A 57,671-nucleotide genomic window follows, 5' to 3' on the forward strand; every position below is an offset into this window, starting at 1 on the left:
TTTGGCCTTCCAGTGTGTTCCTGTTGAAGTTCGTGTAGAGGGTGACTCTATTGATGTGGAGATGCGTATTAAAGAAGGTGCGCAGTTTACCATTAACAAAGTAAAAGTTATTGGTAACGACAGAACGAATGACCACGTGGTTTACCGTGAACTGAGAACCATTCCTGGAGATAAATTCTCGCGTGAGATGATCATCCGTACACAGCGTGAACTTTCGCAGCTGGGTTATTTCGATGCCGAGACCATCTCCCCTACTCCTAAGCCAAATTTTGCGGATGAAACCGTAGATATCGACTGGGGAGTAACAGAACGTCCTTCGGATCAGATTTCCCTTTCTGGTGGTTGGGGTGGTGCCTTTGGTTTCGTCGGTACTGTCGGCTTAACCTTCAATAACTTCTCTGTAAAGAACATCTTTGATAAGTCAACTTACCGTCCGTTGCCATCAGGTGATGGTCAGAAATTATCCCTGAACATTCAGGCCAATGGTGTGCAGTATCAGTCTTATTCGATTGGTTTCACCGAGCCTTGGTTGGGAGGTAGAAAGCCGAACTCATTGAACGTTTCTTTCAATCACTCTATTCAGCGTATCTTCCCATTCAACGACTTCTCTTTCAAAAATCAGATTGGTTATTTGAAAATGTGGGGTGGATCGATTGGCTTGGGACGTCGCTTAACGTGGCCTGATGATTACTTCACCTGGTCGAATGCCTTGAGTGTTCAAACCTATGAGATGGACAACTATGACTACTCTCGCTTAGGTTTCAATACAGGTACTTCTACCAACCTGTCGTTTATCTCTACCCTGTCGCGTAGCTCGGTCGATAATCCAATGTATCCTCGTACGGGTTCATTACTGACCGCCCGCCTTGCAATGACACCACCGTACTCTTTATTCAATAACAAGGATTACGATGGATTGAGTGATACAGAAGAAGGCCGTGCTGAAAAGTATAAGTTTGTAGAGTTCTACAAAATTAACATTGACCTGAAAAACTATGTGACTGTTTGGGGTGACCTTGTATTGGAAACCAAAGCACACTTCGGACATATGGGGTCTTATTCAGACCGTGTAGGTGTAGGTCCATTTGAGCGTTTTGAAATGGGTGGATCGGGTCTTTCTGGAGGTAACTTCATGCTGGGTACAGATATCGTATCTTTGAGAGGTTATCAGGACAGATCATTGATTCCATTTAACTCAGACGAACAAATTCAGGGGGGTACCACTTTCGTGAAATATGCCGCTGAGCTTAGATATCCATTATCGCTGAATCCATCGGCAACCATTTATGTACACACTTTTGCTGAAGCAGGTAACAACTTTAACGAACTGGATAACTTTGATCCATTCAACGTGAAACGTTCTGCTGGTGTAGGTGCACGTATTTTCATGCCTGCCTTTGGTTTGATCGGTATTGACTGGGGTTATGGATTTGATACCACGCCTACCAACCCGAACGGAGGCCCTTCAGGTTCTCAGTTCCACTTTACTATTGGTCAGCAAATCCGATAAAACGGATATCGCTTATAAAATATTAAATCATGTACGATGCGACGAAAAGCATTGTACATGATTTTTTTTTGAGTGATGGCGCCATATCTCGTGACAGGGATAAAAAATATTCCTGCTTTTTAAATGATAATTCGATTAGGACAAGTAAATTAGTCGGTCAAGTGTAAATCCATTTTTTTTAGGATATGAAAATTAAACTCTTCCTCTTTTCCTGTTTTTTTATTCTGATGCTGACCCCTTCGGTCATGGCTCAAAAGTTTGGCTATGTTGATACGGAGTTCATTTTGAAAAAAATGCCCGAGTATCAGGAGGCGCAAAAGGAAATCAATAAACTCTCTGAAACCTGGCAATCTGAAATTGAAGAAAGCTATAAGGAAATTCAGGGGATGTATGATGAACTGCAGGCCGAAGATGTACTGCTCACCAAGGCCATGCGCGAAGAGCGGATGAAGGAGATTCAGCATAAAGAAGAAGAAGTGAAAGCATACCATAAAAAGGTATTTGGCTTTGAGGGGATGTTTTTCCTGAAAAAGAAAGAACTCATCAAGCCTGTGCAGGATAAAGTGTTCGAGGCGGTTTCAAAAGTAGCCAAAGAAAAACGCCTTCAGGTGATTTTCGATAAGTCGGGTTCTTTAGTGATGATTTACACGGATCCTATCCACGATTACACTGATTATGTGTTGGAAGAGTTGGGGTTAGGTGATCCAAATGACACTGTTAAATAGTGTTAAATAGCGGTGATTTAACAGTAATGCTGTTTTAATAACCCGTAATCTTTATTAGTTTGCATTAAATTTAATTTTTGGGATAATTATGAAAAAGAGAAGCTTTATTACTGCGCTGGCCTTAGTGTTGGTGTTTTTCGGACTGAATTCAGCAAGCGCACAGAGCGCTCCGATTAAAATTGGATATACTAACGTTGACTATATCTTGAGTCAGTTGCCAGAAGCTAAGCAAATCGAAAAGCAACTTAAAGAGTATGAAACTCAGTTGGGCAATCAGCTAAAAGCGAAAATGTCTGAGTTTGAAACTAAATACAAAGATTTCAACGCTAAAGCAGAAACGATGCTTCCTGAAGTACGCAACGACAAGCAACAGGAACTTCAGCAAATGCAACAGCAAATCCAGCAGTTCCAACAAACAGCACAAGGATCTTTGCAAAAGAAACAACAAGAGTTGTTAGCGCCTACTTACAAGAAAATCCAAAACGCGATTGACAAAGTAGCAAAAGCAAACGGTTACACTCACGTGTTTACTTCTGATGCTGCAGGTTTCCCTGTATTGTTGTATGCTCGTGATGAGGACAACATCTCTAACTTGGTATTGAAAGATATGGGTGTTACAGCAACAACGCCTGCTCCTTCTAAAAACTAAGCAGAAAATATCAAAAAATATTTTGAAGATCCCAGCCATTTCGGTTGGGATTTTTTTTATTTGTACCCTTATGATTAACGCGTTTATTGCTCCTCCAAAACTTCAAATAGGCGATCAGGTCGCCATTGTTGCCATCTCAGGTCCTGTATTGCCTGAGCCCATCCTGCGCGCCCAGGCGATCCTCGAACAGTGGGGCTTGCGGGTTCTTATTGGCAGGCACTGCTTCGATCAGGAGGGTGTTTTTGCAGGGTCGGATACCAATCGGCTGTCGGATTTTCAATCGGTATTGAATAGCGCTGAGATCAAGGCAGTTTTTTTTGCCCGAGGAGGTTATGGCGCGACCCGTATTCTGGATCAGGTAGATTTTTCCAGCCTCATGGAAAGCCCAAAGTGGCTGATCGGTTTTTCTGACCTCACGGCGATACATTTACAGATGTGTTGTTTGGGCGTACAGTCGCTTCATGCCGTTATGCCCAATAGCTTCGAGCGCGAAGGCGGGGAACGTGCGCTGAAGAGCCTTAAAACAGCACTCTTCGATCAGCTCATGTGTTTAGAGGCGCCTGCTCACCAAGCGAACGTCAATGGGGTCGTAAACGGACGTTTGATCGGAGGTAACTTGTCCCTGATTGTTCATTCTATCGGGACTGCTTCGTTCCCAGATTTTACGGGAGCCATTTTATTTATAGAGGATTTGGATGAGCAACTTTACCATCTCGACCGAATGATGGTGCAACTGAAACGTGCAGGGGTGCTCTCAAAAATCAGTGGTTTGATTATCGGGCAATTCAGCGATATGAAACAGGGGCGTTTCACATTTGGTCAGTGTGCAGAGGAAATTATTAAAGCGCATGTCAGTGAATATGCGATTCCGATATCAGTAGGCTTACCCATCGGGCATGAAGCTGACAACTGGGCGGTTGCTTGCGGAGCGGAAGCTATTTTGGAGGTTTCAGAGCAGGGGACTAAGCTTTCTTTTGTTTCGGAAGATCTACCCTAAGAAAATACCGAATATCAATGCCAATACCACGATGATGGGGGCGGGAACCTTATTGGTCATCAGTAATGCAAAACCAATAAGTACCGTCGCTATAAAAGGCAGGCTCCATTCGATAGGTGTGCCCAGCTGTATTGCAGCCGCAGCCACAAATCCTGTACTTGCTGCTACAATACCTTTGAGCGAGGCACGAACGACTGCAAAGTGTTTGAGTCTTTCCCAGAACCGAATTACAAAAAAGATCAAGAAAGTCCCAGGCAAGAAAATACCGATAGCTGCTGTAAGCCCACCAACTACCGCAAAAATGATCCCCCCTTCTTTCAGTGAGAGGGTGCCGATATAAGCACAGAAAGAGAATACAGGGCCTGGAATTGCCTGAACCATGGTGTAGCCTGTCAGGAACTCCTGACTGCTTAAATAATGCTTAAACTCAACAAACTCGGTGTACAAGAGGGGGATCAAGACTTGTCCTCCCCCGAAAATCAGGCTACCATTTCTATAAAAATTTTCAAATAGCCGAATGACGGTACTTTGGGTAAAGTAACCCAGTAATGCCGCGACAATCAACACACCAATCCATAATACGAAATTCCCCCAATGTATTTGCATAGGAGCGCGTTCGTACTCCCCCTGTTCTCGGTGGTGCCTCCAGCTCGTAAAAGCCCCTGCAGCAAGCAGAATTAGCGGAAACAGATATGGACTTGCCGCTAAAAGGGACAGGCCAGCAGAAAGGAGCATCAGTAAAACACCCTCTGTATCTTTGATAACCTTATGACCAATTTTCAGCCCTGCCGCAGCCACAAAAGCAACGGCTAATGGAGCGATGTACTTGGTGAACTCAAGAGAAATATGGTATTGCTCAGCGTAAATCATCAGCAGCCCCAGAATAATCATTAGGCAAACTGCAGGGATGCACCAAATCAGGAGGGTCCAGTAGGCGAGTGAGGCCCCGCCAAGCCTGAAGCCTATCGCCGTGATCGTTTGAGTGGAAGTTGGCCCAGGAAGAATCTGGCACAAGGCATTCAGCTCAAGAAGCTCTTCTTCAGTAAGGTATTTCCGTTTTTCAATCAGCACCTCAAGGAACAGTGCAATGTGTGCGTGAGGGCCGCCAAAAGCTGTGAGCGCAAGCTGTAAAACGTCCCGTAAAAAAATTAGCCGTCTTCCTTTATTCATAGGTTTATTAAATCAGCAGCAAATACATCTGCACCTCTAATATCGAATATCTGCTGAATATATTTTGAAGAAAAGAATTTAATTTTCAAATTGAATTAATCCAACAATCAGACTATGAACAAAAAGCAAAACCTACCAAAGACGAATAGCCGACGGGCATTTGTTAAAAACGCGACCAAAGCGGCAATTTTGTCCGCTGCGGGCTTATCAGTTATTGGGACAATGAGTGCTTGTGAAGAAAAATCGAAAGAGGAATCTTCGGCTACCAGCGAAAATAAGCAAGTGAAACCTACTGTTTTTACGCAGGCCGCTTTGCCTTATGAGTTTGCAGCTCTTGAGCCTCATATTGATGCACAAACGATGGAGATTCACTACGGAAAGCATCACGCAGGTTATGTTCGTAAGCTGAATGCCGCGGTTGAAAAAGAAGGGGTTAGCGATGACCTGAACACAATTTTTCAGCATATTTCAAAATACAATACCGCTATTCGTAATAATGGCGGTGGCCATTATAACCACACCCTTTTTTGGGAAGGAATGACCCCTGCAGGTGAGGGGAAGCCAACAGGTGCATTGGCAAAAGCAATCAATAAAGATTTTGGGAGTTTTGAAGATTTTAAAACGAAATTTTCAGCGGCAGCAAGTGGCCGATTTGGCTCAGGATGGGCCTGGCTTGTCATTACAGCAGATAAAAAATTAGCCATTGGATCTACGCCCAATCAGGATAACCCGCTAATGGCAGATGCTGAAATCAAAGGGACGCCACTGCTTAATCTCGATGTCTGGGAGCATGCCTATTACCTGAAATATCAGAATATGCGTGCAGACTATATTTCATCGTGGTGGAATTTGGTTAACTGGGAAGAAGTTGCCCGCCGATTTGAATCCTAAAAACAGATAAAAACAAAAAAGCCGACTGTAATAGTCGGCTTTTTCATTTACGCTTACTGTGATTGTGTATCAATCAACTTCTTCTTCAAACTCTTCTGGCTCAATAACATTCGCCTGAGCAATTACTGCTGCACGCTTTGACTGTTTGTCCGTAAGTTTTTCTTTATATTTTTTGATTTGTCTTCTTAAACTCTCAGTGGCCTCATCAGTAGCAGCCTCAAAAGAAGTGCCTGAGGATTTCGCAAACAACTGTGCTTTTGGTAAATTTAATTTGATCTCTACAATTTTATTTTCGTTTTCATCGCTGTTAGCCAGTCGTAAAAATACTTCGCCATCGATTATCTTGTCGAAAAACGTTTCTAATTTTTCAACCTTTTTTTGGATGAAGTCTGTCAATTTAATATCAGCAGTGAAATGGATTGAATGCATTTGTAACTTCATATGCGAATTGTATTTAAGTGATCTATAAATATTATTCTTTATTCAGCCTTCGGATGAGCCTGATTAAAGACGTCTTTCAATTTTCCTATACTGTTGTGAGTATAGACTTGAGTAGCGGAGAGACTGCTATGCCCCAATAAATCTTTGATGGCATTGAGATCTGCGCCGCGATTAAGTAGGTGAGTTGCAAAGGTATGACGCAACACGTGTGGACTCTTTTTACTTAAAGTTTGAAAAATGGATAAATGTTTCTTAACGGTGTTATAAATAAAAGTCGGATACGCCTGCTGTCCTTTGTTAGTAACGATCAAAAAATCATTTAAGTTGTCAGGAAACTGAATTTGTTTTTGCTCCAAATATTGCGGTATAAGCGTTCTAAGCGTATTATTGAGTGGTATGACTCTGATTTTGTTACCTTTACCGCTTACACGGATGGTGTAATTTTTTTTGTCAAAATGAATCACTTTTAACGAAATAATTTCTGCCCGCCGCATCCCTGTTCCATAAAGCAATTCAATAATCAGGCGGTCGCGCATCTCTTGAAAGGTCTCGGGAATAGCACCGAGCTGATCCAACAACTGGTTGATCTCCTTTTCGGGAATAAATTGAGGGATTTGTTTGGGCTTTTTCAGGGACTTGATATCCTCGGCAGGACTTCTTCGGATGAACTCCCTTTTCAGGCAGAATTTATAGTAACTTTTCAAACAGGCGACCTTTCTGTTGATGGTCGTTACGGCACGCTTTTCCTCAGATAAAGACATGATCCATTGGCGAATGTCCTGATAGCTGACCTTAAGCAGGTCGGGGTTGCCATCGTGAAGGCCAGCGATAAAAGTTGAAAATTGAAACAAATCTTGCTCGTAAGAGACTAAAGTGTGTTGGCTCACCCGCTTCTCGAGCGCCATATACCTTAAAAAATCTTTGATCATCAGAAGGGAAGATTAGTCATTATCAATTTTAATTTCTGAGAAAGGTAAGCATTATCATCGTTCATGAAAGGAAAAAATGATTAAACCTGAAATTTTGGGCAAAAAAAATAGCATCACCGAAGTAATGCTATTTTATACCTTGCAAGAACTGAATATTAATAGTTCTCGTCAGCGTACATTTTTTGCTTGTAAGCAGCTTTAAGACGTTGTTGTCTGCTCAAAACAGATGGTTTTGAATAGAAGTTACGCGCGCGAAGCTCACGCAATACGCCAGTGCGCTCAAATTTTTTCTTGAAGCGTTTCAACGCTTTTTCGATGCTTTCGTTTTCTTTTACGTTTACGATGATCATAATATATCTCTATTTCAATTTGTTCAATTTCAAGGACTGCAAAGATAGAATTAAATTTTTAAAAATCCCCAACTTGCTTTTCTTTTTCTTTAAAAATAAGCGAATTAGGTCAAAGTAATTTTAAATGAGTAAGCCCCGATTATTCCGTCAATAATTAAGCCATTTACCGAAACAACTTATTTTGAGTCAAGTTACTAAAATTAACCTTAGGCGAATTATTTTATTCTGTCTGACTTTTATTTAATAAAACCCCCAATATTAATGAAAATAGCTGTTGTAGGAACAGGATATGTCGGTTTGGTAACCGGTACCTGTTTTGCCGAAACTGGAAATCACGTTACATGTGTCGACATTGATGTGCAGAAGATTGAAAAGATGCGTAACAAGCAGATGCCTATTTTTGAACCTGGGTTGGATTTGTTATTCAACAGAAATATTGAACAAGGGCGATTGGATTTCACCACCGAGCTTGCTGAAGGCATAAAAGATGCTCAGGTGATCTTCTTGGCACTTCCAACACCTCCTGGGGAAGACGGATCGGCTGATTTGCAGTATATTTTAAAGGTTGCTGAGGATTTGGGGCCGATTTTGGAGAAATATGCCGTCATCGTAGATAAAAGCACCGTGCCTGTCGGAACGGCTGAAAAAGTGCGGGCGAAAATTCAGGCCAATGCAAAAGTGGATTTCGATGTGGTTTCCAATCCGGAATTTTTACGTGAAGGTGTGGCCGTGGATGATTTCATGAAGCCAGATCGTGTTGTTGTAGGGACACAGTCCGCAAAAGCACAAAAGGTGATGGAGTTACTCTACGCTCCTTTGGTACGCCAGGGGAATCCTGTCATTTTCATGGATGAAAAATCGGCAGAACTAACCAAGTATGCCGCTAATTCCTTTCTCGCAACCAAGATTACCTTTATGAATGAAATCGCCAACCTTTGTGAATTGGTTGGGGCAGATGTTGATGCGGTACGCCGTGGCGTTGGGACTGACAGCCGAATTGGTAACCGCTTTCTGTTTGCTGGTATTGGTTATGGTGGTTCCTGCTTCCCGAAAGATGTTCAGGCTTTGGCAAAATCCTCTCGAGAGTATGATTATAACTTCGAGTTATTGAATTCGGTAATGGAAGTCAATCACAGGCAAAAAACCAAGCTCTTTCCTAAATTGATAGAATATTTTGGTGGCTCATTGAGAGGGAAAACAATTGCTGTCTGGGGATTGGCCTTTAAACCCAATACGGACGATATTCGTGAAGCACCAGCGCTTTATAATATTGATGAATTTTTGGAGGCAGGTGCCACGGTAAAAGTTTATGACCCTGAGGCCATGGAAAATGTGCGCGAAATATATGGTGATAAGTTGGTTTACAGTCCTCATCAGTATGCCGCTTCTGACGATGCTGATGCATTGGTGATTTTTACAGAATGGCCTGTATTCAGGACCCCAGATTTTGATGTTTTGGCGAAAGGATTGAAAAATTCCGTTATCTTTGATGGACGAAATCTTTACGACCTTGATGCTATGGCAGATTTAGGATTTGATTATATTAGTGTTGGTCGTGCAGAGGTGAAAAAAGCACAAGCAATAAAAGTATAATTACGATGAAAAGAGTATTAATCACAGGTGCAGCAGGTTTTTTAGGCTCGCACCTGTGTGATCGATTTATAAAGGAAGGTTATGCCGTTGTCGCAATGGATAACCTCATTACAGGTGATTTGAAAAACATCGAGCACCTGTTCCCTTTGAAGCAGTTTGAGTTCTACAATCATGATGTTTCCAACTTTGTTCACGTTTCAGGGAACTTGGATTACATCATGCACTTTGCCTCTCCGGCCTCCCCTATTGACTATCTTAAAATTCCAATTCAAACGCTGAAAGTGGGTTCCCTGGGGACGCACAATCTGCTGGGATTGGCGAAAGCGAAAGGCGCACGTATGCTGATCGCTTCAACCTCAGAAGTTTATGGGGATCCAGATGTTCACCCACAAAAAGAAGAGTACTGGGGGAATGTAAACCCAGTAGGTCCTCGAGGGGTATATGATGAAGCAAAACGCTTCCAGGAGGCTATGACCATGGCTTATCACACCTATCATGGTGTTGAAACACGTATTGTTCGTATTTTTAATACTTATGGTCCGCGTATGCGCCTGAATGATGGAAGGGTATTGCCCGCTTTTATTGGGCAGGCTCTTCGAGGAGAGGATTTGACCGTCTTTGGTGATGGCTCACAAACCCGTTCTTTCTGTTATGTGGATGATCTTGTGGAAGGTATCTACCGACTGTTGCATTCTGATTACGCCCACCCAGTAAACATCGGAAACCCAAATGAAATCACCATCGGTGAGTTTGCGGAAGAGATTATCAAACTGACAGGCACGAATCAAAAAGTGATTTATAAAGAGTTGCCAACAGATGACCCTAAAAAACGCCGTCCAGATATTTCTTTGGCGAAAGATATTTTAAATTGGGAACCACAGGTTATGCGTGCGGAAGGTCTTAAAATTACTTATGAGTATTTTAAGTCGCTTACACAGGAAGACCTTCACAAGAAGGAGCACAATAGCTTTGAAGGTTATATCAAGAAGTAATTTTTTATGAAATCAATCTTAATCACAGGGGGAGCGGGTTTTATCGGCTCCCACGTCGTTCGGTTATTTGTCAATAAGTATGCAGATTATAATATTGTTAATCTGGATAAACTGACCTATGCAGGTAATTTGGAAAACCTGACAGATATTCAGGATGCCCCAAATTATACCTTTGTTAAAGGTGATATTTGCGATGCGCCGTTTTTAGCAGCACTATTTGATCAATATCAATTTGATGGGGTATTGCATTTGGCGGCAGAGTCTCATGTGGATCGGTCGATCAAAGATCCTTTGGCCTTTGTGCAGACAAATGTGATTGGTACGGTGAATTTGCTCAATGAAGCGAAGCGGATTTGGGATGGTAACTTTGAAGGTAAATTATTTTACCATATTAGTACTGATGAAGTGTACGGTTCTTTGGATAATGGCGGTTTCTTCTACGAAGATACGTCTTACGATCCACAGTCTCCTTACTCAGCCTCTAAGGCGTCTTCAGATCACTTTGTAAGGGCTTACCATAATACTTATGGCTTGCCTATGGTAGTGACCAATTGTTCCAATAACTATGGGCCAAATCAATTTCCGGAAAAGCTGATTCCTCTGTTTATCAATAATATCCGAAACAATAAGCCTTTGCCTGTTTATGGTAAAGGAGAGAACGTTCGTGATTGGCTTTATGTCGTTGATCATGCACGGGCTATTGATGTGGTATTCCATAAAGGTAAATTGGGAGAAACTTATAATATTGGTGGTTTCAATGAATGGACCAATATTGATTTGATCAAAGTGGTTTGTAAAGTGATGGACCAGAAACTTGGTCGCGAGGAAGGTTCTTCAGCACAACTGATCACCTACGTTACCGACCGTGCAGGCCACGATTTACGTTATGCGATTGACGCCAATAAAATCATGAAAGAGCTCGGCTGGGAGCCAAGTTTGCAGTTTGAAGAAGGAATTTCCAAAACGATTGACTGGTATCTTGAACATCAGGAATGGATGGACAACATCACCAATGGTGATTATCAGAAGTATTACGAGGATCAGTATTCCGTTTAAAATTAAGAACAATAACCATATTGAGGAGTGTTTCACTCCTCTTATTTTTTATAAGCGATGAAAGGAATAATATTAGCTGGAGGTTCAGGAACGAGACTCCACCCGTTGACCTTGGCGATGAGCAAGCAAATGATGCCTGTTTATGATAAGCCGATGATTTACTACCCGCTGAGCATTTTAATGATGTCGGGGATCAGGGAGATTTTGATTATTTCCACGCCGAGAGATTTGCCATTTTTTGAACAGCTTTTGGGCGATGGCAAAAATTTAGGCTGTGAGTTCTCTTATGCAGTGCAAGAAAAGCCAGAGGGATTAGCGCAGGCTTTCTTGATTGGGGAAGAATTCATTGGTAATGACAAAGTGGCATTAATCCTTGGTGATAATATTTTTTATGGAACAGGACTTGCCAAACAGTTGCAGGCCAATACCGACCCTGATGGTGGGGTGATTTACGCTTACCATGTAACGGATCCTGAGCGTTACGGCGTTGTTGAGTTCGATGAGCAGATGAACGCGAAATCAATCGAGGAGAAGCCTGAGCATCCGAAATCAAACTACGCTGTTCCTGGTCTTTATTTCTACGACAATGATGTGGTGAAAATAGCCAAGGAAATTGAGCCAAGTCCCCGTGGCGAATTGGAAATTACGGATGTAAACAAAGTATATCTTGAACAGGGAAGGCTCAAGGTAAGTGTGATGAATCGTGGTACCGCTTGGCTGGATACAGGGACGCATGCTTCTTTAGCGCAGGCTGGGCAGTTTGTTCAGATTATTGAGGAACGACAAGGGTTGAAGGTTGGCTGTATTGAGGAGATTGCCTATAGAATGCAATTTATCGGCAAGGCGCAGCTGATGGATCTGGCGGAACCACTGATGAAAAGTGGTTATGGTCAGTACCTCAAGCATGTGCTTGAGCAATAAATAAAAAAAGGAGACAGTTGATTCAGCTGTCTCCTTTTTACTTGAATGGGTTTGTTATTTTTCGTCGTAAGCCCAGTCAATATGGGTGCGCATATCTTTTACGGCGATACCCTGTGCCTTCAAAGCGGAGCGTATCTCATCTACTTTGTCATAGTTCTTGGCATCTTTAGCCTCTTTGTAAAGAGAAAGCAGTACCTCAATAATTGGGTCGGCATCCTGAATGCGTTCCTCTTGTAGTCCTAAAACATCAAAAGCAAAACCTTGGAATGTTTCAACCATACGGTTGTAAACTTCTTCACCGATTTCGGCATATTTCAGCTGACCAATATGGATCATGTTGATTTTTTTCAACAAGTTAAACAGGTGAGCGATGGTTTGTGCAGTATTGAAATCATCATTCATTGCACGGTAGCAATTGTCACAAATACCATTGATCTGCTTGATCTGCTTTTCGTTGGGCTCTACCCCTTCTTCGTGCTGATAAGAAAGCTTGCCAAGGGTTCGCATACCATTCGCCAGGCGGATGTATCCTTTTTCAGCGGCTTTAAGTGCGTCATTGGAAAAGTCCAATGGGCTTGAATAGTGCGACTGCAACATGAAGAATCGAACGGTCATCGGAGAATACCCTTTCTCCAGAAGCTCATGATTACCAGACACCAGCTGATGAGGTAAAAAGCTGTTGCCTTTTGATTTACTCATCTTCGTGCCGTTGACCGTCAGCATATTGGAGTGCAACCAGTATTTTACAGGGTCTTTGCCTGTCGCTGATTTTCCCTGTGCAATTTCACATTCGTGATGTGGGAATTTTAAGTCCAGTCCACCGCCATGAATGTCAAACTGATCGCCAAGGTATTTTGTGCTCATTGCCGTACATTCAAGGTGCCAGCCAGGGAAGCCCTCGCCCCATGGAGATGGCCAGCGCATGATGTGCTCTTCAGAAGCTTTCTTCCAAAGTGCAAAATCGGCTTTACTTCTTTTTTCTTCTTGCCCATCCAGTGTTCGGGTGGTTTCAAGCAGGTCTTCTATGACTCTTCCTGAAAGTTCACCATAATTGTTGGACTCGTTGTATTTGGCAATGTCAAAGTAAATCGACCCTTCAGACTCATATGCAAAGCCGGCATCTATGATCTTCTGAATAATTTGAATTTGCTCAATAATATGCCCTGTTGCTGATGGCTCAATGTCGGGTGGTAGGATATTAAACAATGACATCACCTGATGGAAGCCCGAAGTATAGCGCTGAACAACTTGCATTGGTTCAATTTTTTCAAGCTTGGCAATGCGCCCAATTTTATCTTCTCCTTCATCAGCATCATTAATCAAATGCCCAACGTCCGTAATGTTGCGAACATAGCGCACACGGAAATCCCGAAATTTTAAATATCGGTTGATCACATCAAAGCACATGAAAGTGCGCACATTACCCAAATGGACATCACTGTAAACCGTAGGGCCACAAACATACATTCCTACGAACGGAGGGTTCAGGGGCTCAAATATTTCCTTCTTGCCCGAGAGCGAGTTATAGACTTTTAAATCATTCAGCATATTGCAAATTTAAAACATTCATGATCTGATTCAGTCATTCTTTCCAATAATTTTAATGGGTAAAGTATAAAATTACAAATATAGCCCTTTAGTGTTTATTTATTGTATTTTACCGTTCTGGTCTCGCCGTTTTTACTGCTATTCAAGGCCGCAATAAAAAGATTTTGGCTTATATCCCCCTATGAATAAATAAGATGTTGTTATAAAAATTAAAAATGTCTATATTTGTCGGATCAAAAGGTTGAGGGGGCCCATCGCTCCCTCTTTTGTTTAAATGCAGGTATGTCATTTCAAGAAGAGTTAAAAGATCGCGTCTGGAAGCTGGCAGAAGAAGCCCTGAAAGACGACCAGTATTTTGTTGTCAATGTGATTGTAAGTGGCTATGATTCAGCAATGAAGATTAGCGTACTGCTTGACGGTGATCGTGGTATGGATATTGATGTCTGTGCTGAGGTGAGCCGCCACGTGGGGTATGTCCTTGAAGAGGAAGAAGTGATTTCTTCGAAGTACACGCTGGAAGTGTCTTCTCCAGGATTGGATTATCCCTTGCAGATGCATCGGCAATATGTCAAGAATATTGGCAGAACCCTTAAAGTAACTTTGGAGGGAGAATCAAAACCGATGAAGGGGGAGATTCTCGCTGTTGAGGAAGACCATGTCGTTCTCAAGGCTGAAGTTAAGGAGAAAGGGAAAAAGAAAATCTCCTACGAAGAAACAAATGTTCCCTTTGAAAAAATCAAAGAGGCATTAATAGTTGTTGTATTTTAAGATATTGCTGTCAGCCCTCGCGGTGCAGTATTAGTTTATATTAAAGGCTAAAGAGACCGAAAGCATATGTTGGACAGTTCGACTTTAATCGAGTCTTTTGCGGATTTTGCAAAAACCAAAAATGTAGATCGACCTACAATGATCCGCATTCTTGAGGATGTATTCCGTACAATGATCCGCAAGAAATTTGAGTTTGATGATAACTTCGAAGTTATCATCAATGCCGAAAAAGGTGATTTAGAGATCTGGCGTTACCGCGAGATCGTGGATGATAATTCTGAAGATATTTGGGATTATGATAAAATCAGCCTTGAAGAGGCAAGAAAAATTGAGCCTGACTTCGAGATCGGAGAGCAGGTAGCAGAATCCGTTGGATTAGAAGATTTCGGTCGCCGTGCAGTAATGACAGCGCGCCAAACTTTGATGCAGCGTATTAAGGATTTGGAAAAAGATATCCTATACCAAAAGTATAAGGACTTGGTAGGTGATGTCGTTACGGCAGAAGTTTACCAGGTATTGGGCAGAGAGGTGATTCTTCAGGATCACGAAGGCAATGAGTTGTCGCTGCCAAAATCGGAGCAGATCGCAAAAGATCGTTTCCGTAAAGGTGATACAGTTCGTGCGATTATCTCCAAGGTAGATACCAACAATGGTACGCCTAAGATTATCGTTTCGCGTATCTCGCCAGAGTTTTTGGAACGCCTGTTTGAACAGGAGGTGCCAGAGATTTACGACGGTTTGATCTCGATCAAAAACATCGTTCGTGAGCCAGGTGAGCGTGCCAAGGTTGCTGTAGAATCTTATGATGACAGAATTGATCCTGTTGGTGCTTGTGTTGGAATGAAGGGATCTCGTATCCATTCTATCGTTCGTGAGTTGCGCAATGAGAACATTGATGTGATCAACTATACAGAGAACAAAGATTTGTATATCGCTCGTTCATTGAGCCCCGCCAAAATTGTGCGTACGGAGATCAATGAAGAGGAATCACGTGTTTCAGTTTTCTTGAAACCAGATCAGGTTTCATTGGCCATTGGTAAAGGAGGGTATAACATCCGCCTTGCTGGGCAGTTGGTCGGTTACGAGATTGATGTGTTCCGCGACATCGAAGAAGGTGAAGAGGAAGATATCTTGTTGACTGAATTTAAAGATGAAATCGATGAGTGGATCATCGAGGAGTTGAACAAAGTTGGTTTAGATACCGCCAAGAGTGTTATTGACTTATCAATGGAAGAATTGATTCGCCGTACAGACCTTGAGGAAGAAACCATCGCCGAAATTGTGAAGGTGATTCACAACGAGTTTGAATAAAAATAAAGCATAAAGAGACAGGTAATCCCGAACCTGTCTCTTTTTAGTGTATATTTGTTGTTCGGGATTTCTTATCAAAAGAAGATAGCTCATTTTTATTAGCATCAGGCATCAGTAAATATATGGCAGAAGAAAAAAAGCATCGATTAAGTAAAGTCGCCTCCAAATTAAATGTGGGCCTTAACTCTGTGGTCGAATTTTTAGGCAAAAAAGGGTTTGAGGTAGCACGTAATCCTAACTCAAAAATATCTGAGGAAGAATATCATCTTGTAGCGAAAGAATTTCAAGGTTCCGCACAAGATAAGGAAGAGGCTGCTGAACTAAAGATCGGTACTTCAAATAGATCAGGGGCTCAGGCAAAAGAGGCTGAGAAAAAAGAACCTGTGAAGAAGGCAGAACAAGTTCAGGAGGAAAAGCAAGTGCTGATCAAGAACATGACAGACGAGCAACCTCTGAAGCCTAAAAAAGAAGATACAAAACCTACAACTCCAAAAGCAGAAGTTCCAAAAGTTGAAGATGATTCACAGCTGCAAGGGTTGAAGGTCGTTGGTAAAATTGATTTGGACGCAGTGAACAAGAAGCCGGCAAAGAAAGCGGCTCCTAAGAAAGAAGCTGCGCCTGCCAAGAAGTCAAAACCAGCAACACCAAAAAATATTGATCAAAAGGATCAAAAAACTTCCGAAGAGCAGAAAACAACAAGTGTTGATGCCACTAAAGTTGATGCTCCTAAAAAAGAAGTGAAACCAACATCACCTGATCAATCTAAAGATAAGAAAGATACAGTAACACCGGAAAAGCCGGTTTCAGAAAATAAAGTTTTGGAAATAGATAAAACCGATTCAGCTTCTCCGGTGCAGGACGCATCTCAAGCTAAAGGTAATTCTGAGGGGAAATCCACAGAAGGCAATGGCGAGCAAACGACCCCGACTGGTAAGGTGATTACAGGTCAGGCAGATCGTCTTCAAGGTCTTAAAGTGGTAGGTAAGATTGATTTGAGTTCTTTCGAACGTAAGCCTAAGAAAAAGCCGATCGCATCATCCGACGATAAAAATCGCGGAAAGAAAAGACAACGTAAACGTATCACCAAAGACGGACAGGGTAATGTTCAGCAAGGTCAAGGTGGTCAAGGTACTCAGAACCGCACAGGCGGACAAGGCGGTCAACGTCCTGTTGGTCAGGGTGGTCAGAACCGTGGTCCTGGTGGTCAAAATCGCCAAGGCGGAGGCCCAGGTGGTCAGAACCGTGGACCGGGCGGTCAGAATCGTCAAGGTGGAGGCCCGGGTGGCAACCGCGGACGTGGTGGCGCAGCGCAAAACCGACGCGGAGGCAAGAAGCCTGTTGTTAAGAAGGAGGAGCTTACAGATAAGCAAATTCAGGAACAAATCAAGCAAACATTAGCGAAGCTTTCGGGCGGTAACAAAAACGCTAATGCAGCTAACCGTTCTAAATATAGAAAAGATAAGCGTAACCGTGCTTCTGAAGCTTTCGAGGCGGAAATGGAGCAAGAAAGACTGGACGCAAAGAAGCTAAAAGTAACAGAATTTGTTTCTGCGAACGATTTGGCGACTTTGATGGAGGTCTCGGTAAACGAAGTAATTGCTACGGCAATGAACATGGGAATGTTCGTATCGATCAACCAACGCCTGGATGCAGAAGCAATTACGCTTTTGGCTGATGAGTTTGGTTATGATGCGGAATTCTCTTCTGCTGAAGATGAAACAGAGGTTGTTGTTGTAGAAGATACTGAAGAACAACTGAATGAAAGAGCGCCGATCGTAACGATCATGGGTCACGTTGACCACGGTAAAACATCCCTTCTGGATTATATCCGTAGCGCTAACGTTACTGCTTCTGAGGCCGGTGGTATTACGCAGCACATTGGTGCTTATGACGTAATGACAGGTACAGGTAAGCGTGTTGCTTTCTTGGATACACCAGGTCACGAAGCCTTTACAGCAATGCGTGCGCGTGGTGCTAAAGTAACGGATATCGCGATTATTGTGGTTGCAGCTGATGATGCCGTGATGCCACAAACGAAAGAGGCGATTAACCACGCACAGGTTGCGGGTGTGCCGATCGTTATTGCGATTAACAAAATTGATAAGCCAGCAGCTAATGCCGATAAGATTCGTGAGGAACTTTCTCAGTTGAATGTATTGGTTGAAGACTGGGGTGGTAAATATCAGTGTCAAGAAATTTCAGCCAAGTCTGGCCAAGGCGTGGAAGAACTATTGGAAAAAGTATTGCTGGAAGCGGAAATGTTGGAATTGAAAGCCAACGCTAACCGTGAAGCATCAGGTACAGTAGTGGAAGCCTCTTTGGATAAAGGACGTGGTTACGTAGCGACCATGTTGGTAGAAAACGGTACGTTGAAAATTGGTGATATCATGTTGGCTGGTCAGCATTATGGTAAAGTAAAAGCCATGTATGATCACCGTGGTAACCGATTGGAGGCTGTTGGCCCAGCAACACCTGTTCAGGTGTTAGGTTTGGATGGTGCACCACAGGCAGGTGACAAGTTGAATGTAATGGAAACCGACCGTGAGGCTCGTGACATTGCCAACAAACGTCAGCAATTGGCTCGTGAGCAATCTGTTCGTACGAAGAAACATATTACATTGGATGAGATTGGTCGTCGTTTGGCTATCGGTTCATTCCAGGAATTGAATATCATTGTTAAGGGTGATGTGGATGGCTCTGTAGAGGCATTGTCTGATTCCTTATTGAAACTGTCGACACCAGAGGTTGCGGTGAATATTATTCACAAGGCAGTAGGTCAGATTTCTGAATCTGATGTATTGTTAGCTTCAGCTTCTGATGCCATTATCATTGGTTTCCAAGTACGTCCTTCTGCTCAGGCACGACGTATCGCCGAAGGCGAGGAAATCGATATCCGTCTGTACTCGATCATCTATGATGCGATCAATGAGGTGAAGGATGCGATGGAAGGTATGTTGGCTCCTGAAGAGAAAGAAGTGATCACAGGTAACGCTGAAGTTCGTGAGACCTTTAAAATCTCTAAAGTGGGTACAATTGCTGGTTGTATGGTGACTGACGGAATTCTTAAACGTAACAACGATGTTCGTTTGGTAAGAGACGGTATCGTGATTTACTCAGGTGCTATCGGTGCTTTGAAACGTTTCAAAGACGATGTTGCTGAAGTGAAGAAAGGTTACGACTGTGGTATCTCAATCAATGGATTCAACGATATTAAAGTTGGTGATATTATTGAAGGATTTGAAATTCAAGAAACGAAGCGTACGCTTTAATTCTCGAAAAAATATATTTGAAAAAAGCCGACCATTATGGTCGGCTTTTTTATTTTTAGGCTGTCCAAAAAAAAAACAATCATGAAAAGAGCCATTTTTTCAACCTTCCTATGTTTAATACCCATGCTGCTTTGGGCCCAAAAGATGCACAAAGTAAAGGTCAGTGATGATATCAGTATGCGGATCCCTGCTAATTATGGCAACATGAGCCCTGAGGATGTCAGCAGAAAATACGCAGGCAGCTCTACGGTATTTATTGCCCTTACAGACTATCAGCAGGCCGTAGATCTTTCGATCAGCCATAAACCTACCCGTTGGGGCAGAAATGATTTCCCTGTTCTTCAGGACTTGTTTCGAGGGGCTATTTCAGAAATGAGTGAGTCGGTAAACTTTACAAAAGAAACGATTGAGCGAATTGATGATGTGCCTTTCATGATTTTTGAATTCGATGCTGTTACTAAAGGCTCCGAAGGGCTAACCTCTGGCACTCAGAAAAAATATAGCTACATTGCCTATACCATTTACCACGGTGAGTTGCTCACCTATAATTTTACCTGTGCTCAACGGCTGAAAAACCAATACCAGCAGGATGCCCCCACTATACTCTCCACATTAAAACTGAAATAATATGATTACTCCTTTTGATGACGCCTACTATATGCGCCAAGCGCTGCAAGAGGCCGAATTGGCCGCAGAAGAAGGTGAAATTCCCGTAGGCGCCATTGTGGTTTGGAAAAATAGAATAATCGCCCGCGCTCATAACCAAACGGAGCGATTGATGGACGTTACCGCCCATGCTGAAATGCTTGCCATCACGGCAGCGGCAAATGCCATAGGAGGCAAATACCTGAAAGATTGTACCCTGTACGTGACACTCGAACCCTGTACAATGTGCGGCGGCGCCATCTCGTGGTCACAGCTGAGTAAGGTGGTTTTTGGTGCCCGAGATGAAAAGCGTGGGTTTGAACGCCTGTCCCCCAATGTTTTACATTCAAAAATTGAAGTAGTCCGAGGAATAATGGCCGCGGAATGTCAGGCGGTAGTTGATGATTTTTTTAAAAATTTACGAAAATAAATCATTTACAGCAGTTGTGGCTAAATTATAACTCTCAGTGTTTCAGGTGCAATCAATTCCATCAATACTTATATCTAATTTATTAATTGGATTTGTAAAACTTACCGTCGTACATTTGGATTGTATTACAAGTCATAAGCGGAATTGTTGATCATACCTTAGGACTTATTGAAGAAAAAAATTATCTTCAAAATACAATTAATCAACACCATTTTGAATTAAACCTTAAATACAATAATCATGGCTTTCGAATTACCAGCTTTACCGTACGCACCTGCTGCATTAGAACCACATATCGATGCACGCACTATGGAAATCCATCATGACAAGCATCATGCTGCTTATGTAGCAAAATTGAACGCTGCCATTGAAGGAACTGAGCATGCCGATAAATCTTTGGAAGATTTGATGAAGAATGTAGGCTCAATTGGTGCTGCTGTAAGAAATAACGGTGGTGGTCACTTTAACCACTCTTTGTTTTGGTCAGTGATGAGTGCAAATGGTGGACAGCCTTCTTCGGACTTGGCTGCTGCAATTGATGCTGCTTTTGGCTCATTTGATGCATTCAAAAAAGAATTCGCTAATGCTGCTGCAACTCGTTTCGGTTCAGGTTGGGCATGGTTGATCGTAAAAGCTGATGGAAAATTGGCGGTTACTTCAACAGCTAACCAAGACAACCCAGTGATGGATGTTGTAGAAGAAAAAGGTACGCCAATCTTGGCATTGGACGTATGGGAGCACGCTTACTATTTGAACTATCAGAACCGTCGTCCTGATTATATTGAAGGTTTCTTCAATGTGATCAACTGGGAAGAGGTTTCTAAATTGTTTGCTGCTGCAAAATAAGCCTAAAAAATAAGCAATAAGAAAGCCCGTGATTCAGAATCACGGGCTTTTCTTTTAATAAAAAACGGAATTCGCATTAAATATCTAATTTTGCGAGATTATCTTTTGAAAGCGGTTTGTTAATATACTGCTTTACGTATTCGTATTTTTTCGATTTGTTAACATCCTGAGGGTTAATAGAAGAAGTCAGCATGACGATTTTACATGTACTTCTTGTAAGATCGGAAAGCCGATCGAACTCATCTAAAAACTGAAACCCATCCATGAGGGGCATGTCAATATCAAGAAAGATGACCTTCGGCAGCACGGTGGCAGCAACACCTTCCATTTTTTCGATGTTTCTTAAAAACTCAATAGCACTTTTGGCTCCTGTGTGGGTGTAAATTCTTTCCGTAATATCTGCGGCTTCAATCATTTTTTGATTGATCAGATTATCGATCTCATTGTCATCAATGAGCATGACCGCTGAGTATTTAGGATTGATGGAACTCATAAAATTGGATTAAATTTGGAGGAATTAATTACTGTCTTTAATTAAACCATTTTTACTCATATATATGATTCAATTTTTAAATGCTTATTACATTTAGAGATCAAATTTAATTCCCTGTGCAAGAGGTAAATCCGAACCATAATTTATGGTGTTCGTTTGGCGTCGCATATAAACCTTCCAGGCATCAGAGCCTGATTCACGGCCACCGCCAGTTTCTTTTTCACCACCGAAAGCCCCACCAATTTCTGCGCCTGAAGTCCCAATGTTTACGTTGGCGATACCACAATCTGAGCCATTGACAGACAGGAATTGTTCAGCTTCCCGCATATTGAGGGTCATGATGGCAGAGCTTAGCCCTTGTGGTACATCATTCTGAATATGGATCGCTTCTTCTAAAGTACTGTACGAAATTAGATACAAAATAGGGGCAAAAGTTTCCTGTTGCACGATTTTGTAATCATTTTGTACCAAAAATACCGCAGGTTGCACATAACAGCCCGAACTGTATTGGTCACCTTCAAGCACCTTGCCGTCAATAATCACTTCAGCACCTTCTTCTTTTGCCTGCTGAATAGCTTTGAGGTAGGTGTTTACCGCATCCTGATCGATTAACGGACCAACATGATTACTTTCATCCAGTGGGTTGCCAATTTTCAGTTGTCCATATGCACTCGACAGTTTAGCCTTTACTTCCTCAAGCATCGACTCGTGCACAATCAATCTTCGGGTACTGGTACATCTTTGGCCACAGGTTCCAACAGCACCAAAAAGTGCCCCTACGATCGCAATGTTCAGGTCGGCATTCGGAGAGATGATCATTGCATTGTTTCCGCCAAGTTCGAGCAAACTTTTGCCTAAACGAGCTCCTACGGCAGCTCCTACGGATTTACCCATTCGACTTGAGCCCGTTGCCGAAACCAAAGGTATACGCTGATCAGCCGCCATTAATTTACCGATTTCTGCATCTCCGATTATCAATCCGCTGACACCTGCAGGCACCTGATTGGCTTCAAAGACTTCAGCAGCAATCTTCTGACAGGCAATTGCTGATAACGGTGTTTTTTCTGAAGGCTTCCAGATACAAACATCTCCACATACCCAGGCTAAAAAGGCATTCCACGACCATACTGCCACAGGGAAATTAAAGGCAGAAATGATGCCTACAACGCCCAAAGGGTGCCACTGTTCATACATTCGGTGTGATGGGCGTTCAGAGTGCATGGTTAAGCCATGTAACTGTCTTGAAAGCCCGACCGCGAAATCTGCAATATCAATCATTTCCTGTACTTCCCCCAGGCCTTCCTGAAGTGACTTTCCCATTTCATAGGAAACTAAGGCGCCTAAATCATCTTTATGCTTTCGGAAAGCTTCACCAATCTGTCGGACAATCTCCCCTCTTTTTGGGGCAGGCATATTTCTCCATGCGCTGAAGTCTTTTTGAGCGGCTTCGATTACTTTATGGTAATCAGCTTCGGTCGCCAGGTTTACAGTTCCAATGCACCGACCATCGGCAGGTGAATGAGATGAAATGGTTTTTCCTGCGCCATCTGACCAATTTCCACCAATGGCAATCCCTTGATTATGATCAGCCAGTCCGAGTGCTTTTAAAAAATCTAAATTCATTGCTGTTGTTTGTTTATAGGTTTTATTGAGTTACACGACGAATGTGTTTCAGCGTGTTGAATGGGGGACTAATTTAAATTAAAAAAGGTCAGAAATATTACATCTCCGACCTTTTAAAGTTTTCAGTTATTAAAGCCCTAATGCTTCGATTCCTTGATCAAAAACTACATCCTTAGGAATATTCTGATCGGCAAGCTTGTCCAGGTCTTTTTGAAGTGCAGGTCCAATTTTGCCCATTTTATCCACTAAATCTGCTACGCCAGCATAATCACCATTTCCTTGTAAGGTCAGGATTTTTTCTGACAACGAATTGACCGCCTCAGCCATCTTTTCATAGTTCACACGGTAAAGCCCAGTTTCTGGATCTTTGTTGAATGCACCGTAGGATTTGAAATAATTAAAGCGGATCATGTTCGCTACACCGTGCGCAGATGCTGCACCAAAACGTACCGAACGGAAGATTCCCGCCAGGAAGGTGGTATAGTAATCTTTCATTTCACCATCAAGTTCTCCTTTGTTCACCAGTTGGTTGATCATGTACACCCCAAGGATATCCGCCTTTCCTTCTTCTAAAGCCGAAGCATGCTCTTTAAGCGCTTCTCTTACTGTACCTTTATTATTGATGGTATTTTTGATCCCCAAGCCGTGCGCCACTTCATGGAACATGGTATTGGCGAAAAAGGCATTGAAAGTAACATGCTGACGCTGATCTTTGGCAATTAAGGTATTTGCGATAGGCTGCATGATTTTATCAAATTTGGCACGCATGGCATTTTTCAACTGCAAACGACGGGTACCTTTTTGTAATTGTACTTTCTCATCGTTTGGCAGATTGATCGCAATGGTTTTGGAGGCGGCATTACAATCTCCTGCATAATACAGGACATCGTAAGCATTCAAGTCTGAATCAGTCCCTGGCGTTTCCTTTTTGTATTTGGCTTCCACAGGAAGGTTGCGCTGTAATTCAGGAAGGAAAGACGTGAATTTGGCGAGTTTTTTACTCCAGGCCATGTCCTTTACTAAAACATAAGCTTCATGCGAGGCCTTGTTACCGTAAAGTTTATCTTCATAGGATTCGATTGGTCCAATAACCACATCAATCATATTATCTTTCATGTCCATCCAGGCCATGTCAGATTTAAAATATTCATCCGTACGTAAGGCTTCAGCTCTCAGGGTCAAGTAGTTTTTTAGCCCCTTATTTTCTGCGAGCTTAGCAGCCTGATCCAAAAGGTCAGCAGCTTCATTGATCTCTTTGGCAAAGAACTGGTGATAAGGGATTGCCTGCAATTTGCCCTCCTCATTTCTGCGGATCACCGTGTACAAGCTGTTTTTATGCGCCACTTTTGCGGCCTCAAATTCTTCTTTTGTAATATCTGCTGGATAGTAGTTGGCACCTTTTGGCTTGGCACCCACGCCGTCAATAAATGGTTTGTTGGCATCCAAACGATCCCAAGGGCCATAATTGATTTCCGCATACGCTTTTTCAGGGCCAGATAATTTAGAAAGTAGGGCTGCTTTATCGCCATAGGCTTCTTTCCAAAAGATGTTGTCCATGATTTTAGCGGCCTTAATCAATAAAGGCAACAATTCCTTTTGTTTGGCACTCAATTGACTTAAATCGGTCGTCAATTTAAAATGGTCATATTGTTGAACCTTTTGAGTGATGGCGCTTTTTGCAGGTGTTGTTGCAGGAGTGTTTGTACCTTCTTTGGTACCACAGGCCGTCATGAGCCCTGCCGCTGCTAAGGCAAGCGACCAGTTAAGCAGTTGGTTTTTCATATTTATTACTATTTGTAGATTTAAACTAAGCCAGGCAGCCGTCTAAGCCCTGAAAGATAATCGATTTATTGAGCTGATTACCAATGATAACCACCTTGTTGGTTGTGGAGTCATGCTGCCATTCACTGCCTTGAGTGAAATAAAATTGCTGACCCACGGATTGAATGATAATTTTATTGTTGTACTCTAATGCGTACAAAATACCTTTCAGGCGGTAAATGTTTGGCTGTAACTGAAGGGTCATCGTTAGCCATGCTTCCAGTTTATGGAGGTCTATGGCTTGGTCGGATTCCCAGGTAATACTTTGTATTTTACCGTGTTGGTGAGTAGTGGCCGGGATCTTGCTTTGCTGTTCCACCACTTGATAGTCTTTACCCCGAAGGTTGAAAAGTAACTCGTTTTCAACTTTGGCCTGCTGACATGGAATGATTTTGATGAAAGGTGTTACCGACTGAATTTTCGCTTCGATTCGCTGAAGGTCATCAGCACTGACAAGGTCTGTTTTATTCAGCAGGACAATATGAGCGGCAGCAAGCTGCTGATTGGTGATCGCTTCCTTTTCCATCATCTCCTCCAGATGCAGGGCATCGGCAAGTGCGATGATACCATCGAGTTTGAAGATGCCCGCATAATGTGGGTCAAACATAAAGGTAGCCGCTACGGCCAAAGGGTCAGCAATTCCCGTGGTTTCTATCAGCAGGTGGTCGAATTCATAGGAACTGGTGATCAGTTCTGTCAGAATTTTTGCCAGGTCAGCATTCAGATTACAACAAATACAGCCATTGGCCAACTCAAAAATTCCAGCATTTTCTTCAGTGATCAATTCCTGATCAATGGCGGATTTGCCAAACTCATTTTCAATAATGGCAAATCGGGTTGCTGGATTATCATGAATGAGTTGATTGACAAGTGTTGTCTTTCCAGCGCCTAAAAATCCAGTAAGGATTGTAACTTTTATTGGGGTGTTACTCTGCATTTGTTATTCTGTTTGCTCCAAATTAAGCAAAGGGGATTAGTTTCCCCAACGATCAAGTGATTAATCAGACAATTCACGGGCTGAGGAGGAGGGAAGCGATTCTGTTATGGGAATATCAAATACTATAATATGATTTTTCAAACATTTAAATAGGAGTTTAGTTGATAATATTACCCCCCACCTAAACCTATATTGCGATGACGCTTTCCCCCACCTCTCCTATTTGGTCTTTTTACTGCCTGAACTTCCTGGTATTTCTATTATTGAACAGTTGCGATGCGCCCATTCCGAAAAACAGGACTGTCCCCATTGTTAATCAGGATTTTGAAGTTCACGACCCTTTGGTGTTGGACATGAAGCAGGCAACGCTGCCGTTGGGTATTCAGGATTTGCATAATATTGATATTTTAAATGGAATAGATGCCTACCAGCTCGGCAGCCTCAAGGATGAACTTGATCTGACATTGTTCGATGACCACGGTTTCTTTTATAATGATCGGGTACAGGTGATGATCTCGCCACGTCATCTGATAAAGCTGAATAAGGCTGATTGTCATCAGTTAACATTATATTTTCTCGATGGCTATTTGGCCAAAGTACAGTTATTGGCCAATGCTGATCTGACCCCTGGCCTATTACAGACCTTCGGAAGCCCCAATGGGCGAAATTTTCAGGAAACATCACGCGTCATCAATCCAGAGAAATGGAGTGGGATTCAGACCATATTGGTGATGGAGTGGATGACCTTTCATACCAAATTAAAATATCAGGAAAAAATACGGCAGGTATCGCGGGTTGCTGACCATTACCTGAAGGTGAATCAACTTTCAATAGAACTTCGGCATTTTGAAAAACAGATTGCAATATAATTATCGAAAAAGTTCGTCTCTTTTATTCTTGATCGCTCAGATGTTTTTAAATTAGGAGGGTAAACTCCCAACAAACTTAACCTCTGTTATGAACAGAAGAATGATTTTTATCTCCACTGTAATTTTATTAGTGGGCTTTGGCTTATGGTATGGAAATGCCCGATTGCCAATTATCAACGGTTATGCCTCAAAAATGACCTGCTCCTGTGTTTTTGTGGCTGATCGGTTACCTGAATCGGTCACTGATCAGGATCTTGATTTCTCCTTGATTCGCTTTGCGACACCGACAGTCGATTACGAGCAAAAGACGGTCACCAGTACCGTATTGGGCTTTGGCGCCCAAACCGCTGTTTACCATAAAGGAACTGGCTGTACTTTGTTGATTGACGGGCAAGGGCCTCCAGAAAAAAAGCCCACCATGCGTACCAGTTTCGATGAAGCGAATGAACCGTGGCCTTTGGGTGATTTGAATGTCCGAAGCGGTATTCCGAGTCCGCAACTTACCATGGCTGTGCAGGAGGCGATGGTACCAGAATTGAAAACCCGTGCAATTATTGTCAGTCGGCATAATGAAATTCTGATGGAAGCCTACGGTGATGGTTTTAATGAAAATACCCCCCAATTGGGTTGGTCAATGACCAAAAGTATTACCTCCGCCTTGGTGGGAATTTTGGTTGGCGATGGAAAGCTGAAAATAGAGGATCCAGCGCCTGTCAAAGCATGGCAAGGAGACATGCGTAAGCGCATTGCGTTGCGTAACTTGCTGCAAATGAATAGTGGGCTGAAGTGGGTAGAAGATTATAGTGATATTTCCCTGGCGACGAAAATGCTCTACATGACTGCCGATATGGGGGATTATGCCAGTGCCCAAAAGCTCGTTTACCCACCAGATTCGGTGTGGTATTACTCCTCAGGAACAACCAACATTTTGTCCAGTATTATTAAAGAAACCATCGGTGACCAGCAGGCTTATTACGAGTTTGCCAATAAGCGATTATTTGAGCCTTGCGGTATGAAGAGTATGGTGCTGGAGCCTGATGTTTCTGGTACTATTGTGGGCTCCTCTTATGCTTTTGCTACCGCCCGCGACTGGACACGCTTCGGCTTGCTTTACCTTAACGATGGCGTTTTTAACGGGCAACGGATTTTGCCCGAAGGGTGGGTTTCTTTTACCCGCCAAGAGGCCAAAGGCGCTGATGGAAAATACGGCGCACAATGGTGGCTGAACCTGAGCAAGGAAGAATTGCCTGATTGCCCAGAGGATATTTATTATTGCGATGGCTTCCAGGGGCAGCGGGTTTATGTGGTGCCTTCTCACGATTTGGTGGTGGTGCGTTTGGGGATTTCCAATGATTTTGACTACAATGGTTTTATGAGGCGCGTTTTGGATGCTGTACCTCCAAAAGAGACCGCCGTAAGGTAGTTTTAAGCCCCTCTTAGCCTAAAAATAACAAAGCCCGAAACTGTCGATCAGTTTCGGGCTTTGATTTTATGCTCCGAATAATTTTCGAAGTTTAATCATATTAATAACCTCATCAGGTACAATGTATTTGATCGATCGCTCTTCCTTCAGGCATTGGCGAATAAATGTTGCGGAAATATCCACCATCGGTGCATGCACCATGCGCACTTTTGGGTGGTCATCAAACCTTGATTTTTTAGCCTCAGGACGCGGATAAACCACCAATCCATAATCTTCTAAAATCACTTCATGGTTTTTCCATTTATGAAAATGCGACAGGTTGTCTTGACCAACAATCACCTGAAATTCATAAGAGGGGTGTTTTTCTGAAAGGTAAATCAGCGTATCTATGGTGTAACTCGGTTTAGGCATTCTAAACTCTACGTCTGTTACCTGCAGTTTAAAGTTGTCTTTGATCGCCATATCGACAAGATCATAACGATCAAACTCGTGCGCCAGTGTACTTTTCTTTTTAAAAGGATTTTGCGGAGAAACCACCAGCCAAACCTGGTCAAGTTCGGCAAGTTCCACCATACTGTTGGCAATAATAAGATGCCCTATATGAATCGGGTTGAAGGAACCGAAAAACAATCCTACTTTCTTCTTTGTGGGGATCATGTTTTCAAGCGTTTGACGGTGGTGGTGGGATTATTTTCTAATAAAATTTTCTATCGTTTTTTCTGAAGCTTTAAGTGCTTCATCAAGGCGGTCATTAATGATCGTTACATCGAAGTCAGGCTCAAAACCCAGTTCATATTCCGCTTTGGCCAATCGTTTTTTGATCGCCGTTTCATCATCAGTACCACGGCCGCGAAGTCGGGCTTCGAGTGTTTCCAGATTTGGAATACGGACAAAAACGGCCAGGGCACGCTCCTGAAAGTATTTTTTTAAACTGACTCCCCCTTTAACATCAACATCGAAAACCACATGCTTGCCTTCCGCCCAAATGCGCTCCACCTCAGCTTTCAGTGTGCCGTAGCAACAGCCTGGGTAAACTTCTTCCCACTCTACAAATTCATCCCGATCTTTTCTGGAACAGAAATCATCCATTTTCAGAAAGTAGTAATCCTGGCCATCCACCTCTTGTCCTCTTTGTGCGCGGGTAGTCGCTGAAATAGAGAATGCAAGATCCCTGCGTTGATTTAACAGGTGATGAACAATTGTTGTTTTGCCAGATCCAGAAGGCGCGGAAAAGATAAATGCTTTGCCTTGGTGCGTCATGATATTATTAAAATTGGGGAAGGAGAAAATAAAAGGGATTTGAAGGAATAAGCTACCAGAACGCTAACGTCCAATAACATATGAGATGTATTTTGAACGGCAATGAGTGATGGGGGCACGGTGGTGTGCTAAAGACTTATTTCGATGATAAATATTTTCCATGCGCAAAGGTAAAAAAATCGGTCTTTATAGCCAAAATAGGCTCAGTAACTTCATTAATTTTGGTAAACAAAGGCAAAAAAATTTATTAATTATCAAAAAATTACGATTTTCGTCCTTAGGAAAATCGCCAAGCATGCAACAGATTCTATATAGATATTGTATTTACCCCCTGTTTTATTTGGTCTCCAAATTACCTTGGCGAGTATTATACACTATTTCTGATTTTGTATTCGTCTTGGTGTATTACCTCTTTCCTTATCGCAAGAAAGTCGTTCTGATGAACTTGTCGCGCTCTTTTCCTGAGAAATCTGAGCGGGAACGCAAAAAAATCGCCAGAGATCATTATCGGTATTTGATCGACTCAATATTTGAGGCCATCAAGAAAATCTCTGTAACCGAATCGGTATTACGGGAACGGGTCAAAGTGAAAAATTTGGACCAGATACAACAACTGTACGATCAGGGAAAAAGTATCGTGGTCGTAATGGGGCATTATGGCAACTGGGAACTCGGTGGCGCACGAGTGAATATCGAAGCCAAGCACCCGCTGGTTTGTATCTACAAGAAATTGCATAACGAAATTTTTGATCAATTGCTTTTCGATATCCGATCCCGCTTTGGGACCGAGCTGGTGGAAGCCAGAGATACGCCGCGGTCGATGTTGGCCAACCGCGACAGAACAACCGCAGTGGTATTTTTGGCAGATCAGACGCCTCTTTTATTGCGACATGCACATTGGATAAAATTCTTGAATCAGGATACTCCTGTGTACCAGGGGACTGCCCAGCTGGCGCAAAAATTCGACTATCCCGTGGTGTATTTTGTAGTAAGGAGACCCAAGCGAGGATTTTATGAGGTGGATTTTGAACTGCTTGTCGAGGAGCCAAATACGGTCAGTGATTTAGAGATTTCCAAACGCCATACCCGCCGTTTGGAGCAAGATATAAAGGCACAGCCTGAGTTGTGGATGTGGACCCACCGACGCTGGAAACGCTCCCATCAGAAACCCAAAAATGTCGCCTCCATAGATTAAAAAAATAGCGCACCCCACTGGATGCGCTATTTTTTTATGCTTTCGAAGCCCTGACCATCTGAAACTTTCCTGGAGGTCCAGGCAAGCTTTCTACGGTCAGCCCAAGAGATTTAAGGTCTCTTTTCAGCTGCCCTTTTGCGCAGTAGGTGCTTAGTGCGCCACCGTTCACCAATTGGTCAGTTACTTTTTCCAAAAGGGGTAAAGCCCACATTTCCTCCTGCTTGCTTGGCGCAAAGGCATCGAAGAATACCAGCTGGCAATTTACCGCAGGGAAGCTGACCGTCTCCAGTTTGTCATGAATTTTATAAATACTGAAATAGGGAGAAAGCTGATGTAAAGTACCCCAGGAACATTGATGCATTTGCTGAAATGGCGCATCGAAATCCTCCTGCCCCATTTGTGCAGGGTAATTTAACTGCGTGGTAATTTCTTCTTTTAGCGGATAAGCTTCCAAGGTATAGAATACAACATTTTTTTTATGCTGATGTGCCCACTCATAAGCCAAAAGTGCATTCAGACCAGTGCCAAAGCCGATTTCCAAAATATTAATGGTATCCGCATGGTGTTGTGCTGCCCAGTCATCGAGTCCATGTTTAATAAATACATGCCTTGACTCCTGAATGGCGCCGTGAGAGGAGTGGTAGGTTTCGTCCATATCGGGAAGGAACAGCGAATGTGATCCGTCCTCAGTTTGTATAATTTCTATTTTCTTTTCTTCTGCCATCGTGTTAAAGTAAATCGGGTTTCTGGCGGTAAATATGGGGAATTTTTACCAAAGGTTATGGTCGATCTTTTGAAAGGCCTTGGGTAAATGTGCAATGATATCAGATGCGATCAGGCTGGTCATCCCCAGGGCCTCTGCGGCGTAATCACCTGCAAGGCCATGTACATAAACACCCACAATCGCGGCTTCTTCAGCGTGGTATCCCTGCGCCATAAGGGCAGTGATAATGCCTGTCAGAACATCGCCACTGCCACCAGTGGCCATCCCAGGATTTCCAGTAGGATTAAAATACACCCTGCCGTCGGGTAATCCAATGGCGGTATTCGCTCCTTTAATCAAACAGATAATCTGGTGTTCGACGGCCAACGCCTGTAAGTTTTCTAACCTTTCAAACTGGTTGCTTGTTTTGCCCACCAGCCGCTCAAATTCTTTGGGGTGAGGGGTGAGCACGCTCCCTCTTGGGATGTTTTTCAGTAATGCAGGCGATTGGCTGATGATATTCAGGGCATCGGCATCCAGTACCAAAGGGCCTTCATGGGTGGCAAAAAGGTTTGCCAAAGCCTCTTGGGTCATTTCATGTGTACCGATACCAGGCCCCACGGCAACGGCATCAAATTGGCCGGTGAGTGTAGGCTTGGCGAAATGTTTATGACCGACTTCATCGGGGATGACCATGGCTTCAGGTATGGCCACCTGCAACACCTCGACGCAGCGTGTAGGGCACTGCACACTTACCAGCCCTGCGCCAGAACGCAAAGCCGCTTTGGCAGAAAGTGCGCAGGCGCCAGCCATTCCATAGCTTCCTGCGATAATTAAAGCGTGGCCGTAGCTACCCTTATGGTCATATTTGTCGCGTGGCATGAGCATCTGCCTGATGTCCTCCAGGTTGCTTTCCGCAAAAGGGGCATGCAGCGACTGAATGAACTCCTGATCAAGACCGATGTCGAGAATATGCAGGTCACCAACGAAATCGTGATTTTCGGGCAGGTAAAAAGCGAGTTTCCCTACCTGAAAAGAGATCGTGTGTGATGGCCGAATGATGGCCTGCTCTTTGGAAGAGGCCCGTTCAGCATATAAGCCAGAGGCAATATCAATGGCAATGATTTCTTTACCCGAATGGTTGATTTTATGAATGATTTCCGCAGAAAAGCCCTCTATTGGTCGGTTAAGTCCGACGCCAAAAATGCCGTCAATCAATATTTTATACTGATCAAGAGGCGGAAGATCCTCAACAGTTTCGACCTCATGTACGGGGAAAAGGCTGGAATACTGATGAAAATAATGATTGAAATCCCTGCTGCTTTTCGGGGAGAAGCGCACCACGGCAACTTCAACAGGGTATCCCTTTTGCGCCAACAGTTTTGCGATAACGATCCCATCGCCGCCATTGTTGCCAACCCCACAAAGGATCAGGCTTTTGGGGCGGTTGGGCGCATGGTTTCGGAACCATTTGCTGAAGGTTTTTGCTGCTCGAAACATCAGCTTTTCAGAGGTGATCGGTTCATTTTCGATCGTAAACCGATCGGCAGCATGAATTTGCTCAGGACTAAGAATGCGCATATAAGTGGGGGTTAATAGCCAAAATAGGTGTAGCCGTCTTTGCTTGACCGGTGGTCGTGGATTGTTCGCTGACCGTTCTGATCGAGGACTACTTTGGTGAGTTTATGGATGGTTTCCAATTCGTCATGAGCTGCCTGCCGCAAGACCTCGTCGAGGGTAATGGTGGTCGCCGCAAAAAATTGACCCTTACAGAGAAAGTCAAAGAAATTGCTGGCCTCTTCAAGGTGGGCGTACTGATATTGCACCAGCGCCTGTCCGTTGGTGGTGATGGTAATGCGGTAATTGGTCTTTGTCATGGTTTATGGTCCTCCGTGAAGAAATTAACGTTTTTCAAGGGGAAAATAAAATGAGATTTTGCCAACTTTTACATAAAAAAATAGGCACCCAAAATGAGTGCCTACTTATTCAAATATTTTTTGAAGAATGCTTATGCGTTTGAACCTCTTTTCAAGGAAGCCTTCAATTCTTCCACTTTGTTCATTTCTGTGGTTAATTCTCTGCGAAGCTTTGTTTCACGCTCACGCATACGCTGTTTGTACTCCTCAAATTCGTCGTACAACTCATCGTAATCTTTAGTTTTGTTGGCTGCAGTATTATTGCTCAATTTCACTTTCGTGAATGCAAATACCAAAATGGCGATCAACAAAATAATAATCCCGAAACTTGTCACCACGAAAGTGTCTTTGTTCCAGTCCATGCCAAGTGCCGTAAGGTGGCCCACTTGGTAAATATTTTTCTCAATTTCCTGATCTTTGGCAGAGATCAAATCATTAAGCTTGACAATTTCCTGATTACTTTCAGCCAATTGTGCTTTTGTTTGTTTCTGCAAGTTGCGGTGCTCAACAATACTGTCTTCAACAACACGGACAATTTTGTTATAGCTATTTTCTTTGATCACTTTATAAGGAATACCTTTACCATTTTTATAGGTAGTACTTTCTTTTTTCAGCGTCTCAAATTGTTGCTTTAGGGTTTGAGGTCCTTGATTTGCATCCCCTGAATTATCCTGAGCGTAAGCAAAAGATACACTTCCGATCAAAAATGTTCCTAAAATTAGGGTCCAAAGTCTTTTCTTCATCTTTATAATAGTTGATTCGAATTAATCACAATGATCTGCCCGCAAATAACGTGCAAAGTTTCATTGTGTCAATGAACTAATAGTCAATATCTTACAATAGTATAAAATATTTGTGTATTTATTGATCTGTTCTGCAATTGTATTAAAACAAATAGCCGATCAGACCTTTATTTTTGTTTGAACAGCAATTTAATATTTCCTTGGTTATAAACCACCCGATAACCCTCAGCAATTAACAATTGATTCACGATTTTGGTGTTTTCACCGATTCTGTGCGGATAAATGCGCTCATGTGCCCCACTTTTTAGGTAAAAAAATTGTGGAGGAGTATGTTCCAAAGCCTGAAAACCATGTGATAGATAGGTTTTTCCATCAGACCAGTCTTTATCTACATAGGTCATGATGTCGTCGGGTTGTTGTGTTTTAATGAAATGCTTGAGAAGTTTACTCATTCCCCCAACGACGGTATGTCCTTTTAAATTACAATGTCGGATCATCTCATAGGACTGGTAGGTTTGGCCATCTCTTTCTATGGGGCGGGCCTTGCTGAATACCATCACTGCAACCAGGGAGTCGTTTGCTGTTAGTCCATATTTGTATTTTCCACCAATAGGGACATTCAGGTGGTTGGTGGCCAAAAAGGTTTTTACCTCGGGAGCTGTTAGGCTGACGACCTTGGTTTTACGGGCAAAAATTCGTTGTGTATGCCCGAAAAGGGACTGGATTCTTGATTGTAGCACCAATTGGTGGCTGTACCATTGATCTTCCCAAATGCAGATTTCCTTATAGCTGAGGGCAGGGGATTCGCATGGCGGATTAAACGCAGTTCCGATATTCTTAAGCCTGATTTGCAATGCTTCGGCCTCGAAAAACAGTATGGCATCTTGCTGATCAAGGTTCAAAATACCTGAAGGATTATGCTGTTTAATGTAATCAATGATTTCTTTTTGCCACTGCAACATATGTGCTGTACTTTTTTTGATACATGGTAAGGCTTTTCTAATCAGTAATTTGTACGCTTTTTCATGCAAATCAGCATAAACTGTCGCAAAATGAAAGAAGAAAAGATCAAATAGTTGTCGTAAAATAAAATTTGTATCCTATTTCCGACAAATTTGGTGGTAAACTCCACAAATGGAACGGTATGCTACATTGGTCTGCATCAAAAATGATACAAACCAACGTGGGTGCCATTAACGACTTACTTATATTTTCCGATGATATTGTAGTTTTTAAAGCCTCCGATCAGGTTACCGCCAAGGAAGTTTTGCTCGACCCAAGTCAGCATTCTGTATTTCAGTTTTTCATGTTTATAAGGCGCGCGGTTGGTGTCTCTGGAGCCCTCATAACGCAATTGGTCCTGCCAATCGAATTTCTCAATATGGCTTTGCATGGTTGCAGGATGCGTGTCTTTGAATACTGGATATTGATTCAGGGGACCATAATCAAATTCGTATGCCATCGCTTGGGTATCATCTTGCCCCTGACCAGTTTTATGGAAGGAATTGTTCTTTTGCGCCATTTTATGCGGAGGGCGTACCCATCCGTAATGGTACATTTCCACGGGCAGTTGAATCACATTCAGCTTGCGGCTTCCTTCTTTGGCGAAATAACTTTCACCATCAAATTCAGGAATCGACCGAAAGGATTGTGCGTCTTTCCAGGAGTGAATATGTGGGCGGTTACGGATAATTCGGATTTCCTTTGGGTACCATGCATGCGAGATCATGTAGTGGTTGTAATCTCCCCAAAAGTGCTTATAGTTGAATAAAAAGCCTTCCACTTTCTCATCACCCAAATACTTTTGGCAGGCATCCTTAATGATGGGCAGGTATTTTTCATGAACCACCTCATCTCCCTGAATATAAAACAGCCAATCACCTGTGCAGAGCGCTTTGGCAATATCTGTTTGGTGGGCAAATTCACCACGTTTGAATTTCGGCAGGTCCCAGACGGTATCAATAATTTTGATTTTGTCGGATTTGATACTTGCCACGAGCTCCCGAGTATCGTCGGTAGAGTCGCCGACAGCAATAACAAATTCATCGACCAAATCGAGGATCGAGTAAATCGACTCTAATACAGGGTAAAATAATTGGGAAGTATTGCGGACGAAAGTGAAGCCACTAATTTTCATATGGTGATAAGAGATTTTTCAGAAGACAAAGGTCGATAGAAAAGCAGGGAATTTCAAAATCAGGTGGACATTAAATAGCATTTTAGCTACAATCTCCTAAATTTGTTCTTTGTGCTTATTGAATTATTTCTTATTTGTTTATGATTATATTATTGTAATGTATGAGGGTTTTACATTTAAATGCTGAAAGGGGCTGGCGTGGTGGAGAGCAACAGATTGCGTACCTGATCGAGGAGTTACAAATGAGAAATATTGATGTTTTTGTTGCCTGCCGCCAAGGGGGGGAGTTTGAGCAATACTGTATCAAGAATAAGATTTCCTATATCGGTTTACCCTTCACCAATTCGATCAGTTTTTCTACTGCAAAGGGCATCAAACGATTTTGTGAGCAAGAGCAAATAGATATCATTCATATGCACAGTGGGCGAACGCACGACCTCGGTCTGTTGTCTTGTCTGTTCGGTAATAAAGTGAAACTGGTGCTTAGCAGAAGGATCGATGCGAAGCTGAAACAAAGCCATTACACACTGTGGAAATATAACCATGAATACATTAAAGCGATTCTGACGGTTTCCAACTATGTAAGAGGGCAGGTACAGGAAGTGGTGAGTGATCAGGAGAGTGTGAAAACGATTCATAGTGGGGTGGACCTCGAGAAATACAGGCCTGATGAAGGACTTGATTTTTACGATTTCTTCCTGATCCCCCGTCATAAAAAACTGATCGGGAACACCTCTGCCCTGGTGGAGGATAAAGATTATGATACCTTCCTTGAAACCGCCAAAGCTTTACTGGACGAAGGGCATGCCCTTCATTTTTTAATTATCGGAAAGGGAAAACTACGGCCTTACCTTGAAGAAAAAGCGGCCGATTTGGGGATTTCCGAGCACGTTACCTTTACAGGCTTTATGCCCAAAGTGTACAACTCTATCGGTGCCCTGAGTGTCTTTTTTATCCCATCGAAATCGGAGGGGCTGGGCACGAGTGTGCTGGATGCGTTTTCCGCAAAAGTACCTGTGGTAACGTCACTTGCAGGGGGCTTGCCAGAAATGGTTATTGACGGCCAAACAGGTGTTACGGCAACTGTGGGGGATGTCCCTGCCTTTAAAGCAGGTATAGAAAGGGTGCTGTTGGATCAGGCATACCGGCAGAAAATAGTGGCAGGGGCGAGTGCTCATTTACAGCGTTTTTCCAAGCAGCTTACCGCAGAAAGAACCCTAAATGTTTATCAGGATATTTTGGTGGAGGAATAAGAAATGAAGGCGTCTGTAATTGTCTCTTTTTATAATAATGTAGCGTGGCTGAAGCTGGTGCTTGCAGGTTTTTCACGACAGTCTGAGCAGGATTTTGAGGTGATTATCGCTGATGATGGCTCGAGGGCCGAGGTGGTCAGGGAGGTGAAAGGGATGTGTAATGACCATATTCGGCACCTTTGGCATGAAGATTTGGGCTGGCGGAAGAACAGCATCCTTAACAAAGCGATTCGCTCAAGTAAAGCGGATTTTTTGATTTTTATTGATGGTGATTGTATCCCTCATCAGCACTTTGTGCGGGACCACCTTGCGGCAAAAAAAGCAGGTATTGTAAACGCAGGCCGAAGGGTAATGCTCTCGTTGACTCTAACGGAAAAGCTAAGTGCGGAAAGCATACTGGAAGGGCAGTTGAATCAACTATTGATGCCACTTTTTAAGGCCACTTTGCGTGGGGAAAAAGTACTACTCAGCAAGCATTTCAGACTTCAGAAAAGAGGCCTTCGGAAGCTCCTCCGCGTTAAGAGTGGAGGACTGAAAGGCTGTAACTGGTCAGTACTCAAGCAAGATATTGAAAGGATTAATGGTTTTGATGAGCGTTACCAAAACCCGACCATAGGAGAGGATGATGACCTGGAGTATCGTTTTGGCCTGTTGGGGATTGCCGTAATTCGTTTGCGGTTTTCAGGTATTTTGTACCACTGCCATCATGCATTGCTGAGCCGTGTACAGCCAGAAAATAAAAGGCTCTTTCAGTCCGTTAAAGAACAAAAAGAGCCGTTCACGCCTTATGGCTTAGAGAAAACTACTGCTTAGCAAGCTGGTCATAAAGTGCTATATATTCACTGATGGTATTACTCCAACTGAACTGGGAGGCATGCTGAACCAGCAGTTCCTTGCCATCCGTCTTGGCGTTAAAATCAGCGAGTCCGGCAGTAACGACTTTGGCCATATCGTCAGCCTCGAAATCATCCCAATAATAGGCCAGTTTCCCACCAATCTCAGGAAGGCTTGTCCTATTGGCCAAAAAAGCAGGTTTGCCGCAATACATTGCCTCAATAGGAGGAATGCCAAAGCCCTCTAATAGGGATGGGAACAAGAAGGCTTCACAGTTTTGATAAGCCCAATTTTTCTCCTCATTGGAAATTTCGCCAATCATTTTTACCCGATCCCCCAACTGCTGCTCCTGAATGGCCAGGCTGATTTTTTTACCATAATCACCCTCGATTCCTTTGCCGGCAATCCACAATTCGTACTCAGGGAAGTGCTTCATCATCGGGATCAGGGTATGGAAATTCTTTTTCCACATGATTGCCCCAATCGTGAAGAAAAACGGCTTGTGTTCACCTTTGGCAACCGCTGGCTGGCTGGCTGGTCGCTCCATGGGATTGGCCACACCATTATAGATCACCTGTATTTCCTTTCCTTCCGGCACCTTCATGTGTTTCAGTACCTCATTTTTGGTAAAGGCTGAAATGGCTGTGATGGCAGAAGCCTGATTGATTTTTTTCTGTAATCGTTGTTTCCTTTTTTCAAGTTTATCACCGGATTTCTCGGTCAGGAAATTCAGATCGTGGATGGTCAGCAACAGTTTACTTTTCCGGTTGAATTCATAACGGGAATCGGCACTGGTCATGTGCCACACATCAGCCTTTATCCTTGAGTTAATAATCTTTCTCCAGGCTTTCAAGAAGAAATATGACACTTTACTTCCATAGCGATCCTCAAACCGTTTTGGTAATAGGTACTTCAACTCCCACTCTTGCTGTGCCTGCACAGCGATGCCCTTCGCGAGCTCATCCCCTACATGTCCTAAACCCGAATACAGGTTTTTTATTTTGCTGATATCAAGAAGTAAAGATTTCATGATGATTTAGTTTATTACTGTTTAGGTACCTTCCAATGGGGGATTTGATCGCTGAAAAAGATTATTTGTACAGCTAACATCGAGCTCATCCTTCCCAAAATAAAGGTATTCCTATATAACTTATGAAATATAAGGAGATTTCGTGAACTCAATAACTTGTTTAACAGACCAATTAAAAGTTTTTTCTTTACGGAATGCTTTTGCCTGAGCATACATCGCAAGAATAGCCTCATTAACAAGCTGTCGGTCTTTCTTAATTAAGCCAAGCAAAGAGAGCAGCTGATTTGCACGCATTTTAAAGCTTTCTTTTAAAAAAATAGCATCATCACCATGTAACATGTTAAGAAGGTGTTGATTCTTCTTGTGGGCAATATTAATGGTTTCAGACTGAAAATGCTTTTTGATTGTCGAACTTGTTTCGTGATGACAGACCGCCTCAGGGATATAGTATGATTTATAACCTGTTCTCCATGCTTTAATAGTCAGTTCAACATCTTCAACATAAAATGGCTTGAAAAGGGAAGAAAATCCACCTATTTCAATAAATTTTGCCGTGTTCACCAAAGCATTTCCACCACAGATATAAAAGCTGTAGTGAATACCTGATTGGGGTTGAAAGGGCTCCCATTTTATTTTTTTAGAGCGAATATACCCTTTCCATCCTGCCTCAATGTGGTCTGTCCCTGGCGTGACGATCTTTCCACCGGTGGCAAAGGTATCATTTTTATCGAACAGGGGCAGTTGTTCCCTGAAATAGTTTTGAGTAAGCTCTATGTCGCTATTCAGTAGTAAAGAGAGGCTGTATTGTGCATTGTTTACCCCTTTATTGACGTTGGCGCCGAACCCTAAATTTACGGTGTTTTGTATAAGAATTACTGACGGGAAATTTTCGGCTAAAAATTCCTTTGGGGTTTCAGTAGAACAATCATCCATCACGATGACCTCGTGTGGCAAGCCGGTGCTCTGTAAGGCAGAAAAAATACTTGGCAGGTTTTTTTTCAAAAGGTGAACCCCATTAAAAAATGGAATGATGACAGAGATGCCTTTCGTTAGTGTACTATTGTTCATTCAGTAGTTCCTTATAAATGGTGAAGTAGGTTTGGGCATTACGTTGCCAATTGTACTTTTCTAAAAATACCTGAAGGGATTGCTCGTGATGTTCTTCTCTTTGCGCATGATCTGCCATGCCATTTTCAAATACTTTGATCATCTCCTCAGGGTCAAAACTATCCCAGTAATATGTGAAATCGCCTCCTACTTCAGGTAAAGAGGTTTTGTTAGATGCGAAAACCGGTTTGTTAAAATGGAGCGCTTCAATGATAGGCAAACCAAAGCCTTCAAGTAAAGAAGGAAATAAAAAAGCCGTGCAATATTTGTACAAATATGATTTTTCATATTCAGTAACCGCACCGAGAAGGCTCACCCGATCTTCCAATCCATAGCTTTTAATCATTTGCTGAATTTTTTCAGCATAGGCTCCTTGTTGTTCTCCAGCAATGACCAAATGGTATTGGTCAGTTTTTTGAAGAAATGGGATCAGTGTATGGAAATTCTTTTTGGCATGCAACTGGCCAATGGTAAATAAAAATTTGCCTTCGGGGAGGCGTTGTGGCCGGTGAAACTCCTTTTTCTGAACCTTTACGCCATTATAAACTACTTTCGATGCTTTGTTTTTGGCAATTGGGAAAAAATGCTCCACTTCCTTTTTCGTGAAATTGGAAATGTAAGTGAGGTAGCTTGCGTTTGATATTTTTCGGCTCAGGTCTTCTTTAAACTTACTGACTCCCGCTTCGTCATGACCTTCATGTAAAAAGTTTAAGTCGTGGATGGTGAAAATAAACTTGCTGTTTTGGGGCGGCTCCATGCCTCCGGCCTGGTGCAACAGGTGCCAGAGGTCATACTTCTTGGCGAAAAGGTGAATCTTGTTTTTCCTAAAAAAATTAATGACTTCAACTTTATCGTAATCATCAAAAAGGTGCTTTTGCGTTTTTGGTACCAGTACATTAATCGCAATTTCCGCAGAAGTCTGTTTGGTGATGGCTTTACCGAAATTCAGTGAAACTTGGCCTAAGCCAGAGTGGATATTCTTTAGCCGATCGAGTATAATGGCGATTTTATGCATCTATATTAATATTGAAATCATGGGATTATCAATTCAGGCAGGTGCGTATTCCCTTCAGCCTAAATTGTTCATTACAGCCATTGACTAATTCCTTTTTTACACCTGATTTTCTTCCGTAAAATAGCTTCCTGAAGCTTAGAATCATTCGCAGTAAGAGATGCTCTCGACTCTTCTGAATGGAAAAGGTGGTATCCCATTGCTGCGAATTTAACATTTTTACGGCGAATTCCGGCATTTTGGAGGCGCAAAGCGAAGTCTGAATCTTCTCTTCCCCAACCAATATATTCTTCATCGAAACCATTAATCTTAACAACATCCGCCCTCCAAAAAGACATGTTGCAAGAACGGGTGCCTTTGGTATTGTTTTTTTGAGACTGGAGAATGTGATTGATAAATGGCGCTCGAATGGTATTCTTTCTGTTAATGACTTGGGGAGTCCATGGATGAATGGAAACAGTATCGTCCGCAATCATCTTTTGGGTTAACTCTGGCCCCAGGTTCACCCTCGACCCTTGCAAATAATGCCCTTGGCGCCTAAAGTGTAGATGGTCTTCCACAAAATTCCGATGAACAAAAATATCGCCATCAATAATGATAATATACTCATGGCTGGCCAAGGCAATCGCTTTGTTTCGGGCTTTTGCAGCCTGAAAGCCCTCGTCCTCCTGCCAGCTGTGCCGTATCGGGAAGGCGCTGGCCTCGTTGAGCTTTTTGATCAGCTCGGCGGTTTCCACCGTGGAGCCATCATCAGCAATAATGACTTCATCAGGCAAAACTGATTGTTTTTGAATGCTCAGGATAGAACATTTCAAGGCATCGGGCCTGTTATAAGTGGTGATAATCAGCGAAACTCCTTTTTTCATTGTGTTGCGGTATCCAAGTATGCAGCAATTCCTTTGTCGCAAACCGTTGATTTCATGGACTGGGCGCGCATGGCCAAGTCGTTATTTTTTTCATGATTGTGCATCGACCTCTCCGGGTGATAAAGGTGGCCCGTAGGAGCAATAAATTTCAGGTTTTTTCTCGAAAACCCCTGATTCATCATCCGGATAGCAAAGTCGGTATCTTCTCTTCCCCAACCTTCAAACGCTTCATTAAAGCCGTTAATCGCGATGACGTTCTCCTTCCAGTAAGACATATGACACCCTTTAATACCACGGATACTGCCCTGATACTTGTTTTTGGTCAATTCGAAAAGCAATCTGCTTTGAATTTTATTTTCCCGGCACCGTAAATCTCGGGTAAAGAAACTGAAGGCGGTTTTTCCCGACTGAAGCAATTGCTGGGTTTTCATTGGTCCAATAAGCACCCGACTGCCTTGTATAAAGGTATTGGGGGTGGCTTGTTTTTCGTGCTGAAAAACCACCGACTTACTAAGAATAATATCGCCATCAATCATGATGATATAACTTCCCTGAGCCATTGCAATCGCCTTGTTCCTGATTTTTGCAAGCCTGAAGCCATCATCTTCCTGCCAGCAATGCCGTAAAGGTACAGGAAAATTCTCTTGTACCGCTTCGATTGTTTTGCGTGTTTCATCCCTTGACCCATCATCAGCAATAATCACCTCTTTTGGGAGTAAGGTCTGCTGTTTCACACTTTCAAGCACCAAAGCGAGGGCATCGGGCCTGTTATAAGTGGTGATGATGAGTGATATGAAAGCGGATTGATTGTTCAAGTTATTGATTTTAAATTTTTGGTGATTATCGTGTTGCAAGTTAATCAGGCTAATTGAGACTTTCAATATTTGAGCTTATTGCTTGATTGAACAGGGGGGACTTCCTGAACGATAACCTTTTTATACTATATAGTATAGTGCTTTTATAAAGTGATTGGCACATCGTACTGTCGTTATTCTGTTCTTTTGGCAAGAAGACTGTCAATAATGAAGGCCTTCTGTTATTTTTTCAGTAGCGGATTGTCACGTGGCACATAAATTTTGACAAAATGTCACATAAATACCCATTTTTGGTATTGGCACGTCCCTTGTTCAATATCCCTCGAACGCAGCGATGTGTTCCACAGAAAAAGTAAAAAATTCAATTCATATAAAATATTTATTGCAATGGGTAAGATCATTGGTATTGACTTAGGAACCACCAACTCTTGTGTGGCAGTTATGGAAGGTAGCGAGCCAGTCGTTATTCAAAACGCAGAAGGGCACCGTACTACACCTTCAATCATCGGTTTTTTGGATAATGGTAACGGGGAACGTAAAGTAGGTGATCCTGCAAAGCGTCAAGCGATTACTAACCCAACAAACACGATCGCTTCAGTGAAGCGTTTCATGGGTAAAAAATTCTCTGAGATTTCTTCGGAAGCTAAAGAGGTTTCTTACAAAGTAGAGCAAGGAAGCAACGACACTGTTCGCGTTAGAATTGGTGATCGTCAATATTCTCCACAGGAGTTGTCGGCTGTGATTCTTCAGAAGATGAAATCAACAGCAGAGGATTTCTTGGGAACGGAAGTTACAGAAGCAGTGATTACTGTTCCTGCATACTTCAATGATGCGGAGCGTCAGGCAACCAAAGAGGCAGGTCAGATTGCTGGTTTGGAAGTGAAGCGTATCATTAATGAGCCTACTGCTGCGGCATTGGCTTATGGTCTTGACAAGAAAATGGACGACCAAAAAATCGCTGTTTATGACCTTGGTGGTGGTACTTTTGATATCTCTATCTTGGAATTAGGTGATGGCGTATTTGAAGTATTGTCTACAAATGGTGATGTACATTTGGGTGGTGATAACTTTGACCAGGTGATCATCAACTGGTTGGCGGAATCATTCTTGGCGGATCACAATGTAGATTTGCGTAAAGATCCTATGGCTTTGCAGCGTTTGAAAGAAGCTGCTGAGAAAGCCAAAATTGAGTTGTCTTCTTCAACGAATTCGGAGATCAACTTGCCATATATCATGCCAATCGACGGTATCCCTCAGCACTTGGTAAAATCATTGTCTCGTGCTCAATTCGAGCAACTGGCTGATGATTTGGTTCGCCGTTCTATGGAGCCAGTGAAAAAAGCATTGAACGATGCAGGTTTGTCTACTTCTGATATCGACGAGGTAATCTTGGTAGGTGGATCAACTCGTATCCCTGTAATCCAGGAGTCTGTGGAGAAATTCTTCGGCAAGAAACCATCTAAAGGGGTGAATCCTGATGAGGTAGTAGCTGTAGGTGCTGCGATCCAGGGTGGTGTATTGACTGGTGATGTAAAAGATGTATTGTTGTTGGATGTTACGCCATTGTCTTTGGGTATTGAAACCATGGGTGGTGTAATGACTAAATTGATTGAAGCAAACACAACAATCCCAACCAAGAAGTCAGAGACATTCTCTACTGCTGCTGATAACCAGCCTTCTGTTGAGATTCACGTATTGCAAGGTGAGCGCCCAATGGCTGCCCACAACAAAACAATCGGTCGTTTCCAATTGACTGACATTCCACCAGCACAACGCGGTGTACCTCAAATCGAAGTAACATTTGACATCGATGCCAACGGTATCATGCACGTGTCTGCCAAAGATAAAGGAACAGGTAAAGAGCAAAAAATCACGATCGAGGCTTCTTCAGGTTTGACGGACGAGGAAATCGAGAAAATGCGCGCTGAGGCGAAAGCCAATGAGCAAGCGGATAAAGATGCTAAAGAGAAAGTAGAAAAAATCAACCAGGCGGATTCATTGGTTTTCCAAACTGAAAAGCAATTGAAAGAGTTCGGTGATAAGCTTTCTGAAGGTAACAAAACAGCTATTGAAGGCGCTTTGGCTACTTTGAAAACAGCTCACGCTTCAGGTGATGTTGCTCAGATCGATCCAGCAATCGAAGGTTTGAACAAAGCTTGGGAAGCGGCTTCTCAAGAGATGTACCAAGCACAACAAGGTGCTGAAGGTGCAGCGCAGCCAGGGCCTGATGCAGGCGCGCAAGGCGGTGCTCAGGGTGGCGACGATGCAGGCGCATCATCTGCTGAAGATGTAGATTTCGAAGAAGTGAAGTAATTCACGATTGAAACATAAAATAAAAAGGCTACCCGTTTTGGGTAGCCTTTTTTTGTCGGTTATTTTATTGAATCGATAAAACTTTTCATTTCCTCAACAAAAACGGACTGTTCATTTTTTATCTTTTCTCGGTAATTCGAAAAATTCGATTGTTTGGATGAATAATCTTCAAAAATGGAATGAACTACCGCCTCAAATCGGTTAAAGTCAAGCGTTTCTTCATCAAATTTATATTGAGGGTCGATAGGGACATCCTCTTGGAATGCGGCAGACCCATTTTTATTGGTAATCACACAGCATCCACAGATTGCAGCTTCGCGAGGGATACGGTCTTTGCCAGGGTGGTTCCCGAAATCAATGTAAACTTTGCTTTCAAGCATCAGGTTACGCATTTGCTCAGGGCTTAGATTTTCGAGTGGCACCCAGTTATAATTGGGGAATTTTTCCATTAATAATTTAGTGGTTTCAATTCCTTTTTTGGGGTTATACAGGATCTGAGAGGTTCTTGGTTTGGAAAAATCCACCTCCATTGAAGTGTAAACGTCATCAAGATAATCTGAGAGGAAGCGACTTTTAACATTCTTTTCTTTCAAGAATGTTTCGGCATATTTACTTTGAACCAAATGAGTATAATGATCATTAAACACATTGTAATAGCCCATTAAATTCCTGTATATTCTTCTTTTGGGTTTTAGTGAATCGATTTCTATATGGAAATTATCAACACTCAGCCACCAGATGACTTTATGGACTTTACGGTAATTGCGCAAGTGATCAATCCTTACCTCAGGAACAATCACCATAACATCCTTTTGGTTTGGAATCTTGGTATCGTAGTCAATGCCGAATTTTTTGAATTGCTCGTGCACAGGATCAGACTTTATCTTTTTCCCATAGAACATTTTAGCAGTAATACCAAGTTGGTTAAAATAATAAGCCGCTTGATGCAATAATAAAGTGCCTCCTGTGGCGTAATTAGGAGGGGAGATCACATAAATGGTTTTAATGCTCATTCTTATAGGCTTTTAAGGCTGATGCGACAATTTGGTGCATATCATAATATTTATATTCAGCAAGGCGGCCTCCAAAGATGACGTTGTCCTCTTGTTTTACCAGCCCCATATATTGCTGAAGCATCTTATTGTTGCGCTCATTATTGATGGGGTAAAAAGGCTCGTCAGAGGTTGAAGCCATTTTGGGGTACTCTTCAGTGATTACCGTCTTGGCTTGGGTGCCAAATTCAAAATGCTTGTGTTCAATGATTCGAGTGTAAGGAGTTTTAGCATCTGTATAATTGACCACAGCATTCCCTTGAAAATTGGCAGTGTCAAGTGTTTTATGCTTGAAATCCAATCCTCGATATTCTAAGTGCCCAAACTGAAAATCGTAGTATTCGTCCAGTTTACCTGTGTAAACAACCTTGTCGGCAAGTGGTAAAAGCGCCTCCTTATTTTGGAAAAAATCACAATTGGTACGCGTGTCAACCCCTTCCAAAAGTGCATCAACAAGCTTGTTATATCCGCCAATTGGGATTCCCTGATAACGATCTTTAAAATAATTATTGTCAAAAGTGAACCGGACAGGCAATCGTTTGATGATAAAGGCAGGTAGGTCTGTGGCAGGGCATCCCCACTGTTTCTCTGTATATTCCTTGATCAGCTTTTCGTAAATATCTCTCCCAACCAACGAAAGAGCTTGCTCTTCGAGGTTTTGCGGAGAATTGATATTCTCGGCATCAATCTGTTTCTGAATAATCGCTTTGGCCTCGTCGGGAGTGTGTACTCCCCAAAGTTGGTGAAAGGTATTCATATTGAAAGGCAGGTTGTACAACGCTCCCTTATAATTGGCTAATGGGCTATTGGTATATCGGTTAAATTCAACAAAGGAATTTACATAGTTCCAGACCGTTTTATCATTAGTATGAAAGATGTGAGCACCGTATTTATGGACGTTGATCCCTTCAATTTCTTCGCAATATACATTTCCTCCTAAATGAGGGCGCTTATCAATCACCAAGCAGCGTTTGCCATTTTTTGTGGCTTGTTGGGCAAACACGGCTCCGAAGAGCCCTGCGCCAACAATTAAAAAGTCATATTTCATATTTTCCTATTACCCAATCATCATATTCACGCTTGGGTATTTGTAGTTTTTAGTGTATTTGCTTGAGCTTAGTGCCAAGACAAAAGTTAGTGTACCCACCCTTCCGAGGAACATGGAGTTTATTAAAATCCACTTGCTCCAATAGGCGAGGTGCCCCGTGAGTCCCATACTTAGCCCACAGGTTGAAAATGCGGAGAATTGCTCAAAAATGATCATCTGCAAGGTGTCTTTTTCCTGTAAGATGGTCAGGATGAACACTGAGCCGACATTGATAATGATCGCAAAGATAAATATAGATGTGGCATCAAACAAGGCTTCTTTGGGCAACTCCCTTTTGCCGAATTCGATACGTGATTTTCCTCGCAGGTTGTTGAAGAACGAGGCCATGATCACAAAGAAGGTTGAGGTTTTAATACCCCCACCCGTGGAGCCTGAACAGGCACCGATAAACATCAGCAAACTCATGATCAACACTGTGCCTGTCCTGATATTGGAGAGGTCAACGGTATTGAAGCCAGCAGTACGTGTGGTTACAGACTGAAACATGGAAGCGACAATGGCCTGCCCAAAGTTAAGCCCTGCAAGCGAGTTGTCTTTTTCGAGGAAGTAATAAAATACAGTACCGAAAAGGATCAGTCCAAAAGTTACCCAAACGGCGACTTTCGTTCCGAGCTTCCATTCCATCCAGGGTTTGTCCATGCGCTCGCGCAGCTTGGTGAGCGAGAATATGTCGTTCATGGCTCCAAAGCCCAACCCACCAAATACAATTGTAGCGGCCACCACAATATGCAGGAAGTAGCAATCCTTTACACCTGATTCAAAAAGGTTATTACTGAACAGGCTGAAACCAGCATTACAGAAGGCGGAAATTGCATGAAATACCGAGAAATATATTTTTTGGCCGATAGAGGTGAAGTGAACATTCTGCCAAGAGAAATAAATTCCGATAGAGGACAATAACTCGATAAGGAACGTGAGTTTAAAGATGGCTTTCAGGGTTTCTTTGGTTTCCTGTAAGGATTCCGAAGAGAGGTAATCCTGAAGCAATACCTGTTCTTTGATATTGGCAGTACCTCTAAGAATACCAGAAAAGAAGACGGCAAAAGCAATGATTCCGAGGCCACCCACCTGGAAAAGGAACATAATAACCACCTGCCCTTTTAGGGTGAAATAGGTGGCGGTATCTACCACAATCAGGCCAGTAACACAGACGGCACTTGTGGAGGTGAACAGGGCGTCAATAAATGGCATGGAGCCTGGTGCGGTCGTCATGGCAGGCAGCATTAAGGTGCCTGCACCTGCAAGAATCAAAAGCAAGAAACTCAGGGTGATCAGCTTTGGAGGCGACATCTTGAGTTCTGAGAGGAATCGGGACCCATCCGTGAACTCATTAATGAAAACCAGTAACAGGCAGAAGGATACGAAGCCAAAATAGAAATTGGCATGTCGCAAGTGGCTGAAATGGTGATTCTTGATCATCAGCTGGAAGATGTAATTATCCAGGTGATGGGTGGTGATTTTATTGAGCACCACAAACAGAATCAGTGCCAGTTCTACCTTGTGCTCCCGAATAAAATGTTTGATTTCGAGGCTGTAAATTGCTCGAATGATAAAATTCAGGATGTACACATTCAGGGTGATCTCCAACCAGTAAATGACCTTTTGAAGCCTTTGTTCATCGAGCTCAAAGCCCAGGGCATAAATGATCCCGATCACGACCGAGATGGTGATGATCAGCCTTGTGGCATTAATGACCTTGTCAGCATAAGGCTTGGTCAGATAAAGTTGGTTGATGAGTTTTTCATGAATAGAATTCCAATTCATCACAAGTAAAGTGTTAAGATAATAAAAAAGCCATATTCTATCTTTTAACTGTTGAACGAGATTCAGTGGAAAGCTTTTCCACAAAAATATTCATGAGTTAAAAAAAAGAAAATGGCTTGATGAAAGGTGTTAACCTACAGTTATTTGATCAATGAGATATATTGATGTTTATCCGCTTCTTCATACAATCGCTTCTTGTCGATAGGCACAACGCCCAGGGATTCACAGACTAAACCGCCGCCTAAATTGGCCAGCGATGCAGAGAAATCCAGCGGCAGTCCCATTGCCAGGCACAGCGACGTAATGCTGATGACGGTATCGCCTGCGCCCGAAACATCAGAGATGCTGCGGATATGTGCAGGAATATGTACGTGTTCTGTTTTGCTTTTAATGTAAACGCCTCGCTCCGACATGGTGATCAGTGCAATATCAGCATTTAGCTTGCTGAGTAACTGATTTACCGCTCCTTCAAGCTCGGCAGGCTGATCTGGGTTGAACTCAATTTTCAGCCCTTCTTTAATTTCTTTCAGGTTGGGCTTAAAAAGCGTTACGCCTTCATAAAACAGGAAATTGCGTTTTTTAGGGTCCACGACCGTCGGGATATTTTTTTCCCGAGCCCAGCTTACCACCTGCGCAATCACTGCTTTGTTGAGTACTCCTTTATCGTAATCCTCGAAGATGATAACATCAACTTGGTCTATTAATGTTTTAATTTTCGAAAGAAGTGCTTTTTGCTCCTGTGCACTGAGTGCTTTGTCGGTTTCTGTGTCAATGCGCATCATCTGCTGGGAACCTGCCAAAACGCGCTGTTTTACGGTCGTTACCCGTTCGCTGCTTTGAAGAATTCCTTCGGTAGAAACTCCCCGATCTTCAAGGATACGCATGAAATTTTCGCCATCACCATCTTCCCCGACCAAAGAGCAGAGGATGGGTGTCGCTCCAAGTGATTGGATATTTTTGGCGACATTGGCTGCACCGCCCAAACGATCCTCTTTTTTATGAATATTGACTACTGGCACGGGTGCTTCTGGAGAAATCCGATCGACTTTCCCCCAAATGTAGGAGTCTACCATGACGTCGCCGATGACAAGCACCTTTAGGTCATTAAATTGTTCAAATATTTTATCTAAAGAGGAATATTTCATTGCTAAGCTTTCAATTTTCTATCCTGCAAAAATAAAAAAGATCCGCTTTAATACTGATAAACTTGCCTTTTTTAGTGCAGAATAGCGTGCATAAAAAAGGCATCTGCAAAACAGATGCCTAATTGGGACGCTTCAAGCATTATAATTATGAAAGAAGCGCTAATTTATCTTTAATTCTGGCGATGGCTTCACGAAGTTGTTCTTCTGAAGCAGCGTAAGAAATTCTTAAACAATCTGGTGCACCAAAAGCTGCGCCCGATACGGTAGATACGTGTGCCTGTGTCAGTAAATACATCGAAACATCGTTGGCATCTTTGATGGTTTCACCGTCTGGAGTTTTCTTGCCGAAGAAAGCGGAAATGTCTGGGAAGAAATAGAAAGCACCTTCTGGCATCGCCAATTTTACACCTTCAATCTCAGAAAGCAATTCATAAACCATCGAACGACGGTTGTAGTAAGCTTCCCCCATTTTTTTGGTAGGTTCCATATCGCCTTCAAAGGCGGCAATAGCTGCACGCTGTGCAATAGAGTTGGTTCCTGAAGTAAACTGGCCCTGCAACTTGATACAAGCTTTGGCAATGGCCTCAGGGGCACAAATGTAACCAATTCTCCAGCCTGTCATTGCGTGTCCTTTTGAAAGGCCATTAACCGTAATGGTACGCTCGGCCATTCCTGGCAAAGTGGCGATAGAACAATGTTTGCCTGTGAAGTTGATGTACTCATAAATCTCATCAGCAATCACAACAATGTTTTCGTGCTTGGTGACCACATCAGCAACAGCCTGAAGCTCATCTTTAGAGAATACCGCTCCTGTAGGGTTACAAGGAGAAGAGAAAATGATGGCTTTGGTTTTTGGCGTGATTGCGGCTTCAAGCTGATCGGCAGTAGCTTTGAAATCTTTCTCGATACCAGCATTAATAAATACAGGCTTACCACCAGCAACACCAACCATTTCAGGATAACTTACCCAGAATGGAGAGTAGATGATCACTTCATCGCCATCGTCCAGGATACACATGAACACATTGGCAATAGAATGTTTGGCGCCCGTAGAAACCACAATATTTTCAGCTTTAGCCTCTATACCATTTTCGCGCTTTAATTTTGCGGCAATCGCTTCACGTAAATCCTGGTAACCAGGTACTGGTGTGTAAGAGAAGAAGTCGCCAGAATCGATAGCCTCCTTGGCGGCATCCTGAACGTGCTGAGGAGTTTTGAAGTCAGGCTCACCTAAGCTCAGGCTAATAACATTTGCTCCTTGAGCTTTGATTTCACGAGCTTTTTGTGCCATGGCCAAAGTAGCTGATACGGTCATGGATTTTACACGATTGGATAGGATGTCCATAAATTAATGCGGTTAAAACGGTTTAATGAGTAATTATAAACATCAAAATTTAGTCAGTATTACTAAAAATTCCGAATGTTCAACTAAATATAACAACACATTAATTTAATGTTGCACGATCTTTAATTTTTCCGCTTCAATATTTATCCTAACTGACTGAAATTGACAAAGTGATTTCCATTTTTCCCTTAGTCGGCAAAAGAAACCCTTGCCTGAATTGAGCGGCCCAATGTTACTTCATCAGCATATTCCAGCTCGCCACCAACAGGGATACCTCGTGCAATGGTGGTAATTTTCAGGTGTTCGAAAGCCTTTAATTTTTTCGTTAAATAAAAGGCAGTGGTATCGCCTTCCATTGTCGGGGACAATGCCAGAATCACCTCTTTAATGGGCTGATCTGTTGCTATGCTTTCGGTAATTCTTTTTACCAGAGAATCAATCTTCAGCATCGAGGGGCCAATGCCTTCCATGGGTGAAATTACGCCACCCAGTACATGGTAATGCCCAAAATATTGTGCGGTGTTTTCTACGGCCATCACGTCCTGGGATTCTTCCACCAAGCAGATGATCGTGCCATCACGCCGTGGGGAGTTGCAGATGTTGCAGGTTTCCTCGTCGCTGATATGGTGGCATTTTTTGCAGAACTGAATTTCGTGGCGCATTTTAACAATGGCCTTTGATAAAGACTCGCTCTGTTCCTCAGGGGCTTTGAGCAAGTGCATTACCAGGCGCAGGGCTGTTTTTTGCCCAATGCCTGGTAATTTAGAGATTTCGCCGACGGCGTTTTCTATAAGTTTTGATGAAAATTGCATATAAAACGGGTTGCGGAGAGTGTAGCTCAGGCTCAGACAATCTTGGCGTCAATGCCTGCTTCACAAATGGCATCGCGCATAGGTTTGAGCTCGCGCAAAGTACCTTTTTTTACGGCACACTTTCCTTTGTAATGGATGATCCATGTACACTGTTCTGCCTGCTCAGTGGTGTGTCGGCAAACTTTGATCAGGGTATCAATGACGTGATCGAAGGTGTTGATATCATCGTTATAAACCATAAGATCCCGCTCTTCAACCGTTGACTCATCTGTCAGGATTTCTTCGAGGACTTCCTCCAAATATTCATTTCTCATGGGATAATGCTTGTTTATTTGATCGTAAATATATCAAATATTGTTGATAATCAATTGTTTATTGGCTTGGTTTCCGATTCGAAATTTCGCAATTCAAGCTTTTGTCCATCAAACTCACCATATAAGCAATGTGAGATCCATTCTCCTAAATTCAGGTAACGGCTGTTGTCGCTAACGCTCAGATTCATAGGTAAATGGCGATGTCCAAATAAATAATAATCATGGTGTTGCTGTTCTTCGACGGCTTTGCAATAGGCATAAATCCATTCGTCGTCCCCTAAAAACTGCTCATCGAAGTCGGCATTTTGAGCCCTGCTTCCATGTGACCACCGCGTGGCAATGCCAATGCCGAGGTTGGGATGCAGGCGTTCGAAGCACCACTGGCAGAAGGGGTTGGCAAAGATTTTTTTCAGAAACTTATACTTCTTATCGCCAGGCCCGAGCCCATCGCCATGGCCAAACATCAGTCGGGTGTTATTGATCGTGATGCTTATCGGCTGTTGCTTAATGACGGGTATCCCGAACTCTTTGGGGAAGAAATCAAACATCCACATATCATGGTTGCCAGTAAGCATATAGACATGAATTCCGCGGTCTTTGAGGGCTGCAAGCTTTCCGAAGAATCGGTTGAAGCCACGCGGAACGACCGTTTTATATTCAAACCAGAAATCAAAGATATCGCCAAGAAACAGGATCGCATGCGCTTCTGCTTCAATATGATCGAGCCATCGCACAATTTTCCGTTCCCTGATCAGGCTTTGCTCGGCATTGGGTGCGCCAAGGTGAAAGTCCGAGGCAAAGAAGATTTTTTTCCCTTGCGGAAGTACTTTTAATTCGTTTAGATCCATATGTTCTGTGCCGGTACTCAAGTCAAAAAGGCCTGTTATTGCGGATTATTATTGGGGCAAAAATAAAAAAATCAGACGAGTTTATCACCCATCTGATTTTTTAAAACTGAATATTGTTGTTCAAGCTTATACTTCTGTATTCTCTTGAGAAGGTTTTTCAAGGTTGTCGCTATCATCAGCTACTGGTGGGATTTCCACAGTTTTGATGTCCTTGTCCATGAATTCCTTATAAGTGGTCTGCTTTTCAAAAGGACGCTTGCCGATCAGTCTTTCCAAATCGGACTGGAACAAAATCTCTTTGTCTAACAGTTCCTGAGCAATCAGTTCAAGCTGATCGTTTTTGCTCATCAACAACTCTTTGGTACGTTGGTAAGCCCCTTCGATAATCTTACGAACTTCTTCGTCGATTTTCTCTGCTGTAGCTTCAGAATATGGTTTTGAAAATGCCATATCGTTGCCCTTGGAGTCGTAGAAGGAAACATTGCCCACTTCAGCATTCATCCCGTAAATCGAAACGATGGAGTAAGCCATTTTCGTTACACGCTCCAGATCACTTAATGCACCTGTGGAAATCTTGTTGAAGATCAAGTCTTCGGCAACACGGCCACCGAGCGCCATACACATTTCATCGATCAATTGCTCCGTCTGATACAAGAACTGCTCTTTTGGCAAATACTGCGCATAACCCAAAGCGGCAACACCACGAGGGACAATACTTACTTTTACCAATGGATCGGCATGCTCCAAAAACCAGCCTGCCACTGCATGGCCTGCTTCGTGGTAAGCCACAATTTTCTTCTCTTCAGGAGAGATAATCTTATTTTTCTTTTCAAGTCCTCCGATCACACGATCGACAGCATCCTGAAAATCTTGCATATCTACCGCTTCTTTGTCCCGGCGGGCAGCAATCAAAGCTGCTTCGTTGGTGACGTTGGCAATTTCCGCTCCAGCAAAGCCAGGGGTTTGCGCTGCCAGTTTCTTGGCATCAACATCTGGGGAAAGTCTCAGGTTGTTCAAGTGAACACTGAAGATGGCCTCACGGCCAACAATGTCTGGCTTGTCAATAGAAATCTGACGGTCGAAACGGCCTGGTCGAAGCAATGCGCTATCCAATACATCTGGGCGGTTGGTCGCCGCAAGGATAATTACCCCTGAGTCAGTACCAAAACCATCCATTTCTACCAATAAAGAGTTCAGCGTGTTTTCACGTTCATCGTTTGAACCAGGCATTTGCCCTTTTCCACGCATACGACCAATGGCATCGATCTCATCGATAAAGATGATACATGGCGCTTTGTCTTTGGCTTGTTTAAACAAATCACGTACACGGGCAGCACCCACACCAACGAACATCTCGACGAAATCAGAACCTGAAAGCGAGAAGAATGGTACGCCTGCCTCTCCAGCAACGGCTTTGGCCAACAATGTTTTACCTGTACCAGGAGGGCCTACAAGCAATGCACCTTTAGGAATTTTACCTCCGAGGCGGGTGAATTTTGAAGGCTTTTTCAAAAATTCTACAACTTCCTGAACTTCCTCTTTGGCTTCATCGAGGCCGGCAACGTCTTTGAAAGTAATTTTGACCTTATTTTCTGCATCAAAAAGTTGTGCTTTGGATTTTCCGATATTGAAAATCTGACCGCCAGGTCCGCCACCGCCAGTCATGCGGCGCATCAGGAACCAAAAGGCCACAATCATCAGGATCAGGAAGCCATAATTGAAAATAAAGGAAGTGAAATCAGATCGTTCTTCGACTTTATACCCGATTTTTTTGTAAGCGGGGTCGTTGCTTTGCAGGTTGTCTTCCATTGTGCCTAAATGCTCAATGAAGGAATCTCCTGAAACGATTTGAATTTTATAGTGTGGACCATCGTTGGTTTGGCCGCCGAAACCGACGCTGTTGCCATTTTGGTCCTCTTTGTAGGCTTTTTTCTCAAGCGCTTCTTTTCTCAGCGACACTTCGACGCTGTTGCGGTTTTGCACAACGACAATCTCTTTGATGTCACCAGCTTTCAACATCTCGTCAAAGCGATTAAGGGTAATGTCCTTGGTGTGATTCCCGTTACCGAACAGGCTGAAGCCAATCACCAATAACAGCAAAGAAACAATCACCCACATTTGGTAATTATTTCTTGGTGGCGGTGTAGGAATCATCTTTCGCTTTTTCTGTGGATTCTCTGCCATTATAAATTAGTTTGTATAAAAAGTTACAGGTTTGAGGTTGTCGTTCAACTTTGATAAAGGTAAGATTTGCTTGTAGGATTATTGTCAACAAACGCAATAATTTATTACAATTATCTTAAAGTAGTTGTACTTTTCTGACCTTATTATTATCGAAGAGTTTTGGGGAAAGGTTTGAATTTCCCCCCAAAAACTAATTATTCCTCGATGCGGGTGATTTTAGCATCCCCCCACATATTTTCCAAATTGTAGAATTCTCTTTTATCCTGCTTGAAAACGTGCACTACGACGTCCACATAATCAATCAGCACCCATTCACGGTTATCCATTCCCTCGCGATGCCAAGGATTGGTTTTGCATTGTTTAAAAACCTCTTCATCAACGCCACGAGCAATAGATTCCACTTGTGTATCTGAATTACCAGTTGCAACCACAAAGAAATCTGCCACAGCATTTCCCACCTTGCGAAGGTCCATCACTACGACATTACTTGCTTTTTTGTCCAACATCCCCATTACAACCATTTGACTTAGTTCTTCTGAGGTCAAGTTATTTTTTTCTTCCATTCGATGTATATAAATTAGCGAGGTAATATAAGTATAATTCACACCGCAAAAAATTGGCAAAAAAATTTAGAATCGGAAAAGAAATTACTTTTCTGCCAACATGTCAGTCCACGAACAGCTATGCAATGAATTTTGCACTAAAAGGTGACATTAATAATGGCACTGTCATAGTGGCTGAAGACCAAACGGCTGGCCGGGGGCAGCGAGGAAACCACTGGGAATCCGAGCCTGGAAAGAACCTTACCTTCTCGGCGGCAGTGCAATTGCCTTTCGTGCACCTGAGTGAGCAGTTCTATATCAGTATGGTTGTGGCACTGAGTATTTACGAAGTACTGGAGCAATATATCCCGTCAGATTTATTAAAGCTTAAATGGCCAAACGATATTTTGGTAGGAGAGCAGAAAATCTGTGGGATTTTGATAGAGAATGTGATTCGCGCTGGGAAAATTGACTGGTGTGTGATTGGTGTAGGGCTGAACGTCAATCAAATGAGTTTTCAGCTTGATCGGGCAATTTCCCTCGGGATGTGTTGCGGTCAGCTTTTTGACAAACGTGAGATTTTGCAGCTGATTGTTCAATCAATGAGTGAAAGATTTCATAACTTAGCAGAAGGACATCAGGAAAAAATCAAAGAAGCCTATTTAAACGCCCTTTATGGTTATCAGCAAGTTCATGATTTTGAGGAAGCTGATGGTACAAGAATTAAGGGGCGGATCATCGGGGTGGAAGACCAGGGACCACTGCTTGTTGAATCAGCACTTGGTCAAAAAAGTTATCAGTTCAAAGAAATAAAGTTTGTTGCTTTAGACTATTGACTTTAACAGTGATTTATGATGTCAAATAAAAATTAACTATCAATAACTATATTTTTGAAACAATGATTGAATCAGGTCTTAAATACAAAGTAAAAGACATTTCCCTCGCAGATTGGGGACGTAAAGAGATTACGCTTGCGGAAGCTGAAATGCCAGGGTTGATGTCGCTTCGTGAGGAGTACGGTAAAGACCAGCCATTGAAAGGATCACGTATTGCAGGTTGTCTTCACATGACGATCCAAACGGCAGTATTGATCGAAACCTTGGTGGCTTTAGGGGCAGAGGTAACTTGGTCGTCATGTAATATTTTTTCAACGCAAGATCACGCCG

General features: G+C 42.8%; 54 protein-coding genes and 1 pseudogene (2 of these 55 cut by a window edge). 23 read left to right on the forward strand and 32 right to left on the reverse strand.

Features of this window, described 5'->3' with window-relative positions; all coding sequences use genetic code 11:
* The 4 genes from AABK40_RS01490 to AABK40_RS01505 all read left to right on the forward strand — a co-directional run.
* Window positions 1-1,510, forward strand: partial view of a BamA/OMP85 family outer membrane protein gene (locus AABK40_RS01490; RefSeq protein WP_332919775.1) — the 3' portion only. The gene continues 1,190 nt to the left of window position 1, outside the view; only the last 1,510 of its 2,700 coding nucleotides appear in the window; its start codon lies off the left edge, out of view; its stop codon occupies window positions 1,508-1,510.
* 185 nt (window positions 1,511-1,695) lie between these two features.
* Window positions 1,696-2,235, forward strand: a complete 540-nt coding sequence (locus AABK40_RS01495; protein WP_338397456.1) for an OmpH/Skp family outer membrane protein — start codon at window positions 1,696-1,698, stop codon at window positions 2,233-2,235.
* 88 nt (window positions 2,236-2,323) lie between these two features.
* Window positions 2,324-2,884 carry an OmpH/Skp family outer membrane protein gene (locus AABK40_RS01500; protein ID WP_332919773.1) on the forward strand — a complete coding sequence of 187 codons (561 nt, stop codon included), beginning with the start codon at window positions 2,324-2,326 and terminating at the stop codon, window positions 2,882-2,884.
* Window positions 2,885-2,954: 70 nt separating this feature from the next.
* Window positions 2,955-3,881: a S66 peptidase family protein gene (locus AABK40_RS01505; RefSeq protein WP_338397457.1), complete on the forward strand. Its 927-nt coding sequence runs from the start codon at window positions 2,955-2,957 to the stop codon at window positions 3,879-3,881.
* Here the strand turns inward: AABK40_RS01505 and chrA are convergent.
* The gene (gene chrA / locus AABK40_RS01510) at window positions 3,873-5,051 is read right to left on the reverse strand and encodes a chromate efflux transporter (protein WP_338397458.1); all 1,179 of its coding nucleotides are present in this window, start codon (window positions 5,049-5,051) and stop codon (window positions 3,873-3,875) included. The two genes, AABK40_RS01505 and chrA, sit on opposite strands and share 9 nt — an antisense overlap.
* Before the next feature lie 114 nt (window positions 5,052-5,165).
* Between chrA and AABK40_RS01515 the strand changes: the two genes are divergently transcribed.
* Window positions 5,166-5,942 carry a superoxide dismutase gene (locus AABK40_RS01515; protein ID WP_338397459.1) on the forward strand — a complete coding sequence of 259 codons (777 nt, stop codon included), beginning with the start codon at window positions 5,166-5,168 and terminating at the stop codon, window positions 5,940-5,942.
* Between the two features lie 144 nt (window positions 5,943-6,086).
* Here AABK40_RS01515 and hpf read toward each other — a convergent pair.
* The 3 genes and pseudogenes from hpf to rpsU form a co-directional block, all read right to left on the reverse strand.
* A pseudogene (hpf, locus tag AABK40_RS01520) lies at window positions 6,087-6,383 on the reverse strand (ribosome hibernation-promoting factor, HPF/YfiA family); the annotation flags it as partial.
* A 38-nt stretch (window positions 6,384-6,421) separates the two neighbouring features.
* Window positions 6,422-7,312, reverse strand: a complete 891-nt coding sequence (locus AABK40_RS01525) for a tyrosine-type recombinase/integrase (protein WP_338397460.1) — start codon at window positions 7,310-7,312, stop codon at window positions 6,422-6,424.
* Between the two features lie 155 nt (window positions 7,313-7,467).
* On the reverse strand, window positions 7,468-7,662 hold the full coding sequence (rpsU, locus tag AABK40_RS01530; RefSeq protein ID WP_332919767.1) for a 30S ribosomal protein S21: 195 nt from the start codon (window positions 7,660-7,662) through the stop codon (window positions 7,468-7,470).
* 261 nt (window positions 7,663-7,923) lie between these two features.
* Between rpsU and AABK40_RS01535 the strand changes: the two genes are divergently transcribed.
* From AABK40_RS01535 to rfbA, 4 genes are read left to right on the forward strand one after another with little or no spacing between them, the layout of a single operon-like run.
* On the forward strand, window positions 7,924-9,255 hold the full coding sequence (locus tag AABK40_RS01535; protein WP_332919766.1) for a UDP-glucose dehydrogenase family protein: 1,332 nt from the start codon (window positions 7,924-7,926) through the stop codon (window positions 9,253-9,255).
* Between the two features lie 5 nt (window positions 9,256-9,260).
* Window positions 9,261-10,247 (forward strand): UDP-glucuronic acid decarboxylase family protein, encoded by a 987-nt coding sequence (locus tag AABK40_RS01540; protein ID WP_338397461.1) that lies wholly within the window; start codon window positions 9,261-9,263, stop codon window positions 10,245-10,247.
* Window positions 10,248-10,253: 6 nt separating this feature from the next.
* Complete coding sequence (rfbB, locus tag AABK40_RS01545) at window positions 10,254-11,303, forward strand: dTDP-glucose 4,6-dehydratase (RefSeq protein WP_332919764.1); 1,050 nt, start codon at window positions 10,254-10,256, stop codon at window positions 11,301-11,303.
* Window positions 11,304-11,360: 57 nt separating this feature from the next.
* Complete coding sequence (rfbA, locus tag AABK40_RS01550; protein WP_338397462.1) at window positions 11,361-12,224, forward strand: glucose-1-phosphate thymidylyltransferase RfbA; 864 nt, start codon at window positions 11,361-11,363, stop codon at window positions 12,222-12,224.
* 54 nt (window positions 12,225-12,278) lie between these two features.
* Here rfbA and cysS read toward each other — a convergent pair whose 3' ends face one another.
* The gene (cysS, locus tag AABK40_RS01555) at window positions 12,279-13,772 is read right to left on the reverse strand and encodes a cysteine--tRNA ligase (RefSeq protein ID WP_332919762.1); all 1,494 of its coding nucleotides are present in this window, start codon (window positions 13,770-13,772) and stop codon (window positions 12,279-12,281) included.
* A 282-nt stretch (window positions 13,773-14,054) separates the two neighbouring features.
* Between cysS and AABK40_RS01560 the strand changes: the two genes are divergently transcribed.
* The 6 genes from AABK40_RS01560 (at window position 14,055) to AABK40_RS01585 (ending at window position 21,041) form a co-directional block, all read left to right on the forward strand.
* On the forward strand, window positions 14,055-14,540 hold the full coding sequence (locus AABK40_RS01560) for a ribosome maturation factor RimP (RefSeq protein WP_338397463.1): 486 nt from the start codon (window positions 14,055-14,057) through the stop codon (window positions 14,538-14,540).
* Between the two features lie 69 nt (window positions 14,541-14,609).
* The gene (gene nusA, locus AABK40_RS01565) at window positions 14,610-15,851 is read left to right on the forward strand and encodes a transcription termination factor NusA (RefSeq protein WP_332919886.1); all 1,242 of its coding nucleotides are present in this window, start codon (window positions 14,610-14,612) and stop codon (window positions 15,849-15,851) included.
* Window positions 15,852-15,973: 122 nt separating this feature from the next.
* A complete protein-coding gene (infB, locus tag AABK40_RS01570; protein WP_338397464.1) occupies window positions 15,974-19,120 on the forward strand; it encodes a translation initiation factor IF-2 in 3,147 nt (1,048 codons plus the stop codon).
* Window positions 19,121-19,264: 144 nt separating this feature from the next.
* Window positions 19,265-19,747: a hypothetical protein gene (locus AABK40_RS01575; RefSeq protein ID WP_332919759.1), complete on the forward strand. Its 483-nt coding sequence runs from the start codon at window positions 19,265-19,267 to the stop codon at window positions 19,745-19,747.
* Between the two features lies 1 nt (window position 19,748).
* Window positions 19,749-20,195, forward strand: coding sequence for a nucleoside deaminase (locus tag AABK40_RS01580; protein ID WP_338397465.1), 447 nt, complete (start codon window positions 19,749-19,751; stop codon window positions 20,193-20,195).
* Window positions 20,196-20,435: 240 nt separating this feature from the next.
* Window positions 20,436-21,041, forward strand: a complete 606-nt coding sequence (locus tag AABK40_RS01585) for a superoxide dismutase (protein WP_332919757.1) — start codon at window positions 20,436-20,438, stop codon at window positions 21,039-21,041.
* A 76-nt stretch (window positions 21,042-21,117) separates the two neighbouring features.
* Here the strand turns inward: AABK40_RS01585 and AABK40_RS01590 are convergent, their stop codons facing one another.
* The 4 genes from AABK40_RS01590 to AABK40_RS01605 form a co-directional block, all read right to left on the reverse strand.
* Window positions 21,118-21,534 (reverse strand): response regulator, encoded by a 417-nt coding sequence (locus AABK40_RS01590; protein ID WP_332919756.1) that lies wholly within the window; start codon window positions 21,532-21,534, stop codon window positions 21,118-21,120.
* A gap of 93 nt (window positions 21,535-21,627) precedes the next feature.
* On the reverse strand, window positions 21,628-23,157 hold the full coding sequence (gene amaB / locus AABK40_RS01595) for an L-piperidine-6-carboxylate dehydrogenase (RefSeq protein ID WP_338397466.1): 1,530 nt from the start codon (window positions 23,155-23,157) through the stop codon (window positions 21,628-21,630).
* A 129-nt stretch (window positions 23,158-23,286) separates the two neighbouring features.
* On the reverse strand, window positions 23,287-24,939 hold the full coding sequence (locus AABK40_RS01600; RefSeq protein ID WP_332919754.1) for a dipeptidyl-peptidase 3 family protein: 1,653 nt from the start codon (window positions 24,937-24,939) through the stop codon (window positions 23,287-23,289).
* A gap of 25 nt (window positions 24,940-24,964) precedes the next feature.
* Entirely contained in the window at window positions 24,965-25,915 is a 951-nt protein-coding gene (locus AABK40_RS01605) for a CobW family GTP-binding protein (protein WP_338397467.1), read from the reverse strand.
* A gap of 197 nt (window positions 25,916-26,112) precedes the next feature.
* Here AABK40_RS01605 and AABK40_RS01610 point away from each other — a divergent pair, with 197 nt between their 5' ends.
* Both AABK40_RS01610 and AABK40_RS01615 read left to right on the forward strand, forming a co-directional pair.
* A complete protein-coding gene (locus AABK40_RS01610) occupies window positions 26,113-26,784 on the forward strand; it encodes a hypothetical protein (protein ID WP_338397468.1) in 672 nt (223 codons plus the stop codon).
* An 88-nt stretch (window positions 26,785-26,872) separates the two neighbouring features.
* On the forward strand, window positions 26,873-28,207 hold the full coding sequence (locus AABK40_RS01615; protein WP_338397469.1) for a serine hydrolase domain-containing protein: 1,335 nt from the start codon (window positions 26,873-26,875) through the stop codon (window positions 28,205-28,207).
* A 66-nt stretch (window positions 28,208-28,273) separates the two neighbouring features.
* Here AABK40_RS01615 and nadD read toward each other — a convergent pair whose 3' ends face one another.
* Both nadD and gmk read right to left on the reverse strand, forming a co-directional pair.
* Window positions 28,274-28,864, reverse strand: a complete 591-nt coding sequence (gene nadD / locus AABK40_RS01620) for a nicotinate (nicotinamide) nucleotide adenylyltransferase (protein WP_332919750.1) — start codon at window positions 28,862-28,864, stop codon at window positions 28,274-28,276.
* Window positions 28,865-28,894: 30 nt separating this feature from the next.
* Window positions 28,895-29,467: a guanylate kinase gene (gmk, locus tag AABK40_RS01625; RefSeq protein ID WP_332919749.1), complete on the reverse strand. Its 573-nt coding sequence runs from the start codon at window positions 29,465-29,467 to the stop codon at window positions 28,895-28,897.
* A gap of 295 nt (window positions 29,468-29,762) precedes the next feature.
* Between gmk and AABK40_RS01630 the strand changes: the two genes are divergently transcribed.
* Window positions 29,763-30,662 carry a lysophospholipid acyltransferase family protein gene (locus tag AABK40_RS01630; RefSeq protein ID WP_338397470.1) on the forward strand — a complete coding sequence of 300 codons (900 nt, stop codon included), beginning with the start codon at window positions 29,763-29,765 and terminating at the stop codon, window positions 30,660-30,662.
* A 34-nt stretch (window positions 30,663-30,696) separates the two neighbouring features.
* Here AABK40_RS01630 and mnmC2 read toward each other — a convergent pair whose 3' ends face one another.
* The 6 genes from mnmC2 to AABK40_RS01660 form a co-directional block, all read right to left on the reverse strand.
* Entirely contained in the window at window positions 30,697-31,386 is a 690-nt protein-coding gene (gene mnmC2 / locus AABK40_RS01635; RefSeq protein WP_332919747.1) for a tRNA (5-methylaminomethyl-2-thiouridine)(34)-methyltransferase MnmC2, read from the reverse strand.
* A 45-nt stretch (window positions 31,387-31,431) separates the two neighbouring features.
* Window positions 31,432-32,946, reverse strand: a complete 1,515-nt coding sequence (locus AABK40_RS01640) for an NAD(P)H-hydrate dehydratase (protein WP_332919746.1) — start codon at window positions 32,944-32,946, stop codon at window positions 31,432-31,434.
* A gap of 11 nt (window positions 32,947-32,957) precedes the next feature.
* Entirely contained in the window at window positions 32,958-33,242 is a 285-nt protein-coding gene (locus AABK40_RS01645; RefSeq protein ID WP_338397471.1) for a hypothetical protein, read from the reverse strand.
* Between the two features lie 131 nt (window positions 33,243-33,373).
* Window positions 33,374-34,024: a hypothetical protein gene (locus AABK40_RS01650; protein WP_332919744.1), complete on the reverse strand. Its 651-nt coding sequence runs from the start codon at window positions 34,022-34,024 to the stop codon at window positions 33,374-33,376.
* A 167-nt stretch (window positions 34,025-34,191) separates the two neighbouring features.
* A complete protein-coding gene (locus tag AABK40_RS01655) occupies window positions 34,192-34,986 on the reverse strand; it encodes a hypothetical protein (RefSeq protein ID WP_338397472.1) in 795 nt (264 codons plus the stop codon).
* A 239-nt stretch (window positions 34,987-35,225) separates the two neighbouring features.
* A complete protein-coding gene (locus AABK40_RS01660; protein WP_338397473.1) occupies window positions 35,226-36,161 on the reverse strand; it encodes a glycosyltransferase family protein in 936 nt (311 codons plus the stop codon).
* Window positions 36,162-36,322: 161 nt separating this feature from the next.
* On the opposite strand from AABK40_RS01660, the gene AABK40_RS01665 reads away from it, so the two are divergent.
* The gene (locus tag AABK40_RS01665) at window positions 36,323-37,414 is read left to right on the forward strand and encodes a glycosyltransferase family 4 protein (RefSeq protein WP_338397474.1); all 1,092 of its coding nucleotides are present in this window, start codon (window positions 36,323-36,325) and stop codon (window positions 37,412-37,414) included.
* 3 nt (window positions 37,415-37,417) lie between these two features.
* Window positions 37,418-38,227 (forward strand): glycosyltransferase, encoded by an 810-nt coding sequence (locus AABK40_RS01670; RefSeq protein WP_338397475.1) that lies wholly within the window; start codon window positions 37,418-37,420, stop codon window positions 38,225-38,227.
* On the opposite strand, the gene AABK40_RS01675 is transcribed toward AABK40_RS01670, so the two are convergent.
* The 5 genes from AABK40_RS01675 to AABK40_RS01695 all read right to left on the reverse strand — a co-directional run bounded on the left by AABK40_RS01675 (window position 38,217) and on the right by AABK40_RS01695 (window position 43,078).
* Window positions 38,217-39,278 (reverse strand): glycosyltransferase family 4 protein, encoded by a 1,062-nt coding sequence (locus tag AABK40_RS01675; RefSeq protein WP_338397476.1) that lies wholly within the window; start codon window positions 39,276-39,278, stop codon window positions 38,217-38,219. The two genes, AABK40_RS01670 and AABK40_RS01675, sit on opposite strands and share 11 nt — an antisense overlap.
* Window positions 39,279-39,398: 120 nt before the next feature.
* Window positions 39,399-40,346 (reverse strand): glycosyltransferase family 2 protein, encoded by a 948-nt coding sequence (locus tag AABK40_RS01680; protein ID WP_338397477.1) that lies wholly within the window; start codon window positions 40,344-40,346, stop codon window positions 39,399-39,401.
* Complete coding sequence (locus AABK40_RS01685; protein WP_338397478.1) at window positions 40,336-41,400, reverse strand: glycosyltransferase family 4 protein; 1,065 nt, start codon at window positions 41,398-41,400, stop codon at window positions 40,336-40,338. Before AABK40_RS01685 ends, AABK40_RS01680 begins: the two co-directional genes overlap by 11 nt.
* Window positions 41,401-41,471: 71 nt before the next feature.
* Entirely contained in the window at window positions 41,472-42,263 is a 792-nt protein-coding gene (locus tag AABK40_RS01690) for a glycosyltransferase family 2 protein (protein WP_338397479.1), read from the reverse strand.
* Entirely contained in the window at window positions 42,260-43,078 is an 819-nt protein-coding gene (locus AABK40_RS01695; RefSeq protein ID WP_332919735.1) for a glycosyltransferase family 2 protein, read from the reverse strand. The genes AABK40_RS01690 and AABK40_RS01695 overlap by 4 nt, the downstream gene beginning before the upstream one ends.
* Window positions 43,079-43,465: 387 nt before the next feature.
* On the opposite strand from AABK40_RS01695, the gene dnaK reads away from it, so the two are divergent.
* Window positions 43,466-45,391 (forward strand): molecular chaperone DnaK, encoded by a 1,926-nt coding sequence (gene dnaK / locus AABK40_RS01700; RefSeq protein ID WP_332919734.1) that lies wholly within the window; start codon window positions 43,466-43,468, stop codon window positions 45,389-45,391.
* A 59-nt stretch (window positions 45,392-45,450) separates the two neighbouring features.
* Here dnaK and AABK40_RS01705 read toward each other — a convergent pair whose 3' ends face one another.
* The 10 genes from AABK40_RS01705 to rsfS form a co-directional block, all read right to left on the reverse strand.
* Window positions 45,451-46,404 carry a hypothetical protein gene (locus AABK40_RS01705; RefSeq protein ID WP_338397480.1) on the reverse strand — a complete coding sequence of 318 codons (954 nt, stop codon included), beginning with the start codon at window positions 46,402-46,404 and terminating at the stop codon, window positions 45,451-45,453.
* Window positions 46,394-47,491 carry a UDP-galactopyranose mutase gene (gene glf / locus AABK40_RS01710; RefSeq protein ID WP_338397481.1) on the reverse strand — a complete coding sequence of 366 codons (1,098 nt, stop codon included), beginning with the start codon at window positions 47,489-47,491 and terminating at the stop codon, window positions 46,394-46,396. The genes AABK40_RS01705 and glf overlap by 11 nt, the downstream gene beginning before the upstream one ends.
* Before the next feature lie 9 nt (window positions 47,492-47,500).
* On the reverse strand, window positions 47,501-49,315 hold the full coding sequence (locus AABK40_RS01715) for a TrkH family potassium uptake protein (RefSeq protein ID WP_332919731.1): 1,815 nt from the start codon (window positions 49,313-49,315) through the stop codon (window positions 47,501-47,503).
* A 140-nt stretch (window positions 49,316-49,455) separates the two neighbouring features.
* Window positions 49,456-50,460 (reverse strand): D-glycero-beta-D-manno-heptose-7-phosphate kinase, encoded by a 1,005-nt coding sequence (rfaE1, locus tag AABK40_RS01720; RefSeq protein ID WP_332919730.1) that lies wholly within the window; start codon window positions 50,458-50,460, stop codon window positions 49,456-49,458.
* 145 nt (window positions 50,461-50,605) lie between these two features.
* Window positions 50,606-51,805, reverse strand: coding sequence for a pyridoxal phosphate-dependent aminotransferase (locus tag AABK40_RS01725; protein ID WP_332919729.1), 1,200 nt, complete (start codon window positions 51,803-51,805; stop codon window positions 50,606-50,608).
* Window positions 51,806-51,993: 188 nt separating this feature from the next.
* Window positions 51,994-52,617, reverse strand: a complete 624-nt coding sequence (gene recR / locus AABK40_RS01730; RefSeq protein ID WP_332919728.1) for a recombination mediator RecR — start codon at window positions 52,615-52,617, stop codon at window positions 51,994-51,996.
* 32 nt (window positions 52,618-52,649) lie between these two features.
* Complete coding sequence (locus tag AABK40_RS01735) at window positions 52,650-52,931, reverse strand: ATP-dependent Clp protease adaptor ClpS (protein WP_332919727.1); 282 nt, start codon at window positions 52,929-52,931, stop codon at window positions 52,650-52,652.
* A gap of 50 nt (window positions 52,932-52,981) precedes the next feature.
* A complete protein-coding gene (locus AABK40_RS01740; RefSeq protein ID WP_332919726.1) occupies window positions 52,982-53,779 on the reverse strand; it encodes a UDP-2,3-diacylglucosamine diphosphatase in 798 nt (265 codons plus the stop codon).
* Window positions 53,780-53,905: 126 nt separating this feature from the next.
* The gene (ftsH, locus tag AABK40_RS01745; protein WP_332919725.1) at window positions 53,906-55,963 is read right to left on the reverse strand and encodes an ATP-dependent zinc metalloprotease FtsH; all 2,058 of its coding nucleotides are present in this window, start codon (window positions 55,961-55,963) and stop codon (window positions 53,906-53,908) included.
* Window positions 55,964-56,157: 194 nt separating this feature from the next.
* Entirely contained in the window at window positions 56,158-56,526 is a 369-nt protein-coding gene (gene rsfS / locus AABK40_RS01750; RefSeq protein ID WP_332919724.1) for a ribosome silencing factor, read from the reverse strand.
* A gap of 53 nt (window positions 56,527-56,579) precedes the next feature.
* On the opposite strand from rsfS, the gene AABK40_RS01755 reads away from it, so the two are divergent.
* Window positions 56,580-57,341 (forward strand): biotin--[acetyl-CoA-carboxylase] ligase, encoded by a 762-nt coding sequence (locus tag AABK40_RS01755; RefSeq protein WP_332919723.1) that lies wholly within the window; start codon window positions 56,580-56,582, stop codon window positions 57,339-57,341.
* 62 nt (window positions 57,342-57,403) lie between these two features.
* Window positions 57,404-57,671, forward strand: the 5' end (the start) of a protein-coding gene (ahcY, locus tag AABK40_RS01760; protein WP_332919722.1) for an adenosylhomocysteinase. The gene runs 1,040 nt beyond the window's last position; only the first 268 of its 1,308 coding nucleotides appear in the window; it begins with the start codon at window positions 57,404-57,406; its stop codon lies beyond the right edge, outside the window.

It is taken from the genome of Persicobacter psychrovividus, from assembly GCF_036492425.1.
Classification (GTDB): Bacteria; Bacteroidota; Bacteroidia; order Cytophagales; family Cyclobacteriaceae; genus Persicobacter; species Persicobacter psychrovividus.

Coding starts and splice junctions, on each gene's coding strand:
- AABK40_RS01500 (WP_332919773.1), top strand. CDS start 2,324: ATGAAAAAGAGAAGCTTTATTACTGCGCTGGCCTTAGTGTTGGTGTTT.
- AABK40_RS01655 (WP_338397472.1), bottom strand. CDS start 34,986: ATGTTGCAGTGGCAAAAAGAAATCATTGATTACATTAAACAGCATAAT.
- AABK40_RS01540 (WP_338397461.1), top strand. CDS start 9,261: ATGAAAAGAGTATTAATCACAGGTGCAGCAGGTTTTTTAGGCTCGCAC.
- AABK40_RS01660 (WP_338397473.1), bottom strand. CDS start 36,161: ATGAAAATTAGTGGCTTCACTTTCGTCCGCAATACTTCCCAATTATTT.
- AABK40_RS01645 (WP_338397471.1), bottom strand. CDS start 33,242: ATGACAAAGACCAATTACCGCATTACCATCACCACCAACGGACAGGCG.
- AABK40_RS01495 (WP_338397456.1), top strand. CDS start 1,696: ATGAAAATTAAACTCTTCCTCTTTTCCTGTTTTTTTATTCTGATGCTG.
- dnaK (WP_332919734.1), top strand. CDS start 43,466: ATGGGTAAGATCATTGGTATTGACTTAGGAACCACCAACTCTTGTGTG.
- AABK40_RS01670 (WP_338397475.1), top strand. CDS start 37,418: ATGAAGGCGTCTGTAATTGTCTCTTTTTATAATAATGTAGCGTGGCTG.
- AABK40_RS01685 (WP_338397478.1), bottom strand. CDS start 41,400: ATGCATAAAATCGCCATTATACTCGATCGGCTAAAGAATATCCACTCT.
- AABK40_RS01740 (WP_332919726.1), bottom strand. CDS start 53,779: ATGGATCTAAACGAATTAAAAGTACTTCCGCAAGGGAAAAAAATCTTC.
- AABK40_RS01600 (WP_332919754.1), bottom strand. CDS start 24,939: ATGAAAAACCAACTGCTTAACTGGTCGCTTGCCTTAGCAGCGGCAGGG.
- rfbB (WP_332919764.1), top strand. CDS start 10,254: ATGAAATCAATCTTAATCACAGGGGGAGCGGGTTTTATCGGCTCCCAC.
- rsfS (WP_332919724.1), bottom strand. CDS start 56,526: ATGGAAGAAAAAAATAACTTGACCTCAGAAGAACTAAGTCAAATGGTT.
- AABK40_RS01690 (WP_338397479.1), bottom strand. CDS start 42,263: ATGAAAAAAGGAGTTTCGCTGATTATCACCACTTATAACAGGCCCGAT.
- amaB (WP_338397466.1), bottom strand. CDS start 23,157: ATGAATTTAGATTTTTTAAAAGCACTCGGACTGGCTGATCATAATCAA.
- AABK40_RS01680 (WP_338397477.1), bottom strand. CDS start 40,346: ATGAACAATAGTACACTAACGAAAGGCATCTCTGTCATCATTCCATTT.
- AABK40_RS01735 (WP_332919727.1), bottom strand. CDS start 52,931: ATGAGAAATGAATATTTGGAGGAAGTCCTCGAAGAAATCCTGACAGAT.
- chrA (WP_338397458.1), bottom strand. CDS start 5,051: ATGAATAAAGGAAGACGGCTAATTTTTTTACGGGACGTTTTACAGCTT.
- nadD (WP_332919750.1), bottom strand. CDS start 28,864: ATGATCCCCACAAAGAAGAAAGTAGGATTGTTTTTCGGTTCCTTCAAC.
- AABK40_RS01615 (WP_338397469.1), top strand. CDS start 26,873: ATGAACAGAAGAATGATTTTTATCTCCACTGTAATTTTATTAGTGGGC.
- rpsU (WP_332919767.1), bottom strand. CDS start 7,662: ATGATCATCGTAAACGTAAAAGAAAACGAAAGCATCGAAAAAGCGTTG.
- cysS (WP_332919762.1), bottom strand. CDS start 13,772: ATGCTGAATGATTTAAAAGTCTATAACTCGCTCTCGGGCAAGAAGGAA.
- gmk (WP_332919749.1), bottom strand. CDS start 29,467: ATGACGCACCAAGGCAAAGCATTTATCTTTTCCGCGCCTTCTGGATCT.
- ftsH (WP_332919725.1), bottom strand. CDS start 55,963: ATGGCAGAGAATCCACAGAAAAAGCGAAAGATGATTCCTACACCGCCA.
- AABK40_RS01665 (WP_338397474.1), top strand. CDS start 36,323: ATGAGGGTTTTACATTTAAATGCTGAAAGGGGCTGGCGTGGTGGAGAG.
- AABK40_RS01580 (WP_338397465.1), top strand. CDS start 19,749: ATGATTACTCCTTTTGATGACGCCTACTATATGCGCCAAGCGCTGCAA.
- AABK40_RS01715 (WP_332919731.1), bottom strand. CDS start 49,315: ATGAATTGGAATTCTATTCATGAAAAACTCATCAACCAACTTTATCTG.
- AABK40_RS01590 (WP_332919756.1), bottom strand. CDS start 21,534: ATGAGTTCCATCAATCCTAAATACTCAGCGGTCATGCTCATTGATGAC.
- AABK40_RS01505 (WP_338397457.1), top strand. CDS start 2,955: ATGATTAACGCGTTTATTGCTCCTCCAAAACTTCAAATAGGCGATCAG.
- AABK40_RS01725 (WP_332919729.1), bottom strand. CDS start 51,805: ATGGACATCCTATCCAATCGTGTAAAATCCATGACCGTATCAGCTACT.
- AABK40_RS01535 (WP_332919766.1), top strand. CDS start 7,924: ATGAAAATAGCTGTTGTAGGAACAGGATATGTCGGTTTGGTAACCGGT.
- recR (WP_332919728.1), bottom strand. CDS start 52,617: ATGCAATTTTCATCAAAACTTATAGAAAACGCCGTCGGCGAAATCTCT.
- AABK40_RS01705 (WP_338397480.1), bottom strand. CDS start 46,404: ATGAGCATTAAAACCATTTATGTGATCTCCCCTCCTAATTACGCCACA.
- AABK40_RS01560 (WP_338397463.1), top strand. CDS start 14,055: ATGTCATTTCAAGAAGAGTTAAAAGATCGCGTCTGGAAGCTGGCAGAA.
- AABK40_RS01675 (WP_338397476.1), bottom strand. CDS start 39,278: ATGAAATCTTTACTTCTTGATATCAGCAAAATAAAAAACCTGTATTCG.
- AABK40_RS01650 (WP_332919744.1), bottom strand. CDS start 34,024: ATGAAGAAAAGACTTTGGACCCTAATTTTAGGAACATTTTTGATCGGA.
- mnmC2 (WP_332919747.1), bottom strand. CDS start 31,386: ATGGCAGAAGAAAAGAAAATAGAAATTATACAAACTGAGGACGGATCA.
- AABK40_RS01575 (WP_332919759.1), top strand. CDS start 19,265: ATGCACAAAGTAAAGGTCAGTGATGATATCAGTATGCGGATCCCTGCT.
- AABK40_RS01640 (WP_332919746.1), bottom strand. CDS start 32,946: ATGCGCATTCTTAGTCCTGAGCAAATTCATGCTGCCGATCGGTTTACG.
- rfaE1 (WP_332919730.1), bottom strand. CDS start 50,460: ATGAAATATTCCTCTTTAGATAAAATATTTGAACAATTTAATGACCTA.
- AABK40_RS01515 (WP_338397459.1), top strand. CDS start 5,166: ATGAACAAAAAGCAAAACCTACCAAAGACGAATAGCCGACGGGCATTT.
- AABK40_RS01610 (WP_338397468.1), top strand. CDS start 26,113: ATGACGCTTTCCCCCACCTCTCCTATTTGGTCTTTTTACTGCCTGAAC.
- AABK40_RS01585 (WP_332919757.1), top strand. CDS start 20,436: ATGGCTTTCGAATTACCAGCTTTACCGTACGCACCTGCTGCATTAGAA.
- rfbA (WP_338397462.1), top strand. CDS start 11,361: ATGAAAGGAATAATATTAGCTGGAGGTTCAGGAACGAGACTCCACCCG.
- AABK40_RS01605 (WP_338397467.1), bottom strand. CDS start 25,915: ATGCAGAGTAACACCCCAATAAAAGTTACAATCCTTACTGGATTTTTA.
- glf (WP_338397481.1), bottom strand. CDS start 47,491: ATGAAATATGACTTTTTAATTGTTGGCGCAGGGCTCTTCGGAGCCGTG.
- infB (WP_338397464.1), top strand. CDS start 15,974: ATGGCAGAAGAAAAAAAGCATCGATTAAGTAAAGTCGCCTCCAAATTA.
- AABK40_RS01630 (WP_338397470.1), top strand. CDS start 29,763: ATGCAACAGATTCTATATAGATATTGTATTTACCCCCTGTTTTATTTG.
- AABK40_RS01525 (WP_338397460.1), bottom strand. CDS start 7,312: ATGATCAAAGATTTTTTAAGGTATATGGCGCTCGAGAAGCGGGTGAGC.